The organism is Escherichia sp. XD33 (assembly GCF_019375075.1).
Lineage (GTDB): Bacteria > Pseudomonadota > Gammaproteobacteria > Enterobacterales > Enterobacteriaceae > Enterobacter > Enterobacter flexneri_A.
In genome coordinates, this window is the sequence record NZ_JAENDM010000014.1 from 1 (window position 1) to 57,671 (window position 57,671).

At 52.3% G+C, this 57,671-nt stretch carries 49 protein-coding genes and 3 pseudogenes; 23 read left to right on the forward strand and 29 right to left on the reverse strand.

Translation table 11 applies throughout. From position 1 onward, the window contains the following. On the reverse strand, window positions 1–64 hold a 64-nt coding region (locus K0778_RS10410; RefSeq protein ID WP_001676991.1), incomplete at its 3' end, for an IS1 family transposase. A 218-nt stretch (window positions 65–282) separates the two neighbouring features. After that, entirely contained in the window at window positions 283–474 is a 192-nt protein-coding gene (locus K0778_RS10415; RefSeq protein WP_000076001.1) for a YfgG family protein, read from the reverse strand. A gap of 17 nt (window positions 475–491) precedes the next feature. Between K0778_RS10415 and K0778_RS10420 the strand changes: the two genes are divergently transcribed. Both K0778_RS10420 and pdeF read left to right on the forward strand, forming a co-directional pair. Then, window positions 492–644 carry a hypothetical protein gene (locus K0778_RS10420; protein ID WP_000017552.1) on the forward strand — a complete coding sequence of 51 codons (153 nt, stop codon included), beginning with the start codon at window positions 492–494 and terminating at the stop codon, window positions 642–644. A gap of 181 nt (window positions 645–825) precedes the next feature. Further along, window positions 826–3,069: a cyclic-guanylate-specific phosphodiesterase PdeF gene (pdeF, locus tag K0778_RS10425; RefSeq protein WP_063084702.1), complete on the forward strand. Its 2,244-nt coding sequence runs from the start codon at window positions 826–828 to the stop codon at window positions 3,067–3,069. A 38-nt stretch (window positions 3,070–3,107) separates the two neighbouring features. Here the strand turns inward: pdeF and ppx are convergent, their stop codons facing one another. The 4 genes from ppx to purM all read right to left on the reverse strand — a co-directional run bounded on the left by ppx (window position 3,108) and on the right by purM (window position 8,567). Beyond that, window positions 3,108–4,649, reverse strand: coding sequence for an exopolyphosphatase (gene ppx / locus K0778_RS10430; RefSeq protein WP_001121363.1), 1,542 nt, complete (start codon window positions 4,647–4,649; stop codon window positions 3,108–3,110). Window positions 4,650–4,653: 4 nt separating this feature from the next. Further along, complete coding sequence (ppk1, locus tag K0778_RS10435) at window positions 4,654–6,720, reverse strand: polyphosphate kinase 1 (protein WP_000529576.1); 2,067 nt, start codon at window positions 6,718–6,720, stop codon at window positions 4,654–4,656. A 171-nt stretch (window positions 6,721–6,891) separates the two neighbouring features. Continuing rightward, window positions 6,892–7,530 carry a phosphoribosylglycinamide formyltransferase gene (purN, locus tag K0778_RS10440; RefSeq protein WP_001028614.1) on the reverse strand — a complete coding sequence of 213 codons (639 nt, stop codon included), beginning with the start codon at window positions 7,528–7,530 and terminating at the stop codon, window positions 6,892–6,894. Further along, window positions 7,530–8,567, reverse strand: coding sequence for a phosphoribosylformylglycinamidine cyclo-ligase (gene purM, locus K0778_RS10445; protein ID WP_001295474.1), 1,038 nt, complete (start codon window positions 8,565–8,567; stop codon window positions 7,530–7,532). Before purM ends, purN begins: the two co-directional genes overlap by 1 nt. 324 nt (window positions 8,568–8,891) lie before the next feature. Here purM and upp point away from each other — a divergent pair, with 324 nt between their 5' ends. The 3 genes from upp to K0778_RS10460 all read left to right on the forward strand — a co-directional run bounded on the left by upp (window position 8,892) and on the right by K0778_RS10460 (window position 11,689). After that, the gene (upp, locus tag K0778_RS10450) at window positions 8,892–9,518 is read left to right on the forward strand and encodes a uracil phosphoribosyltransferase (protein ID WP_001295473.1); all 627 of its coding nucleotides are present in this window, start codon (window positions 8,892–8,894) and stop codon (window positions 9,516–9,518) included. Between the two features lie 85 nt (window positions 9,519–9,603). Next, a complete protein-coding gene (gene uraA / locus K0778_RS10455; protein ID WP_001618749.1) occupies window positions 9,604–10,893 on the forward strand; it encodes a uracil permease in 1,290 nt (429 codons plus the stop codon). Window positions 10,894–10,987: 94 nt separating this feature from the next. Then, complete coding sequence (locus K0778_RS10460) at window positions 10,988–11,689, forward strand: DnaA inactivator Hda (RefSeq protein WP_001307333.1); 702 nt, start codon at window positions 10,988–10,990, stop codon at window positions 11,687–11,689. A 137-nt stretch (window positions 11,690–11,826) separates the two neighbouring features. Here K0778_RS10460 and arsC read toward each other — a convergent pair whose 3' ends face one another. Then, on the reverse strand, window positions 11,827–12,186 hold the full coding sequence (arsC, locus tag K0778_RS10465; RefSeq protein WP_000166449.1) for an arsenate reductase (glutaredoxin): 360 nt from the start codon (window positions 12,184–12,186) through the stop codon (window positions 11,827–11,829). Between the two features lie 20 nt (window positions 12,187–12,206). After that, on the reverse strand, window positions 12,207–13,670 hold the full coding sequence (gene bepA, locus K0778_RS10470; protein WP_000489667.1) for a beta-barrel assembly-enhancing protease: 1,464 nt from the start codon (window positions 13,668–13,670) through the stop codon (window positions 12,207–12,209). A 212-nt stretch (window positions 13,671–13,882) separates the two neighbouring features. Here bepA and K0778_RS10475 point away from each other — a divergent pair, with 212 nt between their 5' ends. Continuing rightward, window positions 13,883–14,944, forward strand: a complete 1,062-nt coding sequence (locus K0778_RS10475; RefSeq protein ID WP_000892044.1) for an AI-2E family transporter — start codon at window positions 13,883–13,885, stop codon at window positions 14,942–14,944. Window positions 14,945–14,981: 37 nt separating this feature from the next. Here K0778_RS10475 and focB read toward each other — a convergent pair. The 14 genes and pseudogenes from focB to K0778_RS10550 all read right to left on the reverse strand — a co-directional run bounded on the left by focB (window position 14,982) and on the right by K0778_RS10550 (window position 29,851). After that, window positions 14,982–15,831 (reverse strand): annotated as a pseudogene (focB, locus tag K0778_RS10480) (formate transporter FocB). A 21-nt stretch (window positions 15,832–15,852) separates the two neighbouring features. After that, window positions 15,853–17,865 (reverse strand): DNA-binding transcriptional regulator HyfR, encoded by a 2,013-nt coding sequence (gene hyfR, locus K0778_RS10485; protein ID WP_001618747.1) that lies wholly within the window; start codon window positions 17,863–17,865, stop codon window positions 15,853–15,855. A 29-nt stretch (window positions 17,866–17,894) separates the two neighbouring features. Continuing rightward, window positions 17,895–18,308 carry a hydrogenase 4 assembly chaperone HyfJ gene (hyfJ, locus tag K0778_RS10490; protein ID WP_001300799.1) on the reverse strand — a complete coding sequence of 138 codons (414 nt, stop codon included), beginning with the start codon at window positions 18,306–18,308 and terminating at the stop codon, window positions 17,895–17,897. Beyond that, window positions 18,301–19,059, reverse strand: coding sequence for a hydrogenase 4 catalytic subunit HyfI (hyfI, locus tag K0778_RS10495; RefSeq protein ID WP_000075541.1), 759 nt, complete (start codon window positions 19,057–19,059; stop codon window positions 18,301–18,303). Before hyfI ends, hyfJ begins: the two co-directional genes overlap by 8 nt. Beyond that, on the reverse strand, window positions 19,056–19,595 hold the full coding sequence (gene hyfH, locus K0778_RS10500; protein WP_000916086.1) for a hydrogenase 4 subunit H: 540 nt from the start codon (window positions 19,593–19,595) through the stop codon (window positions 19,056–19,058). The genes hyfI and hyfH overlap by 4 nt, the downstream gene beginning before the upstream one ends. A 9-nt stretch (window positions 19,596–19,604) precedes the next feature. Continuing rightward, window positions 19,605–21,272, reverse strand: a complete 1,668-nt coding sequence (gene hyfG, locus K0778_RS10505) for a hydrogenase 4 catalytic subunit HyfG (RefSeq protein WP_001102321.1) — start codon at window positions 21,270–21,272, stop codon at window positions 19,605–19,607. Further along, window positions 21,262–22,842: a hydrogenase 4 subunit F gene (gene hyfF / locus K0778_RS10510; protein ID WP_000122577.1), complete on the reverse strand. Its 1,581-nt coding sequence runs from the start codon at window positions 22,840–22,842 to the stop codon at window positions 21,262–21,264. The genes hyfG and hyfF overlap by 11 nt, the downstream gene beginning before the upstream one ends. Before the next feature lie 4 nt (window positions 22,843–22,846). Then, the gene (gene hyfE, locus K0778_RS10515; RefSeq protein ID WP_000147987.1) at window positions 22,847–23,497 is read right to left on the reverse strand and encodes a hydrogenase 4 membrane subunit; all 651 of its coding nucleotides are present in this window, start codon (window positions 23,495–23,497) and stop codon (window positions 22,847–22,849) included. 11 nt (window positions 23,498–23,508) lie between these two features. Then, window positions 23,509–24,947, reverse strand: a pseudogene (hyfD, locus tag K0778_RS10520) (hydrogenase 4 subunit HyfD). 16 nt (window positions 24,948–24,963) lie between these two features. Continuing rightward, a pseudogene (hyfC, locus tag K0778_RS10530) lies at window positions 24,964–25,910 on the reverse strand (hydrogenase 4 subunit HyfC). Between the two features lie 10 nt (window positions 25,911–25,920). Then, entirely contained in the window at window positions 25,921–27,939 is a 2,019-nt protein-coding gene (gene hyfB / locus K0778_RS10535; protein WP_000339450.1) for a hydrogenase 4 subunit B, read from the reverse strand. Beyond that, complete coding sequence (gene hyfA / locus K0778_RS10540) at window positions 27,939–28,556, reverse strand: hydrogenase 4 subunit HyfA (protein WP_001352202.1); 618 nt, start codon at window positions 28,554–28,556, stop codon at window positions 27,939–27,941. The genes hyfB and hyfA overlap by 1 nt, the downstream gene beginning before the upstream one ends. A gap of 252 nt (window positions 28,557–28,808) precedes the next feature. Then, window positions 28,809–29,279 (reverse strand): thioredoxin-dependent thiol peroxidase, encoded by a 471-nt coding sequence (gene bcp, locus K0778_RS10545; RefSeq protein ID WP_001068682.1) that lies wholly within the window; start codon window positions 29,277–29,279, stop codon window positions 28,809–28,811. Next, entirely contained in the window at window positions 29,279–29,851 is a 573-nt protein-coding gene (locus tag K0778_RS10550) for a glycine cleavage system transcriptional repressor (RefSeq protein WP_000176187.1), read from the reverse strand. Before K0778_RS10550 ends, bcp begins: the two co-directional genes overlap by 1 nt. Before the next feature lie 145 nt (window positions 29,852–29,996). Between K0778_RS10550 and dapA the strand changes: the two genes are divergently transcribed. The 6 genes from dapA to ypfH all read left to right on the forward strand — a co-directional run bounded on the left by dapA (window position 29,997) and on the right by ypfH (window position 36,685). Further along, entirely contained in the window at window positions 29,997–30,875 is an 879-nt protein-coding gene (gene dapA, locus K0778_RS10555) for a 4-hydroxy-tetrahydrodipicolinate synthase (protein WP_001311023.1), read from the forward strand. 16 nt (window positions 30,876–30,891) lie between these two features. After that, window positions 30,892–31,926 (forward strand): outer membrane protein assembly factor BamC, encoded by a 1,035-nt coding sequence (gene bamC, locus K0778_RS10560; RefSeq protein WP_001297320.1) that lies wholly within the window; start codon window positions 30,892–30,894, stop codon window positions 31,924–31,926. A gap of 212 nt (window positions 31,927–32,138) precedes the next feature. Next, window positions 32,139–32,852, forward strand: coding sequence for a phosphoribosylaminoimidazolesuccinocarboxamide synthase (purC, locus tag K0778_RS10565; protein WP_001295467.1), 714 nt, complete (start codon window positions 32,139–32,141; stop codon window positions 32,850–32,852). A 167-nt stretch (window positions 32,853–33,019) separates the two neighbouring features. Beyond that, complete coding sequence (locus K0778_RS10570; protein WP_001267498.1) at window positions 33,020–33,883, forward strand: neutral zinc metallopeptidase; 864 nt, start codon at window positions 33,020–33,022, stop codon at window positions 33,881–33,883. Between the two features lie 14 nt (window positions 33,884–33,897). Beyond that, complete coding sequence (gene tmcA, locus K0778_RS10575) at window positions 33,898–35,913, forward strand: tRNA cytosine(34) acetyltransferase TmcA (protein WP_001618745.1); 2,016 nt, start codon at window positions 33,898–33,900, stop codon at window positions 35,911–35,913. 73 nt (window positions 35,914–35,986) lie between these two features. After that, complete coding sequence (ypfH, locus tag K0778_RS10580; RefSeq protein WP_000679812.1) at window positions 35,987–36,685, forward strand: esterase; 699 nt, start codon at window positions 35,987–35,989, stop codon at window positions 36,683–36,685. 109 nt (window positions 36,686–36,794) lie between these two features. Here the strand turns inward: ypfH and K0778_RS10585 are convergent, their stop codons facing one another. From K0778_RS10585 to K0778_RS10595, 3 genes are read right to left on the reverse strand one after another with little or no spacing between them, the layout of a single operon-like run. Then, entirely contained in the window at window positions 36,795–36,995 is a 201-nt protein-coding gene (locus tag K0778_RS10585; RefSeq protein WP_000383836.1) for a YpfN family protein, read from the reverse strand. Between the two features lie 27 nt (window positions 36,996–37,022). Beyond that, window positions 37,023–38,150, reverse strand: a complete 1,128-nt coding sequence (gene dapE / locus K0778_RS10590; RefSeq protein ID WP_001277801.1) for a succinyl-diaminopimelate desuccinylase — start codon at window positions 38,148–38,150, stop codon at window positions 37,023–37,025. A gap of 3 nt (window positions 38,151–38,153) precedes the next feature. Continuing rightward, on the reverse strand, window positions 38,154–38,510 hold the full coding sequence (locus K0778_RS10595) for an ArsC family reductase (protein ID WP_000258236.1): 357 nt from the start codon (window positions 38,508–38,510) through the stop codon (window positions 38,154–38,156). Window positions 38,511–38,890: 380 nt separating this feature from the next. Here K0778_RS10595 and ypfM point away from each other — a divergent pair, with 380 nt between their 5' ends. Further along, window positions 38,891–38,950: a protein YpfM gene (gene ypfM / locus K0778_RS10600; protein WP_001386977.1), complete on the forward strand. Its 60-nt coding sequence runs from the start codon at window positions 38,891–38,893 to the stop codon at window positions 38,948–38,950. 98 nt (window positions 38,951–39,048) lie between these two features. Here ypfM and acrD read toward each other — a convergent pair whose 3' ends face one another. Both acrD and narQ read right to left on the reverse strand, forming a co-directional pair. Further along, a complete protein-coding gene (gene acrD, locus K0778_RS10605) occupies window positions 39,049–42,162 on the reverse strand; it encodes a multidrug efflux RND transporter permease AcrD (protein WP_063084700.1) in 3,114 nt (1,037 codons plus the stop codon). Between the two features lie 163 nt (window positions 42,163–42,325). Beyond that, window positions 42,326–44,026 (reverse strand): nitrate/nitrite two-component system sensor histidine kinase NarQ, encoded by a 1,701-nt coding sequence (gene narQ, locus K0778_RS10610; RefSeq protein WP_001300881.1) that lies wholly within the window; start codon window positions 44,024–44,026, stop codon window positions 42,326–42,328. A 205-nt stretch (window positions 44,027–44,231) separates the two neighbouring features. On the opposite strand from narQ, the gene aegA reads away from it, so the two are divergent. The 3 genes from aegA to K0778_RS10625 all read left to right on the forward strand — a co-directional run bounded on the left by aegA (window position 44,232) and on the right by K0778_RS10625 (window position 48,023). After that, a complete protein-coding gene (gene aegA / locus K0778_RS10615; protein WP_063084699.1) occupies window positions 44,232–46,211 on the forward strand; it encodes a formate-dependent uric acid utilization protein AegA in 1,980 nt (659 codons plus the stop codon). Window positions 46,212–46,278: 67 nt separating this feature from the next. Further along, a complete protein-coding gene (gene nudK / locus K0778_RS10620; protein WP_001410763.1) occupies window positions 46,279–46,854 on the forward strand; it encodes a GDP-mannose pyrophosphatase NudK in 576 nt (191 codons plus the stop codon). Window positions 46,855–46,979: 125 nt separating this feature from the next. After that, a complete protein-coding gene (locus tag K0778_RS10625) occupies window positions 46,980–48,023 on the forward strand; it encodes a DUF1176 domain-containing protein (protein WP_001270542.1) in 1,044 nt (347 codons plus the stop codon). Between the two features lie 94 nt (window positions 48,024–48,117). Here the strand turns inward: K0778_RS10625 and tkt are convergent, their stop codons facing one another. Both tkt and tal read right to left on the reverse strand, forming a co-directional pair. Beyond that, window positions 48,118–50,121, reverse strand: a complete 2,004-nt coding sequence (tkt, locus tag K0778_RS10630; protein WP_000087280.1) for a transketolase — start codon at window positions 50,119–50,121, stop codon at window positions 48,118–48,120. Window positions 50,122–50,140: 19 nt separating this feature from the next. Continuing rightward, the gene (gene tal / locus K0778_RS10635) at window positions 50,141–51,091 is read right to left on the reverse strand and encodes a transaldolase (protein ID WP_063084698.1); all 951 of its coding nucleotides are present in this window, start codon (window positions 51,089–51,091) and stop codon (window positions 50,141–50,143) included. 288 nt (window positions 51,092–51,379) lie between these two features. Between tal and maeB the strand changes: the two genes are divergently transcribed. The 7 genes from maeB to eutM all read left to right on the forward strand — a co-directional run bounded on the left by maeB (window position 51,380) and on the right by eutM (window position 57,600). Further along, entirely contained in the window at window positions 51,380–53,659 is a 2,280-nt protein-coding gene (gene maeB / locus K0778_RS10640) for an NADP-dependent oxaloacetate-decarboxylating malate dehydrogenase (RefSeq protein ID WP_000342644.1), read from the forward strand. Window positions 53,660–53,951: 292 nt separating this feature from the next. Then, window positions 53,952–54,287 carry an ethanolamine utilization microcompartment protein EutS gene (eutS, locus tag K0778_RS10645; RefSeq protein WP_000356956.1) on the forward strand — a complete coding sequence of 112 codons (336 nt, stop codon included), beginning with the start codon at window positions 53,952–53,954 and terminating at the stop codon, window positions 54,285–54,287. Between the two features lie 12 nt (window positions 54,288–54,299). Next, a complete protein-coding gene (gene eutP / locus K0778_RS10650; RefSeq protein WP_000820762.1) occupies window positions 54,300–54,779 on the forward strand; it encodes an ethanolamine utilization acetate kinase EutP in 480 nt (159 codons plus the stop codon). Further along, a complete protein-coding gene (gene eutQ / locus K0778_RS10655) occupies window positions 54,754–55,455 on the forward strand; it encodes an ethanolamine utilization acetate kinase EutQ (protein ID WP_000733906.1) in 702 nt (233 codons plus the stop codon). Before eutP ends, eutQ begins: the two co-directional genes overlap by 26 nt. After that, window positions 55,452–56,255 (forward strand): ethanolamine utilization cob(I)yrinic acid a,c-diamide adenosyltransferase EutT, encoded by an 804-nt coding sequence (gene eutT, locus K0778_RS10660; protein ID WP_000651298.1) that lies wholly within the window; start codon window positions 55,452–55,454, stop codon window positions 56,253–56,255. The genes eutQ and eutT overlap by 4 nt, the downstream gene beginning before the upstream one ends. Then, window positions 56,252–57,268, forward strand: a complete 1,017-nt coding sequence (gene pta, locus K0778_RS10665; protein ID WP_000582977.1) for a phosphate acetyltransferase — start codon at window positions 56,252–56,254, stop codon at window positions 57,266–57,268. Before eutT ends, pta begins: the two co-directional genes overlap by 4 nt. Before the next feature lie 38 nt (window positions 57,269–57,306). After that, window positions 57,307–57,600 (forward strand): ethanolamine utilization microcompartment protein EutM, encoded by a 294-nt coding sequence (eutM, locus tag K0778_RS10670; protein WP_000387713.1) that lies wholly within the window; start codon window positions 57,307–57,309, stop codon window positions 57,598–57,600. Window positions 57,601–57,671 lie beyond the last annotated feature (71 nt).

Sequence of the window (57,671 nt, forward strand, 5' to 3'; positions counted from 1 at the left end):
TGCCGTTACGCACCACCCCGTCAGTAGCTGAACAGGAGGGACAGCTGATAGAAACAGAAGCCACTGGAGCACCTCAAAAACACCATCATACACTAAATCAGTAAGTTGGCAGCATCACCATTAATTTTATATTTATTTCGCAGCCAAACAGGATAAACATCAGTCAGGATAAAGACGTAAAATTTAAGATGAAAGAATATCTGCCGCTTTGATAATCCCAAACAGCAAAAGCATCCGACAGCGAAGTGCCGTTATGTTCTGTGAAAGTGGAGAAGGTAACCGCTAACGTTGTACCGGTGATTCGACGGAGAGTGTGGATTGCTGAGCTTCTTTTTTGCTCTGATGGTGCTGCCAGGCACCGACGGACGAGTAGATAAAACGGCCAAAGAAGAAGATAAAGCTGATGAGCAGTACGATACGGGTCATGCGACTGTTAAATCGGTGTCGTTTTCGCATACTGGTTGCCTGACTCACAAAAGGTTCCTTGAAGTATGTCCCACGCTGTGGACGGTACTTACATTAAGGCACAACAGGACAAAATGGTCAATTCTTCGTTATGTAAAAAAGCGTCAGTGGATACATATTTTAATGTTATGGAAGTTAATTTAATTATTTACAATGATGATGTAATAATGATGAATTAACATGATAAACGTAATAATTCATTAATCAGGGTTATTTTGTTTGATATATATCAATTGGTACTTTCATATGACACTTAGAATCAATGCTCTCTATAGTGATGAATAATCATCATTCGAAGTCAGGTGGGATGCCTGTCTGAATACACCTCCTTCAGGATGTGGGGGATTCTGCTGAGCATCTATGAAACTGAATGCAACTTATATAAAAATACGTGATAAATGGTGGGGGCTTCCGCTGTTCCTGCCTTCTTTAATCTTGCCCATTTTCGCCCACATTAATACTTTCGCGCATATTTCTTCCGGTGAGGTTTTTCTCTTTTATCTGCCTCTGGCACTGATGATCAGCATGATGATGTTTTTCAGCTGGGCGGCATTGCCAGGGATCGCCTTAGGGATTTTTGTCCGCAAATATGCAGAGCTGGGTTTTTACGAAACGCTATCATTAACGGCTAATTTTATTATCATTATCATTCTCTGTTGGGGCGGTTACAGGGTCTTTACTCCCCGGCGTAACAACGTTTCACATGGTGATACCCGTTTAATTTCCCAGCGTATATTCTGGCAGATTGTGTTTCCTGCAACGCTGTTTCTGATACTTTTCCAGTTTGCTGCATTTGTAGGATTACTGGCGAGCAGAGAAAATCTGGTCGGTGTCATGCCTTTTAACCTCGGGACTTTAATCAATTATCAGGCCTTACTGGTGGGTAATCTGATCGGTGTCCCGCTGTGCTACTTCATCATTCGGGTAGTGCGAAATCCATTTTATTTACGTAGCTATTATTCGCAATTAAAACAGCAGGTTGATGCCAAAGTCACCAAAAAAGAGTTCGCGCTCTGGCTACTGGCATTAGGTGCTTTATTGTTGCTGTTATGCATGCCGTTAAATGAAAAAAGCACAATTTTTAGCACCAATTATACCTTGTCATTATTGCTGCCCCTGATGATGTGGGGAGCGATGCGCTATGGTTATAAGCTGATTTCGCTGCTCTGGGCGGTCGTGTTGATGATCAGCATCCACAGCTATCAAAATTACATTCCCATTTATCCTGGCTATACCACGCAGCTGACCATAACCTCCTCCAGTTATCTGGTATTCTCTTTTATTGTCAATTATATGGCTGTACTGGCAACCCGTCAGAGAGCGGTAGTCAGACGCATTCAGCGGCTTGCGTATGTGGACCCGGTGGTTCATCTGCCAAATGTTCGCGCCCTGAATCGCGCGTTGCGTGATGCCCCCTGGTCTGCGCTTTGTTATTTACGCATCCCTGGCATGGAAATGCTGGTTAAGAATTATGGCATCATGCTGCGGATTCAATACAAGCAAAAACTTTCTCACTGGCTGTCACCCTTGCTGGAACCGGGTGAAGATGTTTATCAGCTTTCGGGTAACGATCTCGCGCTGCGACTGAATACAGAATCGCACCAGGAGCGCATTACCGCACTGGATAGCCATCTCAAGCAATTTCGTTTCTTTTGGGATGGCATGCCGATGCGACCGCAGATTGGCGTCAGTTACTGCTATGTGCGCTCGCCAGTGAATCATATCTACCTGCTGCTGGGAGAGCTAAATACGGTCGCCGAACTTTCCATCGTGACCAACGCCCCGGAAAATATGCAGCGTCGCGGGGCAATGTATTTGCAACGCGAATTGAAAGATAAAGTCGCGATGATGAATCGACTACAGCAGGCGCTGGAACACAACCATTTTTTCCTGATGGCCCAGCCGATTACCGGTATGCGTGGTGATGTTTACCATGAAATTCTTCTGCGCATGAAAGGTGAGAATGATGAACTGATCAGCCCCGATAGCTTCTTGCCGGTCGCGCACGAATTTGGTTTATCGTCGAGTATCGACATGTGGGTCATTGAGCATACGCTGCAATTTATGGCTGAAAACAGAGCGAAGATGCCCGCTCACCGTTTTGCTATTAATCTGTCTCCAACCTCGGTATGTCAGGCTCGTTTTCCTGTTGAAGTCAGTCAGTTGCTGGCTAAATATCAGATTGAAGCGTGGCAACTTATTTTTGAAGTCACCGAAAGTAATGCTCTGACCAATGTTAAGCAGGCGCAAATCACCTTGCAGCATCTTCAGGAATTAGGCTGCCAGATTGCGATTGATGATTTCGGCACCGGCTATGCCAGCTATGCACGGCTTAAAAATGTGAATGCCGATCTGCTTAAAATTGACGGCAGCTTTATCCGCAATATTGTGTCAAATAGTCTGGATTATCAGATTGTGGCGTCGATTTGCCATCTGGCGCGAATGAAGAAAATGCGGGTAGTGGCAGAGTACGTTGAAAACGAAGAGATCCGCGAGGCGGTGCTCTCTTTGGGGATCGATTATATGCAGGGTTATCTTATTGGTAAGCCGCAACCGTTAATTGATACGCTGAATGAAATCGAACCCATTCGCGAAAGTGCCTGAATAATGCGGGCCGACATTTCTCGTCGGCCCGCAAAGCATTAAGCGGCGATTTCAGGTGTACTTTCTTCTTCAATTTTCAACCGCCAGCCAGCCACGCCTTCCCAGTATTCTTGCTCCTTTTCCAGATCAAGCAGTACCAGCGCATTCTGACTAAACCAGTCATGCGGGAAACGCAGTGTCCAGTGACTGTCATCAGTAATCAGCGTCAATGTTGGCGGTGTGGTGGTTGCCTGACGTTGATTGTTGAGTAATACGCCAAGGCGCAATAGCTGTATCAGTGGCAGGAACTGTTTCTTCTTAAACAAGGTAAAGCGCGGCAGATCGTCGAGCTTAATCGCTTTACGGTGATAGCGCACCAGTGTCGCCATCATCAGCTGCTGTTCCTGATTAAAACCCGGCAAGTCACTGTTTTGCAGAATATAAGCGGAGTGGCGATGCAAACCGCTGTGGTTGATATTCAACCCGACCTCATGCAGCATGGCGGCCCATCGCAGTAGCGCCTCCAGTTGCGGATGCGCCAGCTTCGGTTGCTGTTCCCGCCACTGTTCGTACATTTGCATAGTGGTATCCAGCACCCGTCGGGCCTGTTCGCTGTCGATGTGATACTGGTTGGCGAGGCTGCTGGCGGTGCGACTACGCACATCCTGATGACGGAAACGTCCTTCCATTTCATACAGTACGCCTTCGCGTAACGCCCCGTCAGAAAGGCGCAGTTCACGGATGGCTAAAGCATCAAACACACCGCATAAAATCGCCAGTCCCGGAACGAAGACTGTTTTCCGCTCTTCGGAAAGACCCGGTAAACTCAGCGATGCGAAATTACGGTGACGTAAAACTTCTTTTACCAGTTTTTCCAGACGTTCCGGGGTAATTATCCCGTCTTTCTCGCCCATTTCCATTAACACTTCATGGGCGGCTTTTATGGTACCGGAAGCGCCCATTGCAACGTTCCAGCCCTGAATACGGAATTGCCAGGTTAAAGTTTCCAGTTTTTGTGCTGCCGCCATGCGAGCGCGCTGAAAATTCTCTTTATTGATGACCCCGCCAGGAAAATAAAGCTGGGCAAAGCTGACACAACCCATCCGGCGGCTTTCAACGAGAATAGGTTCGAAATTTTCACCAATCACCAGTTCCGTAGATCCGCCGCCAATATCAATAACCAGTTTGCGACCTTTTTCCGGTTGGGTATGTTCCACGCCCATAAAAATCAGACGGGCTTCTTCATTACCGGAAATAATTTCAATCGGGTAGGGAATGACCTTTTCCGCGCGTTTCAGAAAGTCAGTGGCGTTCAGCGCCTGACGCAGCGTATGGGTACCAACTATACAGACGCTGGCAGGAGAAAACCCTTGTAGCCGTTCGGCAAACAGCGACAGACAGTTTAAACCGCGCGTCATTGCCTCTTCACTCAACATATTATCTGGCCCCAGGCCGTCCGCCAGATGCACCCGCTGTTTCAGGCGGCCAATAATCTGCATGGCACCATCTACCACACGGGCTATGACCATGTGAAAACTGTTTGAACCAAGATCGACCGCAGCAAACTCCTGCGGACGAGGGGATTTATCGTGTATTGGCATAGGGTTATTCAGGTTGTTCGAGTGATTTGATGTAGTCATAAATCGCCAACTGCGCCCGTACTTTGCGGCGATTGCCGCGGGGAACGTAGCGATTACTGAGTTCTTTATCGATATAACGTGCTTTGACCGTATCGCTGAACAATATGTCGATGATGTCCAGTACCCGCTGCTTCAGGCGCGGATCGAGCAGCGGCGTCGCCACTTCAATACGATAATCAATATTGCGCGTCATCCAGTCGGCGGAAGAAAGGTAGACCTTTTTATCGCCGCCATTTTCAAAAATATAAACCCGGTCATGTTCAAGGTAACGGTCAACAATACTGATGGCACGAATGTTGTCGCTAATGCCTTCCAGATTGGGGATCAGCGAACACATTCCGCGAACCAGCAGATTAACCGGTACGCCGGAGCTGGAGGCCGCATACAGACGATCAACCAGGCCTTTATCGACAAGGTTATTTAGCTTCAGGGTGATACCACTGGGCAGCCCTTGCTGCGCGTTGGCGATCTCGCGGTCCACCATTTCATACAATAGGCGGCGGGAGTTTTGCGGCGATACCATTAAATAATCAAATGTCACCGGACGGTATGGGTTTTCAATAAAGTTAAATACCCGCCGTACTTCGTTGGTGATGCGCGCATCGGCGGTCAGCAACGAATAGTCAGTATAAAGACGCGCGGTTTTTTCGTTAAAGTTCCCGGTCCCGATGTGTGCATAACGCACCACTTCACCGTTTTCTTTACGTGAAATCAGGAACAGTTTGGCGTGAATTTTCAGCCCCGGCGCAGAGAAGATAACGTGCACGCCTGCTTCGGTCAGGCGCTTCGCCCAGTGAATGTTGGCTTCTTCGTCGAAACGCGCCTGTAACTCAACCACCACGGTGACTTTCTTACCGTTATGTGCGGCGTGGATCATCGAGTCGATGATGCGTGAATCTTTCGCCACGCGGTAAATGTTAATTTTAATCGCCAGTACGCTCGGGTCGAACGAAGCCTGACGCAGCAGTTCCAGCACATGCTCAAAGGTGTGATAAGGATAATAGAGCAACACATCGCGTTCGCGAATGGCATCAAAACCATTGCGGAACTGGGCTTTATCAAACCAAATATGGCGTAAACGCGGCAGTGGTTTGTTCACCAGATTGGCTTTGCCGACATTGGGGAAATTAATAAAGTCTTTAAAATTATGATAACGACCGCCGGGGACGATGGAGTCGTAGCGGGAAATAGTCAGTTTTTCGCGTAACACTTCAACCAGCGCATTGGGCATATCGCGCTGATAAACAAAACGCACCGGCTCAGCAGTTAAACGCTGCTTGAGACTGGAAGACATCAACTCCATCAGGCTGGCTTCCATCTCATGCACTAAATCGTATTCGGCATCGCGGGTCATCTTCATTGAATAGGCATTCAGCGCGTCATAATCAAAGAAGCCTTTGAAAATATCATCAAGGCAGTAACGCAGAATGTTATCCAGAAGAATCATCGGCTTGCGTCGACGCGGTGCTTCTGGCGGTAAATTCACAAAGCGCGGCACTTTATCTGATGGGATCTCCAGCAGCGCGTAACGGATGGTATCGCCACGGATAATTTCCACCGCCAGATAGGTGTAATCATCTTTCAGGAACTGCACTAAGTCAGTGTCAGGATTGATTAAAATCGGCGTAATGTGCTGACGCAGATACTGCTTAAAATAATGACGCAGCCAGTTTTGTTGATTGACGGAGAGCTGGCGTTCATTAATCAGGAAGATCTGGTTGCGCGCCATCTCCAGCAATAGCTCGTTGTAGAGGCCGTCGAATTCCTGATCGGCTTTCAGCACCCGGGACTGAATTTTGCCCAGTAAATGGCGGGAATGAGAGTTGGAGCCTTGTTCTTCGCTAATAATGATGCGTCGCTTCAGTTCAGCGAAGCGGACTTTATAGAACTCATCAAGGTTATTGGAATAGATCCCCAGGAAACGCATCCTTTCAATCAGCGGGTTAGATTTGTCCGCCGCTTCCTGAAGCACGCGTTCATTGAACGATAACCAACTGAGCTCTTTTTCGATGTATAGCTTTTCCTGACCCATTACCACTTTTACTCCGTTTTATTCACGGGACACTGCCTGGATATTATGGCGAGCAATATTGGCAGATGTCCAACTATGCCAGAAAAGGGGGAAAAAAACTGCTGGAGCTTGCGATTTACAGGTGAATTGAAAAACGCCAGCGGCAGAGCTGGCGCTTTAACTACGGGGGCATTACTCGTCGGCAGCGTAGCCCTGCGGCGGCAGACGTTGACCATCCAGCCACGCGGCGTTTTCGTGCATTTTCAGACGACCATCGGCAAACCAGCTAATCACCAGTGGATAAATAGCGTGTTCCTGGGTTTGCACGCGGGCGGTGATGTCATCTTCCGTATCACCAGCAAATACCGGGACTTTCGCCTGTAAAATAACCGGGCCACCGTCCAGTTCATCGGTGACGAAATGCACCGATGTACCGTGCTCTTCATCACCATTTTCCAGCGCCTGACGATGGGTGTGTAATCCGGGATATTTCGGCAGCAGAGAAGGGTGAATGTTCAGCAAACGCCCGGCATAGTGGGAGACAAACGCCGGGCTGAGAATGCGCATAAAACCAGCCAGCACGACCACATCGGGTGCGTACATGTCGATTTCATGAATCAACTCCCGGTCATAGGCTTCACGACTGTCAAACGCGCTGGCGATGAGCGTATGCGTTGCAATACCCGCCTGGCGGGCGCGTTCAAGGCCGAACGCGTCGGCCTTATTGCTGAAAACTGCCCGTACGGTGCCTTTAATTTTGTTAGTTTTACAGGCGTCAATAATTGCCTGTAAATTACTTCCGTTGCCGGAAATAAGCACCACAATATTCATTATTCGATAACCACGCGTTGTTCGGAATCAGAGGCTTTGATGATACCGATTTTCCACGCGTTTTCACCGTTGGCATTTAGCAGGGCGAGGGCTTTGTCCACTTCCGGAGCAGGCAGGGCAATAATCATCCCGACGCCGCAGTTGAAGGTGCGATACATTTCATGGCGTTCAACGTTACCTGCCGTTTGCAGCCAGTTGAACACTTCCGGCCACTGCCAGGAAGATTCATCAATCACTGCCTGGGTATTATCTGGCAATACGCGCGGAATGTTTTCCCAGAAGCCGCCGCCGGTCAGGTGCGCAATGGCATGCACATCGACCTTTTCAATCAACTCCAGCACTGACTTCACGTAAATGCGGGTCGGTGCCAGCAGATGATCGGCTAATGGTTTACCATCAAGTTCGGTGGTTTGCGGATCACAACCGCTGACTTCAAGAATTTTGCGCACCAGCGAATAGCCGTTCGAGTGCGGACCGCTGGAACCGAGTGCAATCAGCACATCGCCGTCGCTGACTTTAGAGCCGTCGATGATTTCTGATTTTTCTACCACGCCCACGCAGAAACCCGCGACATCGTAATCTTCACCGTGATACATCCCTGGCATTTCTGCCGTTTCGCCACCCACCAGTGAACAGCCCGATTGCAGACAACCTTCCGCAATGCCGCTGATCACCGCTGAAGCGGTATCAACATCCAGTTTTCCGGTTGCGTAATAGTCGAGGAAAAACAGCGGTTCTGCACCTTGCACCACCAGGTCATTAACGCACATGGCGACCAGATCAATACCAATGGTGTCGTGACGTTTTAAGTCCATTGCCAGACGCAGCTTGGTTCCTACGCCGTCAGTACCGGAAACCAGCACAGGTTCACGATATTTTTGCGGCAATGCACACAGCGCACCGAAGCCGCCCAGACCGCCCATCACTTCCGGACGACGCGTTTTCTTCACTACGCCTTTGATTCTTCCAACCAGAGCATTACCCGCGTCAATATCAACACCGGCATCTTTGTAGCTAAGAGAGGTTTTATCGGTCACTGCTTGGGTCCCCACGCGTTACTTGCGGTAGAAAAATAAAATTCGGCGCAATTCTAACAGGGAAAGCAAACGTTTGCGAGACTGCTTTACACAACCTTTTTGCACGTCTTTTCCCCAGGCGCGCGGCGAAAGAAGACTTGTGCCAGGGCAAAGGTTAGTTTTCGGATGGAATAATCTTCTTTCATAACCATTTGAATATAAAATAACTTTATCTCAAACCGTTATCATTTTGACTAAAGTCAACGAAAATAATATTGCCGCCTTGAAGAAAGGAGGTATAATCCGTCGATTTTTTTTGTGGCTGCCCCTCAAAGGAGAAAGAGTATGAAGATCGTGGAAGTCAAACACCCACTCGTCAAACACAAGCTGGGACTGATGCGTGAGCAAGATATCAGCACCAAGCGCTTTCGCGAACTCGCTTCCGAAGTGGGTAGCCTGCTGACTTACGAAGCGACCGCCGACCTCGAAACGGAAAAAGTAACTATCGAAGGCTGGAACGGCCCGGTAGAAATCGACCAGATCAAAGGTAAGAAAATTACCGTTGTGCCAATTCTGCGTGCGGGTCTTGGTATGATGGACGGTGTGCTGGAAAACGTTCCGAGCGCGCGCATCAGCGTTGTCGGTATGTACCGTAATGAAGAAACGCTGGAGCCGGTACCGTACTTCCAGAAACTGGTTTCTAACATCGATGAGCGTATGGCGCTGATCGTTGACCCAATGCTGGCAACCGGTGGTTCCGTTATCGCGACCATCGACCTGCTGAAAAAAGCGGGCTGCAGCAGCATCAAAGTTCTGGTGCTGGTAGCTGCGCCAGAAGGTATCGCTGCGCTGGAAAAAGCGCACCCGGACGTCGAACTGTATACCGCATCGATTGACCAGGGACTGAACGAGCACGGATACATTATTCCGGGCCTCGGCGATGCCGGTGACAAAATCTTTGGTACGAAATAAAGAATAAAAATAATTAAAGCCGACTTTAAGAGTCGGCTTTTTTTTGAGTAAAGCGCCTATAACACATAATACAGAGGATAATACTATGACGCGCCGTGCTATCGGGGTGAGTGAAAGACCGCCACTTTTACAGACAATCCCGCTTAGTTTGCAACATTTGTTCGCCATGTTTGGTGCAACCGTCCTGGTGCCCGTCTTATTTCATATTAACCCGGCGACTGTACTGTTATTTAACGGTATTGGAACGCTGCTGTATCTCTTCATCTGTAAAGGGAAAATTCCGGCTTATCTTGGTTCCAGCTTTGCCTTTATTTCACCGGTATTGTTACTGTTGCCGTTGGGGTATGAAGTCGCGCTGGGCGGCTTTATTATGTGCGGCGTGCTGTTCTGCCTGGTTTCTTTTATCGTGAAGAAAGCGGGGACCGGCTGGCTGGACGTGCTGTTTCCACCTGCGGCAATGGGCGCAATCGTTGCCGTCATCGGTCTGGAGCTGGCGGGCGTAGCTGCCGGTATGGCGGGTTTACTCCCGGCTGAAGGGCAAATGCCAGACTCCAAAACCATCATCATCTCTATTACCACCCTGGCGGTCACGGTTTTAGGTTCCGTGCTGTTTCGTGGTTTCCTGGCAATTATCCCGATTTTAATTGGCGTGCTGGTGGGGTACGCGCTCTCTTTCGCAATGGGAATTGTCGATACCACGCCGATTATTAATGCTCACTGGTTTGCGCTGCCAACCCTCTATACGCCGCGCTTCGAGTGGTTTGCCATTCTGACTATTCTGCCAGCGGCATTAGTGGTTATTGCCGAACACGTAGGGCACCTGGTAGTAACGGCTAATATCGTCAAAAAAGATCTGCTGCGCGATCCAGGTCTGCACCGTTCGATGTTTGCTAACGGCCTGTCGACCGTGATCTCCGGCTTCTTTGGCTCTACGCCAAATACCACTTACGGAGAAAACATTGGCGTGATGGCGATCACCCGTGTTTACAGTACTTGGGTTATCGGCGGGGCGGCGATTTTCGCTATCCTGCTTTCCTGCGTCGGTAAACTGGCTGCCGCTATCCAGATGATCCCATTGCCGGTGATGGGCGGCGTTTCGCTGCTGCTTTATGGTGTCATCGGTGCTTCCGGTATTCGTGTTTTGATCGAATCGAAAGTGGATTACAACAAAGCACAGAACCTGATCCTGACTTCCGTGATTTTGATCATCGGCGTCAGTGGCGCGAAGGTAAACATCGGCGCGGCGGAGTTAAAAGGTATGGCGCTGGCGACCATCGTCGGTATCGGCTTAAGTTTGATCTTCAAACTGATTAGTGTGCTGCGCCCTGAAGAAGTGGTGCTGGACGCAGAAGACGCGGATATAACAGACAAATAATGTACCGACCGGGCAGTGTTGCTGCCCGGTTCAAACATCATGGGATTCTGTGGTAAACTTCTCGCGATTTTGTGAAATCCTGGTTGAGGTATCTCTGAACACACCGGCACAGCTCTCTTTGCCACTTTATCTTCCTGACGACGAAACCTTTGCAAGTTTCTGGCCGGGGGATAACTCCTCTTTACTGGCCGCGCTGCAAAACGTGCTGCGTCAGGAACATAGCGGTTACATCTATCTCTGGGCACGCGAAGGCGCGGGGCGCAGCCATCTGCTGCACGCGGCTTGCGCGGAATTGTCGCAGCGTGGCGATGCGGTGGGCTATGTCCCGCTGGATAAACGCACCTGGTTTGTTCCGGAAGTGCTCGACGGTATGGAGCATTTGTCGCTGGTCTGTATCGACAACATTGAGTGTATTGCAGGCGATGAGTTGTGGGAGATGGCGATTTTCGATCTCTACAATCGAATTCTGGAATCGGGCAAAACACGGTTGTTGATCACCGGCGATCGTCCACCGCGGCAGTTGAATCTGGGATTACCGGATCTCGCGTCGCGACTCGACTGGGGGCAGATCTACAAATTGCAGCCACTTTCTGATGAAGATAAGTTGCAGGCGCTACAGTTACGCGCGCGTTTGCGTGGTTTTGAACTGCCGGAAGATGTGGGGCGTTTCTTGCTGAAGCGGCTCGACAGAGAAATGCGCACGCTATTTATGACGTTGGATCAGTTGGATCGTGCGTCGATTACCGCGCAACGTAAGCTGACCATTCCGTTTGTGAAAGAAATTCTGAAGTTGTAGATAAGGTGTTTATTGTCGGATGCGGCGCGAACGCCTTATCCGAACTACGCGAAGTTAATCCATAGTATTCGTAGGCCGGATAAGACGTGGCAAGCGTCGCATCCGGCAATGTGCTTCAACTAGCGATGGAGCACATCTTAACCCACGATTTCCAGTACCTGCTCCGGTGGACGACCAATCCGCGCTTTGCCATTCGCGACCACAATCGGGCGCTCCATCAGCTTCGGATTATCCACCATTGCCTGAATCAGCGCCTCTTCGCTAAGCGAACTGTCAGCCAGGTTCAGTTCTTTATAAAGATCCTCTTTCTGGCGCATCAATTCACGGGCGCTATTCATCCCCAGCATTTTCAGCAAATCGCGCAGCGTTGCAGCATCGGCGGGTGTCTCAAGGTAGAGCACCACTTCTGGCTCCACGCCGTTTTCTTTCAGCAGGTTCAGCGTTTCCCGGCTCTTTGAACAGCGTGGGTTATGGTAGATTTTTACCTGTTTGGTCATTGTTCTTCCTTTAATGCGAATTACATCTTGGTATAAGGCTTAAAGCGTTCCTGCAGCTGGCGCAACTGGTCGATGCGCGCATCGTAACGCGCTTGTTGCAGGCTGCCTAATTTCACCTGCGAACTGGCGCTACTCAACAGCGAAATGGCCTGATCGAGTCGCCCGGCGAGCGCATAACCTTCTGCTCGCGCAGCCAGCTCCTGATCGCGGTTATTTAGCGCGGCTTCCGCCTGTGCCAGCAAATCCCAGCCGTTGCTGTCATCTTTATTATTAAAGGTGTAGCGATTCAGAATATTGGCCGCTTCTTGTGGTTGACCGCCTTGTAGATAAGCGTTCGCCAGGTTGAGCTGCAACACAGGATTGGTGCGTAAATCGCGGGCATTTTTCAGACGATTGATCGCCTCATTGGCTTTGTTTTGCCCAAGATCGATATCGGTAGCCAGATCGAGATACCATGCGTTGCCAGGTTCTGCCGCCAGTAACGGTTGCAGCGTTTTACGCGCCTCGTCGTATTTATTGGCTTCCATCGCCTGTAAAGCACGACCATATTGTGCTGCTCGTTGCTGACGAACGTTTCCTTTCGCCCATTCATCCAGCAAATCACTGGTGAGCTGGTTACGTCCGGAATTATACATCCCCAGTGTGCGCGCTTTCGCCAGATAGAAATCTTCCGACGACTGCACCACCATCGGGCGCATCTGATTAGCACGGTTGCGGGCATCTGCCAGACGACTTTCCGGCAACGGGTGAGTCAATAAAATTTCCGGCGGGCGCGAGGAGTAACGCGCCTGATCGAGTAATTTTTCGAGGAAGGTTGGCATCGCCTGCGGATCGAATCCCGAGCGTTGCAGCACCTGAATACCAATGCGGTCCGCTTCCTGTTCATTTTGCTGGGTGAAGCTGATCATTCCCTGGCGCGTTCCCGCCAGTGTACCGGTCAGTGCCGCCATCCCCGCCTGCGGACTGGCCATCGCCAGTAAAATAGAACCTAACGCGCCGACCCAGGTCAGCGGCGCGCTGCGCTGCTGATCTTCCATCGCTCGCGCCAGGTGACGTTGGGTGACGTGGGAGATTTCGTGCGCCATAACTGAAGCCAGTTGACTTTCGTTATCGGAATAACGGAACAGGGCAGAGTGCAGCACCACGTTGCCGCCAAAGAAAGCAAAGGCGTTAATTTCGTCGTTGTTGATCAGAAAAAAATGAAACGGTGTCTTAACCGAATTGGCATGCGAAACCAGACGCATCCCCAGCGAATTAATATATTGCGTTAACAGCGGGTCATTAATTAACGGCGCGCTGCCGCGTAGCTGGCGGACATAATAGTCGCCCATCTGCATTTCCTGACCAATGGAAAGCGTGCTTCCTGCGGAGGTTCCCATATCCGGCAAGGTGTCTGCGCTGTCGGCAAACGCCGGGGCTACCTGACCAATGGTCATAGCAGCAATGAGGGTTGCAACCAGGTTTTTTTTCAACTGCCTGAACATAACCTCTATCCTGTATTTCTGAAGATAGTCATTTGACCGATACTGTGAAATATCGTTCCCACCGCGCCGCCTTTGAGTGTAACGGCGAAGATTAGCCCACTCAAATGACTTTTCAGTTTCCTGAATCCGTCATAAAAAGCGAAGTCTTTTTTGTGACATTTCGATACAATTGCTGATCGCAATCCCGCTCTTGAGGTTCAGGGAAGGTCTTTATGCTCGAAATGTTGATGCAATGGTATCGCCGCCGTTTTAGCGACCCGGAAGCGATTGCCTTGCTGGTTATTTTAGTTGCCGGATTTGGCATTATCTTTTTCTTTAGTGGCCTGCTTGCTCCGTTGCTGGTGGCTATTGTGCTGGCCTATTTGCTGGAATGGCCAACCGTGCGCCTGCAATCTATTGGCTGCTCCCGCCGCTGGGCGACGTCGATTGTATTGGTGGTTTTCGTCGGTATATTGCTACTGATGGCGTTCGTGGTACTGCCTATCGCCTGGCAACAGGGCATCTACTTAATCCGCGATATGCCGGGGATGCTCAATAAGCTTTCTGACTTTGCCGCCACGTTGCCGCGCCGCTATCCGGCGTTAATGGATGCGGGCATTATTGATGCAATGGCCGAAAATATGCGCAGTCGGATGCTGACCATGGGCGATTCGGTGGTGAAAATTTCCCTCGCCTCGCTGGTCGGTTTGCTGACCATAGCCGTCTATCTGGTGCTGGTGCCATTGATGGTCTTCTTCCTGCTGAAAGACAAAGAGCAGATGCTGAACGCCGTTCGTCGGGTGCTGCCGCGCAACCGTGGACTGGCAGGACAGGTGTGGAAGGAGATGAATCAACAAATCACCAACTATATCCGCGGCAAAGTGCTGGAGATGATCGTGGTGGGGATCGCCACCTGGCTGGGGTTCTTGCTCTTTGGGCTGAACTATTCGCTGCTGCTGGCGGTGCTGGTCGGCTTCTCGGTACTTATTCCGTACATTGGCGCATTTGTGGTGACCATTCCGGTGGTTGGCGTGGCGCTATTCCAGTTTGGTGCAGGCACGGAATTCTGGAGCTGCTTCGCAGTGTATCTGATTATTCAGGCGCTGGACGGCAACCTGTTAGTACCGGTGTTGTTCTCCGAAGCGGTTAACCTGCATCCGCTGGTGATTATTTTATCGGTGGTGATCTTCGGTGGTTTGTGGGGATTCTGGGGCGTATTCTTCGCCATTCCATTGGCGACCCTGATCAAAGCCGTGATCCACGCCTGGCCCGATGGGCAAATAGCGCAAGAATAATCTTCAGCCCGACGAACTGTTTCGCCGGGCTGATTTTTCAGGATTCCTGACGTAAATAAATAGCCCGATAACAAATACTCACCAGCACTGCACCGCCGATAATATTACCCAGCATCACCGGGAGCAGATTGGCGGTAATAAAATGGCTGACCGTCAGAGCCGGAAAATTGTCTGCGCTACTGTGCGCCAGTTGCCAGAAGGGGGGGAGGGGCGAAATGGCGAATGGCAATGGCGAACGGAATCACAAACAAATTGGCGATACAGTGCTCAAAGCCACTGGCGACAAACAGGGTGATGGGCAAAATCATGGCGACGATTTTGTCGCATAACGAACGCCCGCAATAACTCATCCACAGCGCCAGGCAAACCATCAGATTGCACATAATGCCGAGGCTGACAGATTCAGTAAATGTATGATGCATTTTGCCCTCGGCGCAGTGTAAAACCGCGACTCCCCACATCGCGTTTTCACTCATCACCAGCCCGGAAAACCAGATTAACAAACTGAAACAGGCAATACCTGCCAGATTACCGCAGGCCACCAGAAGTGCGTTAATCAGCCAAGTTCGCCAACTAATAACGCCCCGACTTTTTGCCATCACCGTCATTACCGACGAGGTGAACAGGCTGGTGCCGCAAACCGCCAGCAAAATAAAGCCGAGTGTAAAGCAAAGGCCGCCCACCAGATGGGTTAATGCCTGTGAAGACGGGGCATCGGCGATAACGGAAAGGTAAAAAGTAAATCCAATCGTCATAAACACGCCAGCGGACATCGCCATTAAAAAGACCGATACTTTGCTGCGGGCAATTTTATGGGCAGCAATCCGTTCAGCGATTGCCGCTTTTCTGGCGCTCAACTGCAAGTCGAAAGAGAGTTTGTTTCTCATGCATACTCCTGCAAAAGCAGATTACAACACCTCGCGAACCGAGATCCCCAGACGCTGCATTCGTGACAGCAGCGTGGTGCGCTTCATCCCTAATCGTGTCGCCGCGCCACGGGGCCCGGCAACAATGCCATTGGTTTCTCGCAATACCTGAACAATGCGCTGACGTTCTTCTTCGTCATTCTCTGGCGTCGTCGGGTGCAGCAACTGCGCCATTGAACTGCGAAGCGCTGAATCTTCATTTAGCGTCGGCAGTAAACGGCTTTGTCGGACATTAAGATGTAAATTCAGACTGTTACCGCGAGTCAGCAGTACCGCTCGCTCAATCACGTTTTCCAGCTCGCGCACGTTGCCCGGCCAGTCCCACGACATCAACTGGCGTAGCGCCTCGGTTGGGATGGCGTCAATTGCGCGATTCATATGGCGCGCCATTTTTTGCGTGAAATGTTTTGCTAAAAGAGGGATATCTTCCGGACGGTCGCGCAGCGGCGGCAATTCCAGTGGGAAGACATTCAGGCGATAAAAGAGATCGCTGCGAAACTGGCGATCTTCAACCATTTGCCACAAATCACGGTTGGTGGCGGCAATGACTCTGACATTCACCGGGATCGTTCTACTCCCGCCGAGACACTCAATCTCCCGCTCCTGCAATACGCGCAGCAGTTTAGGCTGAAGTTCTAACGGCAGATCGCCAATTTCATCGAGAAACAACGTGCCGCCATCGGCAATTTCAAAACGACCACGATGGGTATTAATCGCACCAGTAAACGCCCCTTTGTCATGACCGAATAACTCACTTTCCAGAAGACTGGCGGGGATGGCAGCGCAGTTGATTTTGACCAGCGGCTTGTCGTGTCGCGGGCTAAGTTGATGGATCGCTCTGGCGATCACCTCTTTGCCGGTTCCGGTTTCACCGCAAATCAACACCGTACTGTCGCTCTTCGCCACAATATCTACCTGCTGGAGTAGGTCTTCCATTGCCTGGCTTTGATAGATAATGTCACCGATGCCCAGATTCGAAAGGAGCTGCTCGCTAAGCTGGTGGTTTTCTTGCTGCAAACTTTCCTGCAAATCGGTCATGCTACGCCAGGCATCGGCATTGCCAACGGCAATAGCGATGCGATCGGCTATGTGTTGTAGTAGCTGGCAGTTTTCCTCACTAAAGAGAGTGGAAGAGGTATGCGCCAGCAACAATGCACCCGGTGTATGGTTGCCAAAGGTAAGCGGTATAAGGAGCGCAGATTCGCAGCCGTTAGATGCAAGTAAGAGTAATAACGGGTCGCGTTGCCAGAGAAACAGATCGTCTGCACGGTGCGTCAAGGTCGGTTGTCGGGTTTGTAGCGTTTGTGTCAGCAATACACTGTCGCCAGGCATATTGCGTGGCAGACACGCACAATGTGAGGCAGAAAGATCGCTGCACCACAGGCTAAACTTCTCGTTCTTTCGATGATCGCCCAGTACCATACTGACTGAAGCCAGACCGAAAAAATGATGGATCTCACGAGCGACGTCAGCGATCAGATCGTCGAGATCAAGATGTGACAGCACTGCATTAGTAATATCAACCAGTACCCGATGATGATCGCGATCTTTCTCCAGCAAACGCAGCGCCACCTGCTGTTCTTCATCATTGAGCCATGATTGCAGAACCGGGGTGATTATCCGCGCCAGCCAGTTAAACAGTGTGCAATCCTGGGGAGTAAAACGACTGCCGTGGGTGCGAATAAAGCGTAGCTCCGCCATTCCACTACTGCCGAGAAGGACGGCGTGACGCGAATAATCGACCATCTCGCCCTGATACTCTGTTGTTGCCGTCACATCGCTGCCATCATCATGGTAGCGGTAATAGAAGTTGCTTTTGAGAACATGCAGTTCAATAAGTTGTACCGGGCTGAACGGCGGCGGCAGCGGGATGAAGGCGCGTAATAAAGACGCCTTACCGTGTTTCTGCGCTAACCGCTCCGCGAGCATTCCGTTTACCGCTTCAATTGTTATTCCTTGCGGCGGGGCAAACATCGCCTCGTCTGACATAGCCATCAACAGTCCTTATTAATGAGAAATCCTTCTCACGTAATTTTTCTGGCCATCAGATAGATGGCCGGTTCCTGCACAATTTCATCCAACAGATGAATGAATTGAATGCTACGCGCCTGCCACACAGACGTCGCGTCATCCGCCAGTGGCGCGAATGCCCGGGTCAACAGGGCGGTGTGGCTGGCGTCAATAACAATCTCACCAAAGGTCATCACCCCCAGCATCTTACGTCGGGCTTGCTCCTCTTCGACCAGTGCAAGCCAATCTTCGTATTCCGTCAGTGGGCAGCGGAAGGCGACATTCAGACAATCAATCACGCCAACGTGATGACCGATAGCCAGCGAGTAATACATTACCTGAGAGCTGTGTTCCGGCATCTCGTCGCTACTGGCGACAAACTTTTTTCGCAGCGTCCAGAAAACAATTTCCCCGCACTCTTCAGTCATGTAACCCCCGGAGTACGCGAAAGAGTTGCTGAACGATACTATTGAGACGTGGATCGTCGGCATCGCGCAACCAGGTGTTAACCCGATTTCCTGTAGGATCGTCGCTTAAATGGCGCAGGAGCCGATCGCAAATTTCTCGCCCCTGACGATAGCCCGCCAGCCGCCGCGCTTCTCGCTCAATGGCGATACGCTGTGATGGCGGGATCTGCGGCCACAACGGTTGCATAGTCACCCCGGTGGGATCGCGATAATCCACCGCGTGAATCTTCTGTTGCAGCAAACCGAGCGCCACGGCGAAACCGTGAATGGTGGCGGCCGGTGTTGGCGGGCAGCCGGGGATCCAAACATCAATGGGGACAATGGTGTCGCTGCCGCCCCAGACGCTGTAGAGATCGTGGAAAATACCGCCGCCGACACCGCACGCGCCGTAGGAAACACAGATTTTATGATCGGGGGCAGACTCATACGCCCGAAGTGCAGGCATACGCATCGCCCGGGTGACTGCGCCTGTAAATAACAAAATATCGGCGTGACGCGGTGATGAAATAACCTTAATGCCAAAACGTTCTGCGTCGAATACTGGTGTGATGGCGGCAAAAATTTCGATTTCACAGGCGTTGCAGCCGCCGCAATCGACGCGATAAACGTAAGCCGAGCGACGGATATCCTGTAGCAAATGCTGCTTCATCTTTTGCGTTTGCTCGTCCAGCGTGATGGGCTGGCTGACATGTTGTGTAAGCACTGGGCTCATAGCTGCTCCTTAGCCACCAGCGGTACATCTGTATCGTCGTTGAGCAGCGTCGCGCGTTGTTTGCACTCCGGGCAGACGCTCGCTTGCGCCCATAACATTTCGCGGTTTTGTGGCGCATTTTGTTGCTGTGCCAACAATTCAGTAGCCAGTGCGACGGTTTTTTGCTGGGCAAACGGGCGTTCGCAACGGCTGCAACGTTGTAGATGGAACGTCGCGCGGGTATAGAGATCGGCTTTATTGGTGACGGTCAGTTCAAAGTTATTGGTAAGCTGGATGGCTCTGGTCGGGCACACTTCTTCACAACGTCCGCAGTAAATACAACGCCTCAGATAGAGCTGCCAGGTGCGCGAATTTTGCTGGTCGTCGGTCTGGATAGTCAGCGCATTTGCCGGACAAGCACAGGCGCCGCAGGCAATACATTGGCTGGGCATCAGGTCCGGTTTCCCGCGAAAGCCTGGGCTGACCTCCAGTGGCGCGAAGGGATATTTCACCGTCGCGGTTCCGGCGCGCATAATAGTTTTCAGTAACTTCAGCATCTTCTGTCCTTACTTCAGCGGCGAACGGTTACGATCAATGCCGTAGCGTTCGATCTCTTTATACGGCACGGTTTTTGACTGGCGCTTGCGCACATCTACCAGCGTCACACGGTCGGTACAGGAGTAGCAGGGATCAAGGCTACCGATAATCAGCGGTGCGTCAGAAACGGTATTGCCGCGCAGCATGTAACGCAACACCGGCCAGTTGGCGTAGGTGGCGGCACGGCAGCGCCAGCGGAACAATTTTTGGTTATCACCGAGCATGCTCCAGTGCACGTCTTCACCGCGTGGCGCTTCAACAAAGCCCAGCGCGAATGCGTGAGGTTTATAGCTAAAGCCTTCGGTCAGCAGTGGGGTATCCGGCATGTTGTCGAGGGCAAATTCCAGCATTGCCAGCGAATCAAACGTCTCTTTGACACGGACCATCACGCGGGAGAAAACATCGCCGCCGGTAAAGGTAAACAGTGTTTTTGGAATATTGCCGTAGTCGGCGTAGGGGTGATCAAAGCGCAAATCACGGGCGATTTGTCGGTCGAGAATGCCAATGCCCTGAGTGCGTTGTTCCATATTCGGCGTAGCAAGCAGCATCTCTACCAGCTCCGACACGTCGGCGCGCATCTCGCGCACCAGTTTCAGCGTTTGCAGACGTTGCTCTTTGAGAATATCGCGGCGAACACCACCAATCAGATTCAGACCGTAGGTTTTACGCGACCCGATCAGCAATTCCGCCATCGTCATCGACTTTTCCCGCACGCGGAAAAATTGCATAAAGCCGGTATCAAAACCAACGAAATGGCAGGAGAGGCCAAGGTTAAGCAAATGACTGTGTAGCCGTTCGACTTCCAGCAGAATCGAGCGAATAGTATGTGCTCGTTGCGGCACCTCAATCCCCAGTGCATTTTCAACCGAATTGGTATAGGCCACACTGTGGGCAAAACCGCAAATCCCACACACGCGGTCCGATAAGAAGGTCACTTCGTTGTAGCCCATCCGCGTTTCTGCCAGTTTCTCCATGCCGCGATGGACATAAAACAGGCGGTAATCAGCATCGACAATTTGCTCGCCATCCACAAACAAGCGGAAGTGACCCGGTTCATCGGAGGTGATATGCAGCGGGCCGACAGGGATCACCCGCGCATCGCTGTTGCCCTCATTGATAAACGGATACGTTTCGGAATCAGTCGTCGGTTCAGGGCGCAGTCGATAATCCATCGCATCTTTGCGCAGCGGATGCATATCTTCCGGCCAGTCATCGGGCAACACCAGGCGACGCTGATCCGGCAGGCCAACCGGAATCAGCCCGTACATATCGCGAATTTCTCGCTCGCCCCAGACCGCGGCAGGGACGCGCGGTGTGACTGACGGAAACTCCCGACTGTCGGCATCGACCAGCGCCTTCACCACAATCCAGCATTTTTCGGCCCCTTCCATTGAAAGGGCATAATAAACCGCGTAATGACCGTTAAGTGTCCGCTCGTCGTTGCCAAACAGGACCGGAAGCCAGCCATCATGTTGATAATAAAGATACTGTACAACGTCAGGCAGCAGATTGATTTTCACCGTAATGGTGACCTGTTCAGGCGTTTGTCGCTCTTCATCCAGCACCGCGCCGGGGAACTGCGTTTTCAGGGCGGCGAGAATCGCTTCGCCACGATTTGACGATGAATTAACGTTCACTGTGTTTCTCCGAAACAGATGCGGTGCCTGAAGGCAAAAAATCATGCCAGGTGCTACGTTGTGCAGGCAGATCGTGCGTCCCTGAGAGGACTATAGTGGAAGCGCCCGCCAGGATCCTGATGACAGGTTGTGGAATATGCGTTCCCATCGCCAGCATCATGACCAGCAGAATCACCATTGGCGAGGTGGTCAACCAGCCGAGATCACCCCGGTTAACGGCCTGCGGCGGTTTCGCCATTAACACCCGCGCAGCCATCCGTACCAGGCCCGCCAGCACCAGCGTTAACAGCAATAACAGCAGGACGATAATCAGCAGGTGATTACGTGCCAGTCCGGCGGTAATGGTCATAAATTCGCTAAGAAAAATGTTGAAGGGCGGCATCCCTGCCAGCGCCAGCGCACCGCCGCCAAACAGCACGGCGGTAAATGGCATGATTTTGAGCATCCCACAGACGACGTTGAGATCGCGCGTGCCGTACTTGAGCAGTACATTGCCGGAACCGCAGAACAGCAGCGTTTTTGCCAGACTGTGGTTTAAGATGTGCAGCAGCGCGGCAAAAATTCCCAGCGGCCCGCCAATGCCTAGCTCCACCGCGACCAGCCCCATGTTCTCCACGCTGGAGTACGCCAGCAGACGCTTAATGTCCCGCTGTACCAGAATGAAAAATGCCGCCACGGCAACCGACAACATGCCGAAGATGAGCAACAACCGGTTGGGGAAATCGCTGCCGATGGCTTGGCAAATAATGATGTAATAGCGAATCAGCACCAACAGCGCGCAGTTCAGCAATACGGCGGAGAGCAGGGCGCTGACCGGACTCGGCGCTTCACTGTGAGCATCCGGCAGCCAGGCGTGCATGGGAAATAGCCCGGTTTTGGTACCAAAGCCAATTAGCAAAAACACAAAGGCCAACAGCATTAATGTTGGGTCAAGCAAGGACGATTGCTTAAGAACCTCGCTCCAGAATATCGCCATTTCTGCCTGCGGCATAACGCTGGCGGCGTTGGCGTATACCAGCACGGTACCGAACAGACCAAAAGCGACACCAACAGTACAAATAATGATGTACTTCCATGCAGCTTCCAGCGATGAACGCTGACCGTAAATGCCTACCAGAAACGCCGAGCTTAAGGTGGTGGCTTCGATCGCCGCCCACATCACAATCAGGTTATTGCTGGTAACAACCAGCAGCATGGTGAACAAAAACAGATGGAAGAAACCGTAGTAATCGCACAGCGTAACGGGTGAAAGCTCGCCGTGTGCCACTTCATGACGCATGTAGCCAATCGAGTAAATACCGGTGAGAAAGCCAATCACACCAAGAATGGCGAGGAACAAACCGCCCAGACCATCAATATGAAGCCACAGTCCCGCAGCGAATATTTCTCCTGCATCAGCGGCAGTTTGGACCACCCAGAGTGCCAGAATCAGCAGCAGTGTGATCCCTAAGCTATGTAATACGGTCACCGTGCGAGTCGCAGAAAGTCTCCGTTTCCGGCAGGCAAAACAGAGCAGCGAAAAAAGCAGCGGCGTGAGCAGGAGTAAAGCGAACATCACAGAATAACTCATCTCATTATCCCTTCAGCGCGGTCAAGTTGTTCACGTCCAGCGTGCCGTGGGTACGCCATATTTTTCTTGCCAGTAACACCATCACAATGACGGCGAAGATGGCGTCGGTAGCGATACCTATTTCCACCAGTTCCGGTGCTCGCCAGGCAAGAAGCGCCAGCACCAGATGGGAGCCGTTTTCCATCAGGCAGTAACCAAAAATTTGCCGCAGGATATTGCGCTGGCTGACAATGCACAGCAGGCCAAGCAGAAAATGACCTAACGCTACCGCCAGCGCCGGTTTCAGCCCGGTAGCCATCGGTAGCTTCACGGGCTGAACGACAAATGCGCAAAGCAGGACAATTAACGCCGCGAGCAGTGCCATCATTGCCGGACCGAATAACGCTTTTTCCGGGATGTTCTGGGGAATATTTCGTGCAGCGTAAGTCATGATTAACGGTACCAGCAGCACTTTGGTGATAAAGGCGCTGGCGGACCAGATCAGCAGTTGCTCTGCGGCGAACAGGCACGAGAGGGTGGCGAAAATAGACACCAGCACCAGTGACTGGCAGGCGTAAAATCCGCATGACAGGCGATAGCTTTTGACGCTAATCACAAACAGTGATGTCAGCATCATCAGTCCCGCCAGATTATTTACGATCATAGAACCGGTCATTCATCATCTCCTTACTGCAACCAGGTCGCGGCGATTACGCTGGAAATCAGCGACATCACAATCAGTACAATCAACACCAGGCGCATTGACCCTGGCAGCGGTGCGGCATCGGCGACGGCCTCGCTCGGTTTGCCAGGCACGACGCGACCAAACCAGCGAATAAACCAGGCGAAACTGGCGACCGATTCAATCATCAGCAGAATCATGGCGGGCAGCAGGATCCAGTACTCCACTGACAACGCAAAACCGGCAGCAAACAGCGGGAATTTACTGAAGAAGCCGTTGAACGGCGGCACGCCGGTAATTGCCAGCGCTGCCACGCAGAAACCCACGCCAGGCAACGGCAGGGTGTGCAATACGCCACGCAGACGCGGCAACAAGCGCGTGCCGCAGCTGTAACTCAGCGCACCTGCTACAAGGAAAAACAGGCTTTTAGCGAACGCGTGGTTGACGATGTAGGCGATGCTACCCTCCAGCGCCAGCCGCGAGCCGAAGATGGAGAGCGACAAGCCGAAGAACATCCAGCCAAGTTGAGTGATGGTCGACCAGGCCAGCAACCGCTTCATATCCTGCTGTGGCAAATACATCAGAAATCCATAAAGAATGGTGACCAGGGCCATGACCATGCCAACGCCGCCAATCACATGCGGGATATTGCCGCCGTCGATAATGGCGCGGGCAAAAATGTAAACGCCCACTTTCACCATCGATGCGGCGTGGAGATAGGCGCTGATCGGTGTTGGCGCTTCCATTGCGTCCGGTAGCCACGCTTGCATCGGTAGCTGGGCCGATTTCCCCCACGCGGCAAACAGGATGCCGCCATAAACCAGATAACGTGCGTCGCCGTGTAACTCGCTCATCGCGCTAAGCGCAAACGTTCCGGTCTGCAAAAACAGCGTGGCGGCGGCAAGATACAACCCCAACGAGCCGATATGAGTGATAAGTAACGCTTTTAGTGCTGAACGCTGCGCTTTATCGCTCTGGTAATAACTGATCAACGCCCAGGAGCAGCCGCCCGTAATTTCAAAAAACAACAACTGACCGAGCAGCGTCGAGGAGAGTACCAGTCCCGCCATCGCGCCGATAAACACCAGCAAAAATGCGTAATAACGATTCGTGCCGTTATGCGGGTGTTCGCGATTTTTATCCGTCAGATAACCCGTGGAGTAGATCGTGACCAGCAAACCGAGAAACACCACCACAAACAGAATCAGCGTACTCACGCGATCAATGACCAGGCCAAACAATGCCATATCCCCCACGTTGACCAACGTCAACGTGACGGCAACTTTATCGGCCTGATAAAACGCGGAGATCAGCGACAACATGCACAGCGTGGTCAGTGCGGCGAACAAAACCCCCATTCGGCGGCCCGACGTTGTGGCGAAAACGAAACGACCAGTGCGCCGATAAAAGGCAGCATTAACGTCGTCAGAGCAAGATTTTCCATATTCCGTCAGTGCTCCTTACAGACCGGTTAACCAGAAGACCCATGCAAGCGCAGCAAGGCTGAAGCCAAGCCAGGTCACATGGTGAATGAGTAAAAAACGCCCGCGTGCCAGCGTGTTTTCTGCGATTGAAGCCAGTACAAAAATCAGCAAAACCTTGAGCAGCGTAACGACAAGTGAAGTCAGCAGGCAGGTGAGAGAAAGTTCTTGCGCGCGCCCAAAGGGCAGAAACAGGGCCACAAACAGTGCTGCCATCACGACCTGTTTCAGCCCCAGCCCCCATTTCGCCAACGCCAGCCCGGCACCGGAATATTCGGTCAGCGGGCCTTCCTGTAATTCCTGTTCTGCTTCAGCAACATCAAAGGGAATTTTTCCCATCTCTATGAAGCAGGCAAAACCACAGGCCAGTAACGCCAGTACGGTGGTTAGCGGCGAGTTCCAGCCCATCGCCAGCGTATTGCTGATCATCTCGATATGCGTGGAATCCGCTATCAGCGCCAATACCAGCAGTGAGAGAATGAGCATGGGTTCGACCAGAATGCCGAGCGTCAACTCGCGACTGGCACCGACTCCCGCAAACGGGCTTCCGGTATCCAGCCCTGAAAGAGCAAAGAAAAAACGAAACAGGGCAAGAAGATAGATAAGGGTGATCAGATCGCCGCCGCCCGCAAAAGGGAAACGGTAATAAATAGTGGTAGGGCCATCGCCAGCACCAGCATGCTGCTGATTAATACCCACGGCATCAGGCGGAACATCAGACCTGAAGATATAGGCGCAACTTCCTGGCGTTTAAACAGTTTGTGGATATCGCGATAATCCTGCCAGATCTCCGGCCCGCGGCGGGAGTGCATACGCGCGCGTATCTGCCGGGAAATACCCGTAAAAAGTGGGGTTAGCATCAGCAGAATCACGGCCTGTGCTAACGCAAAAATGACCAGATATCCGTCGCAAAGAGTTTGTCTCATGGTGATTTCCTTAGACGGCAATAGCGATTAGCAGCACAACCAGTGCGGCGACCACATACAGGCAATAGAGACGAAAGTCGCCGCTTTGCAGATGCTGTATTTCTTTGGCCAGCCGTTGGGTGGCGCTCACGATGGGGCGGATCACCCGCTCATCCCAGAAGGGTTCTGTGCTCTGAGCCCTGGCGGTGACGTGCGCAAGACCTTTATTTAGCCTCAGCGTAGGGTCGAGCTGTTGTCGTAGACGAAATAGCGCAGAAAAGACCACACGCAGCGGCTGCATCACGCCATTGCCTGACGGGGCCATCGCATTTTCCCAGCTGTAGCCGCATGCCCAGGCATCTCCTGTGCGACGAAACGCTGCGCGGCGCGAACGACACCACAGCCAGTAAAGGCCAGGCAGCAAAGGCATCGCCAGTAGTAACAGCAACAGTAATGAAGGAGTGACCCGTGTATGAAACGTGCCGGGTACAAGTGCTATTCCGCTGGCGACAGTGACGGGAGGGGTATCGGTAAACGCATGGGCAATATGCATTATCTTCGGTGCCAGCCAACTGGCACTAAGCGCAATTAATACGCAGAGTGCCGCGAGCAGTAGCATGGCGACGATCATCGTATTTGGCACTTCCTGTGCCTCTTCAGCGTGTGTACTGCGCGGCGCACCACAGAAAGTAATACCGTACATTTTTACGAAGCACATTACTGCCAGCCCACCAGTGACTGCCAGCATTACCATAGCAATAGGACCCGCAAGTTGTAGCGCTACGGCTTCCACACGACTTAGTGAGAACAGCGACTGCCAGGTGTACCATTCGCTGATAAAACCATTCAGCGGAGGAAGGGCTGATATCGCCAGGCAACCAATCAGGCATGCTGCGGCTGTCCACGGCATCCGTTTCGCCAGTGCCCCCATTTTTTCCATGTCGTGGGTATGCAAACGCGAAATAATCGCGCCCGCGCCGAGAAATAGCAGCCCTTTGAACAGCGCATGGTTGAGCAGATGAAACAGTGCGCCGAGCAGTCCAACCACGGTGAGCAGCGGGTCGTGCAGTGACAGACCGACCATCGCCACACCGACCGCCAGCAAAATAATGCCGACGTTTTCGACGGTACTCCAGGCCAGTAGCCGTTTGATATCCTGTTCCGCCAGCGCATACAGCACGCCCAGGAGCGCGGAGATTGCGCCGATCGCCATCACCAGAATGCCCCACCACAGCGGCAAACCCGTTTGCGCCAGCAGATCCATCGCCACTTTCAGGATGCCGAAAATACCGATTTTGACCATTACGCCAGACATCAACGCTGAAGCGTGCGATGGTGCGGCAGGGTGAGCGCGCGGCAACCAGCTGTGCAACGGCATCATCCCGGCTTTCGCGCCAAAACCGAAAAAGGCCAGCAGGAACACCGCCGACGCCAGCCCCGGAGAAAGTGAAAGCGTGCGGAAACTGGCAAAATCGAGGCTGCCGCTTTCGCGCCCCATCAGCAAGAAGGCGATCATTATCAGCACCGATCCGGCGTGGGCGATAAAAAAGTAGAGCATGCCAGCGTTGATCGACGTTTTATCCTGCCTGGCAATGACCAGAAACCAGGAAGACAGCGACATCATTTCAAACAGCACGATGAACCAAAAAGCGTTGTCCATCACCAGCAGGGCAACCATCGATGCGATGAAAAGATTCATAAAGAAGCCCATCGCCGCCGCGCCTTTGCCCTCGTATTCGCGCATATAAGTCAATGAATAGAGCGAACAAACCACCACCAGCAAGGAGATAACCAGCACCATAAATGCCGAGAGGCTATCCATTCGCAGGGTTAAATCGGCAAAGTCAAAAGGGGTGGCAAAATGGGCGACTAAAGTTACACCAGCATGTAATTGCGTAATTCCGCTGATGATGCCAATCACGCCGCCCACCAGCGATGTGATGCCGGAAAGCTTAATAGCCAGTCTGTCCAGACCGAGTAAAAACAGCGAAGCCAGACTGGCAAACAGATAGAGGATCAGCGACCAGGTTAATAATTGCAGGGCATCCATTAGCGTTGCTCCTGAGTGAGGGAAAGGGGATCCTCCCCGCCATTGGCAAACCAGCTTGCGGCAAGGCGCTGTTTTTCTTTCATCTGACGTTGCAGGCTATCGTCGGTGATCAGCCGTAACGCCTGATTCGGGCAAGCGCGAACGCAGGCCGGACCTTCTGGCAAGAAATCACACAGGTCGCATTTCACCGCGACGGTCTGGACACCCGGTTCCCAGCGCAGCAACGCATGTTGGGGCAGCACGTTTTCTTCGCCGTTCTTGAGTGAGCCTTCAGCCTGAAAAACATATTGCGCATGGGCATTCACCGGACGGCTTCCTGAAGCGCTGATTGCGCCAAATGGGCAGACCACGGCGCAAAGCTTGCAGCCAATACAGAGGCTTTCGTTGAGTTGGATCGCATCATCCCTCTGAGAGATGGCATTGACCGGGCAGACCTGCAGGCAAGGGGCTTCCTCACAGTGATGACACACGACAGGGGCAGTGATTGTTGACGTCTTCGCCAGGGCCAGGCGCGGGTGTTGCTGTAAACCTTGCGTTTTATGCACGTCCGAACAGGCAGCGAGACAGGTATTACATCCTGTACACCACAGTGGTTCGGCCACCACAAAGCGGTTCATGTCGGCTCCTTGAAAATGATATGAAACATTGCATTTCATATTGCATAAAGGATGCCATTCTAATTAACTCAATATATTCAATAAGTTATGTATTGACTGGATTCTGAACGGTACAAAAATGATGGTCATTAACGTTCAGCAAAAAATGGATTCGACACCCGTGTCGCAGGGGAAAGCGAGAATGTGATCTTGATCACGAGAAGTGAGGTATGCTGGCCGCAAGCGCAGCCAGCACGGAATGGAGCAGAGTAATCAGGCGTGTTCTTTCAGCCAGTTCAGCACAACGTCGTGGTGATTGCTGGTTTTGAAATCGTCAAAGACATGTTCGATTTTGCCATCAGCGTCAATCAGGAAGCTGATGCGATGAATACCATCGTAGGTTTTGCCCATGAAGGACTTTTCACCCCAGACGCCGAATTGTTCGCACACCTGGTGGTCCTCATCAGACAGGAGCGTAAAGTTAAGCAGCTCTTTTTCCGCAAAACGGGAGAGTTTTTCGGGTTTATCGGTGCTGATACCCAGCACATCAACGCCCGCTTTTTTCAACTCATCCATGTTATCGCGTAAGCCGCAGGCCTGTACGGTACAGCCGGGGGTCATGGCTTTCGGGTAGAAATAAACCAGAACACGCTGTCCCTGGAAGTCGGTCAAATTAACTTGTTCTCCGTCTTGATCCGGCAAGCTAAATTTCGGTGCGATATCACCGGCTTTCAGTGGATTCATTACTTAACTCCATCCTGTTCATCATGTTGGGAATAATTGACGACGTTAATACTGCCTTGTGCATTGAGTTCTGTACATAGGGCTTTGAACGCTTGCTCAATATTTGCTGCGTCCGCAGATGCGGGGCTGTGGGCGGTTATCTGAATATGCAACTGCGCAGCCCGTTCATTTTCAGCAGGTTGCGTGCGCGACACCAGCTCCGCAATGTTCATATGATGCGCGTCGAAAAGTGCTGTGAAGCGTTCAATTAAATGCGGGGAGTCTGCCACATCGACCTGAACCCAGACAGATGCTGGCATTGGCGGACGCGGACGCGCCGTCGTGCGCTTCATCACGATTAAAAGATCCAGTTCTGCACCTTTCAACGGTAACGTTGATTCAATCAGAGTAATGGCATTCCATGAACCGGAAAGCAGCATGATAAACGTGAACTCTTCTCCCAGCATCGCCAGGCGACTGTCTTCAATATTACAGCCGCAACTACTGACATGACGGGTGATGGTGTTCACAATTCCAGGGCGATCGGCACCCAACGCAGTGATCACCAGATAATGTTGCGATGACAGTGTCAAACTGGTTATTCCTTTAAGGGGTGAGTTGTTCTTAAGGAAAGCATAAAAAAAACATGCATACAACAATCAGAACGGTTCTGTCTGCTTGCTTTTAATGCCATACCAAACGTACCATTGAGACACTTGTTTGCACAGAGGATGGCCCATGTTCACGGGAAGTATTGTCGCGATTGTTACTCCGATGGATGAAAAAGGTAATGTCTGTCGGGCTAGCTTGAAAAAACTGATTGATTATCATGTCGCCAGCGGTACTTCGGCGATCGTTTCTGTTGGCACCACTGGCGAGTCCGCTACCTTAAATCATGACGAACATGCTGATGTGGTGATGATGACGCTGGATCTGGCTGATGGGCGCATTCCGGTAATTGCCGGGACCGGCGCTAACGCTACTGCGGAAGCCATTAGCCTGACGCAGCGCTTCAATGACAGTGGTATCGTCGGCTGCCTGACGGTAACCCCTTACTACAATCGTCCGTCGCAAGAAGGTTTGTATCAGCATTTCAAAGCCATCGCTGAGCATACTGACCTGCCGCAAATTCTGTATAATGTGCCGTCCCGTACTGGCTGCGATCTGCTCCCGGAAACGGTGGGCCGTCTGGCGAAAGTAAAAAATATTATCGGAATCAAAGAGGCAACAGGGAACTTAACGCGTGTAAACCAGATCAAAGAGCTGGTTTCAGATGATTTTGTTCTGCTGAGCGGCGATGATGCGAGCGCGCTGGACTTCATGCAATTAGGCGGTCATGGGGTTATTTCCGTTACGGCTAACGTCGCAGCGCGTGATATGGCCCAGATGTGCAAACTGGCAGCAGAAGGGCATTTTGCCGAGGCACGCGTTATTAATCAGCGTCTGATGCCATTACACAACAAACTATTTGTCGAACCCAATCCAATCCCGGTGAAATGGGCATGTAAGGAACTGGGTCTTGTGGCGACCGATACGCTGCGCCTGCCAATGACACCAATCACCGACAGTGGTCGTGAGACGGTCAGAGCGGCGCTTAAGCATGCCGGTTTGCTGTAAAGTTTAGGGAGATTTGATGGCTTACTCTGTTCAAAAGTCGCGCCTGGCAAAGGTTGCGGGTGTTTCGCTTGTTTTATTACTCGCTGCCTGTAGTTCTGACTCACGCTATAAGCGTCAGGTCAGTGGTGATGAAGCCTACCTGGAAGCGGCACCGCTTGCGGAGCTTCATGCCCCGGCTGGAATGATTTTGCCGGTGACCTCCGGTGATTATGCAATCCCGGTGACCAACGGTAGTGGTGCTGTCGGTAAGGCGCTGGACATTCGTCCACCAGCCCAGCCGCTGGCACTGGTTTCTGGCGCGCGTACCCAGTTCACGGGCGATACCGCTTCATTGCTGGTGGAAAATGGTCGTGGCAATACTCTGTGGCCGCAGGTGGTTAGCGTGCTGCAGGCGAAAAACTACACCATCACCCAACGTGATGATGCTGGTCAGACACTGACCACCGATTGGGTACAATGGAACCGTCTGGACGAAGACGAGCAGTATCGTGGTCGTTATCAAATCTCTGTTAAGCCGCAGGGTTATCAGCAGGCGGTTACGGTTAAACTGCTGAACCTGGAACAGGCGGGCAAACCGGTTGCAGACGCGGCTTCCATGCAGCGTTACAGCACGGAGATGATGAACGTTATTTCCGCCGGTCTGGATAAATCTGCCACTGACGCCGCGAACGCTGCGCAAAATCGTGCCTCCACCACTATGGACGTACAAAGTGCAGCTGATGACACCGGTTTACCAATGCTGGTCGTACGCGGGCCGTTCAATGTGGTTTGGCAACGTCTGCCAGCGGCGCTGGAAAAAGTGGGCATGAAAGTGACCGACAGCACCCGTTCGCAGGGCAACATGGCCGTAACTTATAAGCCGCTGTCTGACAGCGACTGGCAGGAACTGGGCGCGAGCGATCCAGGCCTGGCATCCGGTGACTATAAACTGCAGGTTGGCGATTTAGATAACCGCAGCAGCCTACAGTTCATCGATCCGAAAGGTCATACTCTGACTCAGAGTCAGAACGACGCGCTGGTAGCTGTCTTCCAGGCTGCGTTTAGCAAGTAAAAATACAGGGCTGGAATCATCCGGCCCTTTTTTCTGATATGATACGCAAACGTGTGCGTCTGCAGGAAAACGCGATTTTAGCGGTAATTCGCACGAAATTTGTTTGTCGGACGTAGTTCGGATAAGGCGTTCACGCCGCATCCGACAAAACATCCGGCACACCAGACAGCAAAAGATTTTAAAACGTTAATTCACACCCAGGAGTGATAAAGATGCAAAAGCAAGCTGAGTTGTATCGTGGTAAAGCGAAAACCGTATACAGCACGGAAAACCCGGACCTGTTGGTGCTCGAATTCCGCAATGATACGTCAGCAGGGGATGGCGCGCGCATTGAGCAGTTTGATCGCAAAGGTATGGTGAACAACAAGTTCAACTACTTCATTATGAGCAAACTGGCTGAAGCGGGTATCCCGACTCAAATGGAGCGTCTGCTCTCCGATACCGAATGTCTGGTGAAAAAGCTGGATATGGTGCCGGTTGAGTGTGTCGTGCGTAACCGTGCTGCTGGCTCTCTGGTGAAACGTCTTGGAATCGAAGAAGGTATTGAGCTGAACCCGCCGCTGTTCGATCTGTTCCTGAAAAACGACGCCATGCACGATCCGATGGTCAACGAATCTTACTGCGAAACCTTTGGCTGGGTGAGCAAAGAGAACCTGGCGCGTATGAAAGAGCTGACCTACAAAGCGAACGACGTGCTGAAAAAACTGTTCGATGATGCTGGTCTGATTCTGGTCGACTTCAAGCTGGAGTTTGGTCTGTACAAAGGTGAAGTGGTACTGGGCGATGAGTTTTCCCCGGACGGCAGCCGCCTGTGGGACAAAGAAACGCTGGAGAAAATGGACAAAGACCGTTTCCGCCAGAGCCTCGGTGGCCTGATCGAGGCCTATGAAGCCGTCGCCCGCCGCCTGGGTGTACAGCTGGACTGATTTTTCTGTTCATCATCTTGCCGTGCAGCTGGCACGGCAAGACAACCGCTCTCGGAATATATGCATTGAACGCTCATTCCTCCGCCATTTCATCCCGCTTTCCTGTGGTAATCTTCCTCTGAACCACCTACGATCATTTCTATAATGAATATATTGTTGAGGTATCTATGCGTTGGCAAGGGCGACGTGAAAGTGACAATGTTGAAGACAGGCGCAACAGCTCTGGTGGTCCGTCTATGGGCGGTCCCGGTTTTCGCCTGCCGAGCGGTAAAGGCGGGCTGATTTTACTGATAGTCGTGCTGGTTGCAGGCTACTATGGCGTTGATTTAACCGGGTTGATGACCGGGCAGCCGGTTTCTCAACAGCAATCAACGCGGTCAATTAGCCCAAATGAAGACGAAGCCGCAAAATTCACCTCGGTGATTCTGGCAACCACGGAAGACACCTGGGGACAACAGTTCGAAAAGATGGGTAAGACCTATCAGCAACCGAAGCTGGTCATGTACCGTGGAATGACGCGCACCGGCTGCGGGGCGGGCCAGTCCATTATGGGGCCGTTCTATTGCCCGGCGGATGGCACAGTTTATATCGATCTCTCCTTCTATGATGACATGAAAGACAAACTTGGCGCGGATGGCGATTTTGCCCAGGGGTACGTTATCGCCCATGAAGTCGGTCATCATGTGCAGAAACTGTTAGGCATCGAGCCGAAAGTTCGTCAACTGCAACAAAACGCGACGCAGGCGGAAGTGAACCGCTTATCTGTGCGTATGGAACTCCAGGCCGACTGTTTTGCCGGTGTCTGGGGGCATAGTATGCAGCAGCAAGGCGTTCTGGAAACCGGCGATCTGGAAGAGGCGCTGAATGCGGCGCAGGCCATCGGCGATGACCGTTTACAACAGCAAAGTCAGGGGCGAGTAGTACCAGACAGTTTCACTCATGGCACTTCTCAGCAACGCTACAGCTGGTTTAAACGTGGTTTCGACAGCGGCGATCCGGCACAATGCAATACTTTTGGTAAAAGCATTTAACTTCCGGGGCAGGGATGGCTGAACTGACTGCGCTTCACACATTAACAGCGCAAATGAAACGTGAAGGGATCCGCCGCTTGCTGGTGTTGAGCGGGGAAGAGGGTTGGTGTTTTGAGCATACTCTTAAGTTGCGTGATGCCTTACCTGGCGACTGGCTGTGGATTTCGCCGCGGCCAGATGCTGAAAACCACTGTTCTCCCTCGGCACTACAAACTTTACTTGGGCGCGAGTTCCGGCATGCGGTATTCGACGCCCGCCACGGCTTTGATGCCGCTGCCTTTGCCGCACTTAGCGGAACGTTGAAAGCGGGAAGCTGGCTGGTTTTGTTACTCCCTGTATGGGAAGAGTGGGAAAACCAACCTGATGCCGACTCGCTGCGCTGGAGTGATTGCCCTGACCCTATTGCGACGCCGCATTTTGTCCAGCATCTCAAACGCGTACTTACGGCGGATAACGACGCTATCCTCTGGCGGCAAAACCAGCCGTTCTCGTTGGCGCATTTTACTCCCCGTACTGACTGGCACCCCGCGACCGGCGCACCACAACCAGAACAACAGCAACTCTTACAGCAGCTACTGACCATGCCGCCGGGCGTGGCAGCGGTAACGGCTGCGCGTGGGCGCGGTAAGTCGGCGCTGGCAGGGCAACTCATTTCTCGTATTGCGGGCAGTGCGATTGTCACCGCGCCCGCAAAAGCGGCAACGGATGTACTGGCACAATTTGCGGGCGAGAAGTTTCGCTTTATTGCGCCGGATGCCTTGTTAGCCAGCGATGAGCAAGCCGACTGGCTGGTGGTCGACGAAGCCGCAGCCATACCTGCGCCGTTGTTGCATCAACTGGTATCGCGTTTTCCTCGAACGTTGTTAACCACTACGGTGCAGGGCTACGAAGGCACCGGACGTGGTTTTTTGCTGAAATTTTGCGCTCGCTTTCCGCATTTACACCGTTTTGAACTGCAACAGCCGATCCGCTGGGCACAGGGATGCCCGCTGGAAAAAATGGTTAGTGAGGCACTGGTTTTTGACGATGAAAACTTCACCCATACACCACAAGGCAATATCGTCATTTCCGCATTTGAACAAACGTTATGGCGAAGCGAGCCAGAAACGCCGTTAAAGGTTTATCAGCTATTGTCTGGTGCGCACTACCGGACCTCGCCGCTGGATTTACGCCGCATGATGGATGCACCAGGGCAACATTTTTTACAGGCGGCTGGCGAAAACGAGATTGCCGGAGCGCTGTGGCTGGTGGATGAGGGTGGATTATCTCAAGAACTCAGTCAGGCGGTATGGGCAGGTTTTCGTCGCCCTCGGGGTAATCTGGTGGCTCAGTCGCTGGCGGCGCACGGTAGCAATCCACTGGCGGCAACATTGCGCGGACGGCGGGTCAGCCGGATAGCAGTTCATCCGGCTCGTCAGCGGGAAGGCACAGGGCGGCAACTTATTGCTGGTGCTTTGCAATATACGCAAGACCTCGACTATCTTTCGGTGAGTTTTGGTTACACCGGGGAGTTATGGCGTTTCTGGCAACGCTGCGGTTTTGTGCTGGTACGAATGGGTAATCATCGTGAAGCCAGCAGCGGTTGCTATACGGCGATGGCGCTGTTACCGATGAGTGATGCGGGTAAACAGCTGGCTGAACGTGAGCATTACCGTTTACGTCGCGATGCGCAAGCTCTCGCGCAGTGGAATGGCGAAACGCTTCCTGTTGATCCACTAAACGATGCCGTCCTTTCTGACGACGACTGGCTTGAACTGGCCGGTTTTGCTTTCGCTCATCGTCCGCTATTAACATCGTTAGGTTGCTTATTGCGTCTGCTACAAACCAGTGAACTGGCATTACCGGCGCTGCGTGGGCGTTTACAGAAAAACGCCAGTGACGCGCAGTTATGTACCACACTTAAACTTTCAGGCCGCAAGATGTTACTGGTTCGCCAGCGGGAAGAGGCCGCGCAGGCGCTGTTCGCACTTAATGAGGTTCGCACTGAGCGTCTGCGCGATCGCATAACTCAATGGCAATTTTTTCACTGACTCCTTCAATTTTCTCCCATGGTCATTGTGAGTCAGCGGCGTAAAATTAATGACATCAGTTAAGGAGTTCGCCATGAAACATGACCATTTTGTTGTTCAAAGCCCGGATAAACCTGCGCAACAGTTGTTACTGCTTTTCCACGGTGTCGGGGATAACCCGGTGGCAATGGGGGAAATAGGCAGCTGGTTTGCGCCGCTATTTCCTGATGCGCTGGTGGTGAGTGTCGGAGGCGCGGAGCCGAGCGGTAATCCGGCGGGGCGTCAGTGGTTTTCGGTGCAGGGTATTACGGAAGATAATCGCCAGGCGCGTGTGGATGCGATCATGCCGACGTTTATTGAGACGGTACGCTACTGGCAGAAACAGAGCGGAGTAGGGGCTAACGCCACGGCGTTAATCGGTTTCTCTCAAGGCGCGATTATGGCGCTGGAGAGTATTAAAGCCGAACCGGGCCTTGCTTCGCGCGTCATTGCCTTTAACGGACGCTATGCGAGCCTGCCGGAAACCGCGTCTACAGCAACGACAATTCACCTGATTCATGGCGGTGAAGATCCGGTTATCGATCTGGCGCATGCGGTTGCGGCGCAGGAAGCGTTAATCAGTGCCGGTGGTGACGTGACGCTGGATATCGTGGAGGATTTAGGCCATGCGATCGACAATCGCAGTATGCAATTTGCCCTGGATCACTTGCGTTATACCATTCCGAAACATTATTTCGACGAAGCGCTAAGCGGCGGTAAGCCTGGCGATGATGATGTGATTGAAATGATGTAAAAGACAGATTACCTGGCCTGATAAGACGCGTGAGCGTCGCATCAGGCATCGTTCACCATTGCCGGATGCGGCGTTAACGCCTTATCCGGCCTACGGTTGAGCACTCAGCTTACTTCTTCGGTTGATCCTTTTTCGGCCAGTCGTCGTCATCGTCCCACTTATCGTTGAAATCACGATGCGGGGGAAGCTCCGGCTTGTTGGCGAGAAATTTCTTATGGTCGACGCGCTTGAGATCTTTAATCACGTTCAGCAGGACGCCTACCAAAAAGACAATCACCAGAATCCACCAATATTTAGCCAGCCAGTCCATGCTTATTTCCTCTTGCAGAACCACTCATCAGGCGACGAGCTGTTCCATGATACGTTGATACATACGGGCAAGTAGCTGCAGGTCGGCAGCGTTCACACATTCATTAATTTTATGAATAGTGGCATTGACCGGCCCGAGTTCCACCACCTGCGCCCCCATGCGGGCAATAAAGCGCCCGTCGGACGTTCCGCCTGTGGTCAGTAGCTGCGGTTTAATTTCATTATAGTGCTCAACCGCGTTAACGACCGCATCCACCAGTTTACCGCGCGCGGTCAAAAATGGCTGCCCGGAAAGCCACCAATCCACCGTATAGCGCAGTTGATGTTTTTCAAGCAGGGCAAGCACCTGCGCTTTGATCATCTCATCAGTCAGTTCGGTGCTGAAGCGGAAGTTAAACTGCACAAACAGTTCACCCGGAATAACGTTGTTACTGCCCGTTCCCGCCTGAATATTGGCAATCTGCATACTGGTCGCCGGGAAGAATTCATTGCCCTGATCCCACTCAATAGCCACTAATTCATTAAGGAAAGGTGCTGCGCGATGTACCGGATTGTCAGCCAGATGTGGGTAGGCAACATGCCCCTGAACGCCATGAATGGTAAGGTTGCAGGTTAATGATCCGCGACGACCATTTTTCACCACATCACCTACCACTTCGATACTCGACGGTTCGCCAACCAGGCAGTAATCGAGACGCTCATTACGTGCCATTAACGCTTCGACGACTTTTACCGTACCGTTGTGGGCACTGGCTTCTTCATCAGAGGTGATCAGAAATGCCAGTCGCCCCGTATGGTTGGGATGTTGTGCGACAAAACGTTCTGCCGCCACCACCATCGCCGCCAGCGAGCCTTTCATATCTGCCGCACCGCGCCCGAATAACATGCCGTCACGAATGGTGGGTTCAAACGGGGGATTGATCCAACGATCGGCGTCGCCAGGCGGCACCACGTCGGTATGCCCGGCAAAGGCTAACGTTTCACCCTGCCCACGCCATGCCCAAAAATTCTGCGTATCGGCAAAGTCCATGCGTTCAACGGTAAAACCGATCGCCTGCAAACGTTCAATCAACAAAGCCTGGCATCCTGCATCATCAGGACTCAGGGAAGGGCGGCGAATAAGCTGTTGTGTCAGCTCAATAACCGGGCACGACATAGACTACACCTCATGGAAAAATTGCTGATAACTGGAATCACTGAAACCCAGCAGCATAGGCTTACCGGGCACGCAGAGCAATGGACGTTTGATAATTGCAGGCATTTCAGTCATTAATGCCGCCGCAGAGGCCGCATCGGTGATTTTATTGCGGGTGGTTTCGTCCAGTTTACGCCAGGTTGTACCACGGGTGTTGAGTAACGCTTCCCAGCCTAATTCGTTGATAAAATCGTTCAATAATTCGCTGTCCAGCCCATCGACGCGGTAATCATGAAAACGATAGTCGATGTTATTGGCTTCCAGCCAACGGCGAGCCTTTTTAATGGTGTCACAATTTTTGATACCGTAAAGTGTAACCATAATGAATCCTTTTTCGATTTATGAGAATAAATACTCATTTAAGGGTGAAAACATTTTGCCTGCAAATGATTATCAGGAAATATAACATTATCGAAGTATTCAAATTAACAACTATTAAATAATATTAAACATTTTTAACGTAAACATTAAGAATATTCATCTTGTTATCTGTCTATATTTTAACCAGAATTAAATCAGTATTAGATGCCGTATGAATATCTCGAAATGTTGCTGTGTATCACATACAAATCATCACCGCAGGACCATAGTATTTACATAAGATTTGTCCCCCGGAGGTAGTCATCGCAGCAATCGAGTAAATTAGCTTCACCACGGTATATTGTTTCCGTAGAATACCCATAATTATAAGAGAGGTTGTTATGATTGAACGTGAACTGGGGAACTGGAAAGACTTTATCGAAGTTATGCTTCGTAAGTAATTCCTGAGACAAAGTACAAACAGCAAGAACCCGCTGAGCAGGTTCTTAATCGGAAAGTTGAAAAAGGCGACACATTGGCATGTCGCCTTTTTTATTGCTTATTCCGGGCGCGGCTTCAGCGGGAAGCGGCGGCGCACCAGCACAAAGAACAGCGGCACGAAGTAAATAGCCAGAATAGTGGCCGAAATCATCCCGCCCATTACGCCAGTACCCACCGCATGCTGACCACCGGAACCGGCACCCGTGCTGGTTGCCATTGGCAATACGCCGAAGATAAATGCCAGCGAGGTCATCAGAATCGGGCGTAAACGCTGACGGCAGGCGTGGAGCGTCGCTTCAAACAGGTAGTGGCCTTTTTGGTTCATCTCGTTAGCAAACTCGACGATCAGGATGGCGTTTTTCGCCGATAAACCAATGACCGTTAACAGGCCCACCTGGAAGTAAACGTCGTTTTCCAGCCCGCGCATCCAGGTTGCCAGCAGCGCGCCGATTACCCCCAGCGGCACGACCAGCATTACCGAGAACGGCACCGACCAGCTTTCATACAACGCAGCCAGACACAGGAATACCACCAGCAAGGAAATGGCGTACAGCGCCGGAGCCTGCGCGCCGGAAAGCCGCTCCTGATACGACATCGCCGTCCACTCCAGACCAAAGCCGTTTGGCAGCTGCTTCACTAACGATTCCATAATATCCATCGCCGTACCGGTACTGACCCCCGGTGCGGCTTCCCCAACAATCTCAACCGCAGAATAACCGTTATAGCGTTCCAGACGCGGCGAGCCTGTTTCCCAGCGTGAGGTCGCGAAAGCAGAGAAGGGCACCATGCCGCCATTTTTATTTCGGACATACCAGAGATTGATGTCATCTGGCAGCATGCGATACGGCGCAGCTGCCTGCACATAGACTTTCTTCACGCGACCGCGATCCATAAAGTCATTCACATAGCTCGAACCCCAGGCGGTTTGCAGTGTGTCGTTAATATCGTCGATAGCAACGCCCAGCGCCTGAGCTTTACGCTGGTCGATATCAATCTGCAACTGCGGACTGTCGTCGAGGCCGTTATGGCGCACACGGGTTAGCTCCGGGTTTTCCGCCGCCAGCGCCAGCAACTGATTACGTGCTGCCATCAGCGCATCGTGACCCGCTCCAGCGTGGTCCTGCAACTCCATATCAAAACCTGCAGAACTACCAAGACCGCTAATTGCTGGCGGGCTGCTGGCGATAACGCGAGCTTCTTTAATTTGGTTAAACGCCTTCGTTGCACGCTCGATAATGGCAAACGAGGTGCCGGTCTTACTGTCGCGTTCGCTCCAGTCTTTCAGGCGGATAAACATTCGCGCCACGTTTTGCCCGTTACCCCCAGGGCCAGAACCAACGGTGGCAAACACCGACATGATGTTGTCTTTTTCATGGGTGAAGTAGTATTTCTCGATTTGCTCAACGACTTTCAGGGTCTGTTGTTGCGTTGAACCGCTGGGCAACTGTACCGAGGTAGTAAACATGCCACGGTCTTCCAGCGGTAAGAACGACGTCGGCAAACGCAGGAACAGGAACACCATGCCGCCAAGCAGCAGGACATAAATCACAATCCAGCGCAGGCTACGGTGGAGAATTTTCGCCACCCCTTTTTCGTAGCGTTCGGCGTTGCGGTTAAACATCTGGTTAAACCAGGCAAAAAAGCCTTTTTGCCCATGATGCTCACCTTTTTTCAGTGGCTTAAGTAGTGTGGCACACAGAGCCGGAGTGAGGATCATCGCTACCAGTACTGACAGCACCATCGCCGCAACAATGGTAATAGAGAACTGGCGATAGATGGCACCGGTGGTGCCGCCGAAGAAGGCCATTGGTACAAATACCGCCGAAAGAACCATCGCAATCCCGACCAGTGCCCCCTGGATCTGCCCCATCGATTTACGTGTGGCTTCGCGAGGAGTGAGTCCTTCCTCACTCATAATACGTTCGACGTTTTCCACCACCACGATGGCGTCATCCACCAGCAGACCGATCGCCAGCACCATCGCGAACATGGTTAAGGTGTTGACGCTGTAACCGAAGGCGTAAAGTACGGAGAAGGTTCCCATCAACACCACCGGCACGGCGATAGTGGGTATCAGCGTGGCGCGGAAGTTTTGCAGGAACAGATACATAACGAGGAAAACCAGAGCGATAGCTTCCAGCAGCGTTTTCACCACGTCTTCAATGGAGGCTTTAACAAACGAGGTGGTTTCATACGCCACCTTGTATTCCAGTCCGTGCGGGAAGTACTGCGCCAGCTCGTCGAGACGATTGAGCACCAGCTCCGCTGTCGCCATTTCGTTTGCGCCGGAGGCCAGTTTTACCCCCAGCCCGGAGGCTGGCTTACCATTGAAGCGGCTAAGATAATCGTATTTCTCCGCCCCCATTTCGACGGTGGCGACATCGCCCAGCCTTACCTCTGAGCCGTCTTGATTCACCCTCAAGGTGATATCGCGGAACTGTTCTGGTGTTTGCAGCAGTGACTGGGCGTTAATGGTGGCGTTGAGCGCCTGCTTATCGACGGAAGGTGTACCACCAAGTTGCCCAACCGCAATCTGCGCGTTCTGTGACTCAATGGCATCAGTGACATCTTTAGCTGTCATCTGGAAACTGTTGAGTTTCGCCGGGTCCAGCCAGATACGCATGGAATATTGCGAACCATAGGCATCAATATCCCCGACGCCATTTACGCGGCTTAACGGGTCCTGAATATTACTGGCAACATAATCAGCAATATCCTGTTTATCCATCGAACCATCGGTAGAGACGAAGGCAATGGTCAGAATGTTGGTATCGCCGGTTTTACGCACCGTCACGCCCTGATTTTGCACCGCCTGCGGTAACTTTCGCATGGCTGATTGCAGCTGGTTTTGTACTTGCTGCACGGCTTCGTCCGGATCGGTGCCTGCTTTAAAACTTAAAGTGACAGATGCCTGACCGGTGCCACTGCTCTGAGATGACATATACATGAGATTATCGAGGCCGGTCATATTTTGCTCGATAACCTGGGTCACGGTGTTTTCCAGCGTCTGGGCCGATGCGCCGGGATAGTTAGCGGTCACTCGCACATTCGGTGGCGCGAGATCGGGGTATTGTTCAACGGGCAATGAAAAAATCGCCAGGGTACCTGTCAGACACAACAGGATTGCCAGCACCCAGGCAAAAATGGGGCGATCAATAAAGAAATTCGCCATTAAAAGAGGACCTCGTGTTTCTGCGTATCGTTGTAGGCTTGACTTGCTTCACTGTAGCGGCAAGGTACGAGCCAATCGTGGAGAAAAAAAGGAGTTAATGTAAATTATCATGCCCTTTTATACTGAACCTTAAGTGCAAGTATTCTTTGGTCAGTAGGAGGCATTACATTAACTGACTTTCCTCACCCTCCGCAGAGCGAAAGCTAATACTCACTAACGTGCCGCCGCCGGAAGGTTGTGAAAAAGTCAGCGTCCCACCTAGCCGTTCCGCGCGTTCGCGCATGATATTCAGACCATAATGACCTTCGGGTTCTTTCGGTTCACCGATACCAATCCCGTTATCACGGATATAAACCGTGTGATTGCCGTCCGGCGCGGTGACGCAACTGACGGCGATTTCGCTGGCGTTGGCGTGCTTCATCGCATTCAGCACCGCTTCGCGAATAATTTGCAACAAATGCACCTGCATTTGCGCATCCAGTGCCAGGGTTGGCAGACGGCAGTCGAGGGTCAGTTTGGCGCTGGTTTGATTTTGTAACGTATCCAGCATTTCCCTCAATGCGGAGGGGAGATCCGCCTGCTGCAGCGTCAGGCGGAAAGTAGTCAACAGCTCGCGTAACTGCCGATAAGCATCATTCAACGCCTGGGAAAAATCGGCCATGATACTTTGTGCGGTGGCGTTATCTTCCGGTATCGAACGCTTCAGTAACGTCAACTGGATACGTAAGTAAGAAAGTACCTGAGCCAGCGAGTCGTGCAATTCGCGGGCGATGGTCGCACGTTCTTCCATCAACAATAATTGCTGAAAATGCTTCTGCGCCTGATTAAAGTACAAACCGCGTCCCAGCATCGACGAAACGCTGTTAAGCAGCGGTTCTGATGATGAAACGTGACTATTTTGCCAGTGCAGTTCGCCGTAAACCGTCTCTTGCATTGTCACCGGTAAAATCTGCATCGGCAATTCCGGGTTTGGTTGCCCTTCGCTAATCCGCCAGTTTTCACCGACATTTAACTCCAGATATTCAGCCGCTTCATTGTCGCGAACAATCTGCAAAATATGGCGGAAACAATGCACATCAATCTGGCTAGTGTTCAGCGCCTGCGAACACTGATACAACACCTCCAGACGACGCTTGGCCTCGTGGAGATCGCGGGTCTTTTCTTCTACTGACGCTTCCAGCGAACGGTACAATTTATGCAGCTCGCTCGACATCTGGTTAAAGGTTTTTGCAAGCAGACCAAGCTCATTCGGCAGGTTGGTATCCAGCGGCGGCGAGTCGAACTGCCCGTGTTCAATACGCTGACTGGCGGTAACCAGCTGATTCAGCGGGGCAACCACCTGATGGCGTATGCGGCGCAAAGTAAAAAAGACCAGCGTGAAAATACCGATGCCGCCAGCCAGGGAAATCGCCACCACCAGCAGCATTTTGCGTTCAGCGTAGTGCTGTAAAGCCAGTACGAACAGGTCTATCTGATTAACATAATTATTAATATTGGCCTGATACCACGGCAAATCGCCCTTGCTGAGCCGATTATTCATCTCCAGCCAGTTGGCATTCAGATGCGCATAGCGAGTTTTTACTGCTTCTGGCACATACCAGACGTTGAGGTTGGTTAATACCGGTGAATGCAGTGCCTGCTGAAATAACTGGCGATGTGCATTGAGTTGTGGACTGCCACTTTGCAAGTCGTAGCCCAGGCGGTAACTCTGCATACGCAGCGATCCGGCAATATTGATAGCCTCAGCGTCGCGCAAACTGCTCGCCAGAGTTAGCAGAGCGATACCCGTGGAAAGAATCGACAGCAGCACAATGTAAAAAAAGGCCCGGGCCAGACTGGCCGAGACGGGTCGTTTAACAATCACACGCGTCTTCTCCACAAAAAATCATTAATGTTCCAGTTCGCTGAAACGCAATTTAGTCAGTGATGGGATTATTTGATCTGCCACAGTTTATAGCGAAATAGTTACTTATTCTGGGCACATGAACATTGCCGATTCCCCTGTAAGTCGGGTAATAACAACACTCATATAAAGAATAAGGTTTTTACAACCAAAAAAGAAGGTCGTTATGAATCGTTTTATTATGGCCAACAGTCAGCAATGTCTGGGTTGTCATGCTTGTGAAATCGCCTGTGTCATGGCTCACAATGATGAGCAACATGTCCTGAGCCAACACCATTTTCATCCCCGAATTACGGTTATCAAACATCAACAGCAACGTAGTGCAGTGACCTGTCACCATTGTGAAGATGCGCCCTGCGCCCGTAGCTGCCCTAATGGCGCAATCAGCCACGTTGATGACAGCATTCAGGTCAATCAGCAAAAGTGTATTGGCTGTAAATCCTGCGTGGTGGCCTGTCCTTTTGGTACGATGCAAATCGTCCTGACACCCGTCGCGGCAGGAAAAGTAAAAGCCATGGCGCATAAATGCGACCTTTGTGCGGGGCGCGAAAACGGTCCTGCCTGTGTTGAGAATTGCCCGGCGGACGCGCTGCAACTGGTCACTGACGTCGCACTCTCCGGCATGGCGAAATCCCGCCGCTTGCGCACCGCGCGTCAGGAACATCAACCGTGGCATGCCAGTACCGCGGCGCAAGAAATGCCGGTAATGAGTAAAGTCGAACAAATGCAGGCAACGCCCGCGCGTGGCGAGCCGGATAAACTGGCGATTGAAGCGCGCAAAACCGGTTTTGATGAAATTTATCTGCCATTTCGCGCCGACCTGGCACAACGGGAAGCCTCGCGCTGCCTTAAGTGCGGCGAGCACAGCGTTTGTGAATGGACCTGCCCGCTGCATAACCATATACCGCAGTGGATTGAACTGGTGAAAGCCGGAAACATCGACGCCGCCGTCGAGCTTTCTCACCAGACCAACACCCTGCCGGAAATTACCGGACGCGTTTGTCCGCAAGACCGTTTGTGTGAAGGTGCCTGTACTATTCGCGATGAGCACGGCGCGGTAACTATCGGCAACATTGAACGCTACATTTCAGATCAGGCGTTGGCGAAAGGTTGGCGTCCTGACTTAAGCCATGTCACCAAAGTGGACAAGCGGGTGGCGATTATCGGTGCAGGTCCGGCAGGGCTGGCCTGTGCGGATGTTCTGACCCGCAATGGCGTGGGGGTGACGGTGTACGATCGCCATCCAGAAATCGGTGGCTTGCTCACTTTCGGCATTCCTTCTTTCAAACTGGATAAATCCCTGCTGGCACGCCGTCGGGAAATCTTCAGCGCGATGGGGATTCACTTCGAACTCAATTGTGAAGTGGGTAAAGATGTCTCTTTGGATTCGCTTTTGGAACAATACGACGCGGTCTTCGTTGGCGTAGGCACTTACCGTTCCATGAAAGCGGGTTTACCCAATGAAGATGCGCCGGGCGTTTATGACGCGCTGCCGTTCCTCATTGCCAACACTAAACAGGTGATGGGGCTCGAAGAGCTACCGGAAGAGCCGTTTATCAATACCGCCGGACTTAACGTCGTGGTACTGGGCGGTGGCGACACCGCGATGGACTGTGTGCGTACCGCACTGCGCCACGGCGCGAGTAACGTCACCTGCGCTTATCGTCGTGATGAAGCTAACATGCCAGGCTCGAAGAAAGAAGTGAAGAACGCCCGCGAAGAGGGGGCCAACTTCGAATTTAACGTCCAGCCGGTGGCGCTTGAGCTGAATGAACAAGGTCACGTCTGCGGGATTCGTTTCCTGCGCACGCGTCTTGGCGAGCCGGATGCCCAGGGGCGTCGGCGTCCAGTGCCGGTGGAAGGCAGTGAATTTGTCATGCCAGCCGACGCGGTGATTATGGCGTTTGGCTTCAATCCACACGGGATGCCGTGGCTGGAGTCGCACGGTGTAACGGTAGATAAATGGGGCCGCATCATCGCGGATGTGGAAAGCCAGTACCGTTACCAGACCACCAATCCGAAAATCTTCGCTGGTGGTGACGCCGTGCGTGGTGCGGATCTGGTGGTTACCGCAATGGCAGAAGGACGTCATGCGGCACAGGGGATTATTGACTGGCTGGGGGTAAAATCAGTCAAATCTCACTGATAGCCTGCGCAGACAAACCCGACTTCACAGCGTAAGATAATTGTTCATTTCGCGCTGTGGAGTCGGTATGACGCAACAAATCACCCTCATTAAAGACAAAATTCTCTCCGATAACTATTTCACCCTGCACAACATTACCTACGATCTCATGCGCAAAGATGGCGAAGTTATCCGCCATAAACGTGAAGTTTACGATCGCGGTAATGGTGCGACGATCCTCCTGTACAACGCGAAGAAAAAGACCGTGGTTCTGATTCGTCAGTTCCGTGTCGCTACCTGGGTTAATGGCAATGAAAGCGGGCAGCTGATTGAAACCTGCGCCGGGCTGCTGGATAACGACGAACCGGAAGTGTGTATTCGCAAAGAAGCGATTGAAGAGACGGGCTATGAAGTGGGTGAAGTGCGCAAATTATTTGAACTGTATATGTCGCCAGGCGGTGTGACTGAGCTAATCCACTTTTTTATCGCCGAATACAGTGACAATCAGCGCGCTAACGCCGGTGGCGGTGTCGAAGATGAAGATATTGAAGTGCTCGAGCTGCCGTTCAGCCAGGCGCTGGAGATGATCAAAACCGGCGAGATACGTGACGGTAAGACGGTGTTATTGCTTAACTATTTGCAAACGTCACATTTAATGGACTGAAAAATAACAATAATATTTCGTTGTTTATTATTGGCTCAATCCGACAAATCCGATTGAGCCGCGCTACCTGCGCAACGAAGATACGACTTGTGCTGTTTGTTTGAACTTCTGGGGTCGTACCGTCCATGCGCTATCGCATTTTCCTTCTCTTTTTTTTCGCTTTGTTGCCGACGTCTTTGGTGTGGGCGGCACCAGCGCAACGGGCGTTTTCCGACTGGCAGGTCACCTGTAATAACCAAAATTTCTGCGTGGCGCGTAATACGGGCGATCATAATGGACTGGTGATGACCCTGAGCCGCAGCGCCGGGGCGCATACCGATGCCGTTTTACGTATTGAGCGCGGCGGATTGAAGTCGCCGGAGGCGTCAGAAGGGGAGATAGCGCCACGGCTGCTGTTAGATGGCGAGCCGTTGGCGTTAAGTGGTGACAAGTGGCGGATTTCACCATGGTTATTAGTAACCGATGATACGGCAACCATCACCGCGTTTTTGCAGATGATTCAGGAAGGGAAGGCAATCACCTTACGCGATGGCGATCAGACCATTTCTCTGAGTGGCTTAAAAGCAGCGTTGTTGTTTATTGATGCTCAGCAAAAGCGCGTTGGCAGTGAAACCGCGTGGATCAAGAAAGGGGACGAACCGCCGCTCAGCGTACCGCCCGCGCCTGCGCTGAAAGAGGTCGCGGTGGTTAACCCAACGCCGACGCCACTCTCACTCGAAGAACGCAACGATTTGCTGGATTATGGAAACTGGCGGATGAATGGTCTGCGCTGCTCGCTTGATCCATTGCGTCGTGAGGTGAATGTCACTGCGCTGACTGATGATAAAGCGCTGATGATGATTAGCTGTGAGGCAGGGGCCTATAACACCATTGATTTGGCATGGATTGTGTCGCGTAAAAAGCCACTAGCTTCGCGCCCGGTTCGGTTGCGTTTGCCGTTCAACAACGGTCAGGAGACGAATGAACTGGAACTGATGAACGCAACATTTGATGAGAAATCGCGTGAACTGGTGACCTTAGCGAAAGGGCGCGGATTAAGCGATTGTGGCATTCAGGCGCGCTGGCGCTTTGACGGTCAGCGTTTTCGCCTGGTGCGTTACGCCGCAGAACCCACCTGCGATAACTGGCATGGGCCAGACGCCTGGCCCACGTTGTGGATCACCCGTTAAACAAAATGGCGGGACATGTAGGCCGGATAAGACGCTGTAGGCCGGATAAGACGCGTCAGCGTCGCATCCGGCAATCAGCATCCGGCAATCACCATCAGGCACCTTTCACTCCCAGCACCTTATGCGCTTTTGCCACAATATTCTCGGCGGTAAAGCCAAAGAACGGGAACAGCTTATCCGCCGGAGCAGATTCCCCGTAACCCGTCATCCCGACAATTGCCCCTTTCAGACCAACATACTTGTACCAGTAATCGGCAATACCTGCTTCCACCGCCACGCGAGCCGCAACGTTAGAAGGCAACACCGACTCCCGATATTCCTCATCCTGGGCGTCGAAAATATCGGTCGAGGGCAGGGAAACTACGCGTACATTGCGACCTTCTCCTGCTAATTTCTCTGCCGCTTGCAGGGTAATTTCCATCTCTGAACCGGTGGCAATCAGAATAATATCTGGCTTACCGCCGCTGTCTTTCAGCACATAACCGCCACGAGCAATCTCTTTAACCTGATCCGGCGTACGTTCCACCTGGGCCAGATTCTGCCTTGAGAGGATCAGTGCCGTCGGTCCGTTGTGGCGCTCAACCGCCAGCTTCCAGCCCACTGCCGCTTCCACCTGATCGCACGGTCGCCAGGTGCTGAAATTTGGCGTTAAGCGCAGGCTGGCCAGTTGCTCAACAGCCTGGTGCGTCGGACCATCTTCGCCCAGGCCAATTGAGTCGTGGGTATAAACCATAATCTGCCGCGCTTTCATCAGTGCCGCCATCCGCGCGGCGTTACGGGCGTATTCAACAAACATCAGGAACGTCGCGGTATACGGCACAAAGCCGCCGTGGTGCGCGATGCCGTTGGCGATAGCGGTCATGCCAAATTCACGCACCCCGTAGTGAATGTAGTTGCCCGCTGGATCTTCCTTCAGCGAAACAGAACCTTTCCAGATGGTCAGGTTGCTGGGAGCCAGATCCGCCGAACCGCCGAGCAACTCAGGCAGCATCGGCCCGTAAGCGTTAAGCGTATTTTGCGAAGCCTTACGGGTAGCGATTTTCGCCGGATTTGCCTGTAACTCATTGATATATTTCTGAGTCGTTTTCTCCCAGTCCTTCGGTAAACCACCGCTCATCCGTCGGGTAAACTCTTCTGCCAGTTGCGGATGAGCCTTTTTATAGGCGGCAAACTTCTCATTCCAGCTCTGCTGCGCTTTTTCGCCTTTTTCACGGGCATCCCAGGCGTGATAAATCTCTTTAGGGATCTCAAATGGCGGATGGTGCCAGCCCAGTTTTTGCCGTGCCAGCGCCACTTCTTCTTCCCCCAGTGGTGCGCCGTGCGCCTCTTCCTTACCTGCTTTATTCGGCGAACCAAAGCCAATCACCGTACGGCAGATAATCAGCGACGGCTTATCTTTCACGCTTTGCGCTTCAAGGATCGCTTCCTTCACCGCCTGCGGATCGTGACCGTCGATTTCATGGATCACATGCCAGTGATAGGCTTCAAAACGTTTTGCCGTATCGTCGGTAAACCAGCCTTCTGTTTCACCGTCGATGGAAATACCGTTGTGATCGTAAAAACCAATCAGCTTGCCCAGTCCCAGCGTGCCTGCCAGCGAACAGACTTCGTGGGAAATACCTTCCATCAGGCAGCCGTCGCCCATAAACACATAGGTGAAGTGATCGACGATCTCATGGTCTGGCTGGTTAAACTGCGCCGCCAGTGTACGCTCTGCTATCGCCAGCCCGACGGCGTTCGCCAAACCTTGTCCAAGCGGGCCGGTGGTGGTTTCAACGCCTGGCGTATAGCCAATCTCCGGGTGGCCTGGGGTTTTCGAATGCAACTGACGGAAGTTCTTCAGTTCTTCCAGCGGCAGGTCGTAACCGGTCAGATGTAGCAAACTGTAGAGCAGCATCGACGCGTGACCGTTGGAAAGAATAAAGCGGTCGCGATCATACCAGGTTGGGTCGGTAGGGTTATGTTTAAGAAAATCGTTCCACAGCACTTCGGCAATATCAGCCATGCCCATCGGCGCGCCGGGATGACCAGAGTTGGCTTTTTGTACCGCATCCATACTGAGTGCGCGAATCGCATTGGCAAGGTCTTTTCGGGACATATAACACTCCGTGGCTGGTTTATAGTTTGGCGGCAAGAAGATCTTCCAGTTTGCGTTGATCAACGGCGAACAGACGAATGCCTTCAGACAGTTTTTCTACCGCAATCGCATCCTGATTGTGCTCCCAACGGAACTCCGCTTCGCTCATGGGAGCTGGGCGTGGGAACGTCTGAGAAGGTGGGATTAATTTACGTACCACTGGCGAAACTTTTTCCTGCAGCTCCTTCAGTAAATTCGGTGCGATAGTCAGTCGATCGCAGCCGGTTAAGGCGAGGATTTGTTCGGTGCGACGGAAGCTCGCGCCCATCACAATGGTTTCATAGTGGTGTTGCTTATAGTAGTCGTAGATATTGCGCACCGATTTAACGCCCGGATCTTCTTCCACCACATACGGGTCCATCGGCTTGCGTGCCTGATACCAGTCATAAATACGCCCGACAAACGGCGAAATCAGAAAAACGCCTGCTTCCGCACAGGCCCGTGCCTGTGCAAAAGAAAACAGCAGCGTCAGGTTGCAGTTAATACCTTCTTTTTCCAGCTCTTCTGCCGCGCGAATTCCTTCCCAGGTCGAAGCCAGCTTGATCAGAATGCGTGATTTCTCAACGCCTTGTTGCTGATACAAGTCCACCAGATGGCGCGCCTTCTCAATACTCTTTTCTTTATCAAAAGAGAGGCGTGCATCAACTTCTGTTGACACGCGACCGGGTACGATTTTGAGGATTTCAGCACCGAAATTGACCGCCAGTTTGTCACACGCTGCGACCACCTGTTGTTCCTGGGTCTTGCCATTTTTTTTACCCCAGGCGATAGCATCGTCTATTAAATGCTCATATTGTGATAATCCGGCAGCTTTGAGTAACAGCGAAGGATTGGTGGTGGCATCCTGGGGATGATAATGGCGAATGGACTCAATATCGCCGCTGTCTGCCACGACAGTGGTGAACTGTTTGATGCCGTCTAACTCGTTCATAGGAAATACTCCTTGAAAAGTAAAGTGTTAGATGAGTGCGTTAATTCACACTTCTGAGAAATTTCGCTAAACGCATCAAAAAAGCATAGCAGACAGGCATGGTATTGCTGGATTAAGCAGGTAACATCAGTGTTATAGGATTATTACCAAAACATTATATTAATGGTGAGAGTTTGGACTTGCTCAAAGTCTGTAGACTCCGGCAGGGTAATAATGTGCGCCACGTTGTGGGCAGGGGCTGTTGCCCACACACTTTATTTGTGAACGTTACGTGAAAGGAACAACCAAATGGATGACCAGTTAAAACAAAGTGCACTTGATTTCCATGAATTTCCAGTTCCAGGGAAAATCCAGGTTTCTCCAACCAAGCCTCTGGCAACACAGCGCGATCTGGCGCTGGCCTACTCACCAGGCGTTGCCGCACCTTGTCTTGAAATCGAAAAAGACCCGTTAAAAGCCTACAAATATACCGCCCGCGGTAACCTAGTGGCGGTGATCTCTAACGGTACGGCGGTGCTGGGGTTAGGCAACATTGGCGCGCTGGCAGGCAAACCGGTGATGGAAGGCAAGGGCGTTCTGTTTAAGAAATTCGCCGGGATTGATGTATTTGACATTGAAGTTGACGAACTCGACCCGGACAAATTTATTGAAGTTGTCGCCGCGCTCGAACCAACCTTCGGCGGCATCAACCTCGAAGACATTAAAGCGCCAGAATGTTTCTATATTGAACAGAAACTGCGCGAGCGGATGAATATTCCGGTATTCCACGACGATCAGCACGGCACGGCAATTATCAGCACTGCCGCCATCCTCAACGGCTTGCGCGTGGTGGAGAAAAACATCTCCGACGTGCGGATGGTGGTTTCCGGCGCGGGTGCCGCAGCAATCGCCTGTATGAACCTGCTGGTAGCGCTGGGTCTGCAAAAACATAACATCGTGGTTTGCGATTCAAAAGGCGTTATCTATCAGGGCCGTGAGCCAAACATGGCGGAAACCAAAGCCGCATATGCGGTGGTGGATGACGGCAAACGTACCCTCGATGATGTGATTGAAGGCGCGGATATTTTCCTGGGCTGTTCCGGCCCGAAAGTGCTGACCCAGGAAATGGTGAAGAAAATGGCTCGTGCGCCAATGATCCTGGCGCTGGCGAACCCGGAACCGGAAATTCTGCCGCCGCTGGCGAAAGAAGTGCGTCCGGATGCCATCATTTGCACCGGTCGTTCTGACTATCCGAACCAGGTGAACAACGTCCTGTGCTTCCCGTTCATCTTCCGTGGCGCGCTGGACGTTGGCGCAACCGCCATCAACGAAGAGATGAAACTGGCGGCGGTACGTGCGATTGCAGAACTCGCCCATGCGGAACAGAGCGAAGTGGTGGCTTCAGCGTATGGCGATCAGGATCTGAGCTTTGGTCCGGAATACATCATTCCAAAACCGTTTGATCCGCGCTTGATCGTTAAGATCGCTCCTGCGGTCGCTAAAGCCGCGATGGAGTCGGGCGTGGCGACTCGTCCGATTGCTGATTTCGACGTCTACATCGACAAGCTGACTGAGTTCGTTTACAAAACCAACCTGTTTATGAAGCCGATTTTCTCCCAGGCTCGCAAAGCGCCGAAGCGCGTTGTTCTGCCGGAAGGGGAAGAGGCGCGCGTTCTGCATGCCACTCAGGAACTGGTAACGCTGGGACTGGCGAAACCGATCCTTATCGGTCGTCCGAACGTGATCGAAATGCGCATTCAGAAACTGGGCTTGCAGATCAAAGCGGGCGTTGATTTTGAGATCGTCAATAACGAATCCGATCCGCGCTTTAAAGAGTACTGGACCGAATACTTCCAGATCATGAAGCGTCGCGGCGTCACTCAGGAACAGGCGCAGCGGGCGCTGATCAGTAACCCGACAGTGATCGGCGCGATCATGGTTCAGCGTGGGGAAGCCGATGCAATGATTTGCGGTACGGTGGGTGATTATCATGAACATTTTAGCGTGGTGAAAAATGTCTTTGGTTATCGCGATGGCGTTCACACCGCAGGTGCCATGAACGCGCTGCTGCTGCCGAGTGGTAACACCTTTATTGCCGATACATATGTTAATGATGAACCGGATGCAGAAGAGCTGGCGGAGATCACCTTGATGGCGGCAGAAACTGTCCGTCGTTTTGGTATTGAGCCGCGCGTTGCTTTGTTGTCGCACTCCAACTTTGGTTCTTCTGACTGCCCGTCGTCGAGCAAAATGCGTCAGGCGCTGGAACTGGTCAGGGAACGTGCACCAGAACTGATGATTGATGGTGAAATGCACGGCGATGCAGCGCTGGTGGAAGCGATTCGCAACGACCGTATGCCGGACAGCTCTTTGAAAGGTTCCGCCAATATTCTGGTGATGCCGAACATGGAAGCTGCCCGCATTAGTTACAACTTACTGCGTGTTTCCAGCTCGGAAGGTGTGACTGTCGGCCCGGTGCTGATGGGTGTGGCGAAACCGGTTCACGTGTTAACGCCGATCGCATCGGTGCGTCGTATCGTCAACATGGTGGCGCTGGCCGTGGTAGAAGCGCAAACCCAACCGCTGTAATTTTTTTTAACTCTCACGCTTACCCTGAATATTCAGGGTAAGCAGTTTAGCTGCAATATATTAGTAAAGTTTATTACTGAGTTTGCGAATAATAAAAAAAAGCAGTCTATATAATATCTCGATATTATTTTATTTATATTCATGCGTTGCATATGAAAGTTTATGCACCACAGCGAATATCTCTCCATTCTTAGTGATCTACCTCACCTTTTAAACGCGCTTGCCGAATTTTGTTATTTACTCTGACGAAAAATTGTCACGATATACGAAAGTTTTTCACAGGCGGCGACTCATGGATAAAGAACGCATCATTCAGGAATTTGTGCCCGGCAAACAGGTCACACTGGCGCATCTCATCGCGCATCCCGGTGAGGAACTGGCGAAGAAAATCGGCGTTCCGGATGCGGGCGCAATTGGCATTATGACGCTAACTCCCGGCGAAACGGCGATGATCGCCGGTGATTTAGCGCTGAAAGCCGCTGATGTGCATATCGGTTTTCTCGACCGATTCAGCGGTGCATTGGTGATTTATGGCTCGGTGGGCGCAGTAGAAGAAGCGTTATCACAAACCGTCAGCGGTTTAGGTCGCTTATTAAATTATACGCTTTGTGAAATGACCAAAAGTTAATACGAGGCATTCATGAAACGAATTGCGTTTGTGGGTAGCGTCGGGGCAGGAAAAACAACGTTATTTAATGCGTTGCAGGGGAATTATACCCTCGCCAGAAAAACACAGGCCGTGGAATTTAATGATAAGGGCGATATTGATACGCCGGGTGAATATTTTAACCATCCCCGCTGGTATCACGCCTTAATTACCACGCTACAGGATGTAGACATGCTGATCTATGTCCATGGCGCAAATGACCCGGAAAGTCGGTTGCCTGCCGGGTTGCTGGATATTGGCGTCAGCAAACGGCAAATCGCCGTCATCAGTAAAACGGACATGCCAGATGCTGACGTCGCCGCAACGCGAAAGTTATTGCTTGAGACGGGTTTCGAAGAGCCGATTTTCGAGCTAAACAGCCACGACCCGCAAAGCGTGCAGCAACTGGTGGATTATCTGGCATCTCTCACCAAACAGGAGGAAGCAGGTGAAAAAACTCATCACAGCGAATGATATTCGTGAAGCACACGCGCGCGGCGAACAGGCAATGTCCGTGGTTCTGCGCGCCAGCATTATTACCCCGGAAGCCCGTGAAGTGGCGGATCTACTGGGTTTTACCATCACCGAATGTGATGAATCGATCCCGGTAACGGCGTCCGTGCCCGCCAGCGTGCCAGCCGACAAAACCGAAAGCCAGCGCATCCGCGAAACCATCATTGCCCAGCTGCCGGAAGGCCAGTTTACCGAAAGCCTGGTCGCACAGCTGATGGAAAAAGTGATGAAGGAAAAACAGTCGCTGGAGCAGGGCGCAATGCAGCCGAGCTTCAAATCGGTGACCGGCAAAGGCGGCATCAAAGTGATTGATGGCAGTAGCGTCAAGTTTGGTCGTTTCGACGGCGCAGAGCCGCATTGCGTGGGCTTGACTGATCTTGTGACCGGAGACGACGGCAGCAGCATGGCCGCCGGTTTTATGCAGTGGGAGAACGCATTCTTCCCGTGGACCCTGAACTACGACGAAATCGACATGGTGCTGGAAGGGGAGCTGCATGTTCGCCACGAAGGCCAAACCATGATCGCCAAAGCAGGCGACGTGATGTTTATCCCGAAAGGCTCCAGCATCGAATTTGGTACGACATCCAGCGTGAAATTCCTGTATGTCGCCTGGCCGGCTAACTGGCAATCCCTATGAAAGATTTCATCACCGAAGCATGGCTAAGAGCGAACCATACGCTCAGCGAAGGCGCAGAGATCCATCTCCCTGCGGACAGTCGCCTGACGCCCTCTGCCCGGGAGTTGCTGGAAAGCCGCCATCTGCGCATCAAGTTTATTGACGAGCAGGGCCGCCTGTTTGTTGACGATGAACAGCAGCAGCCGCAGCCCGTTCATGGGCTGACCAGTAGCGATGAACATCCGCAGGCGTGCTGCGAACTGTGTCGCCAGCCGGTGGCAAAAAAGCCGGATACGCTGACTCACCTGTCGGCGGAAAAAATGGTCGCCAAAAGCGATCCGCGTCTGGGTTTTCGCGCGGTTCTCGACAGCACCATTGCGCTGGCAGTGTGGCTGCAAATTGAACTGGCGGAACCGTGGCAGCCGTGGCTGGCGGATATCCGTTCGCGTCTTGGCAACATTATGCGCGCCGATGCGCTGGGGGAACCGCTGGGCTGCCAGGCGATTGTCGGGCTTTCTGACGAAGATCTGCATCGGCTTTCTCATCAGCCGCTGCGCTATCTCGACCACGATCATCTGGTGCCGGAAGCCAGCCACGGGCGCGATGCTGCGTTGCTCAATCTGCTACGCACCAAAGTGCGGGAAACCGAAACCGTAGCGGCGCAGGTCTTTATCACCCGCAGCTTTGAAGTATTACGCCCGGACATTTTGCAGGCGCTGAACCGCCTTTCGAGCACGGTCTACGTGATGATGATCCTGAGCGTAACGAAGCAGCCGCTAACGGTGAAGCAGATCCAACAACGACTGGGGGAAACGCAATGATTATTGAACGTTGTCGTGAACTGGCGTTGCGAGCGCCCGCCAGAGTGGTTTTTCCGGATGCGTTAGACCAACGTGTGCTGAAAGCCGCGCAATATTTACATCAACAAGGTCTGGCAACGCCCATTCTGGTCGCCAATCCGTTTGAACTTCGTCAGTTTGCGCTCAGTCACGGCGTGGCGATGGACGGGCTACAGGTGATTGATCCGCATGGCAACCTCGCAATGCGGGAAGAATTTGCTCATCGCTGGCTGGCCCGCGCGGGCGAAAAAACGCCGCCGGATGCGCTGGAAAAACTTACCGACCCTCTGATGTTCGCCGCAGCAATGGTCAGCGCCGGTAAAGCGGATGTCTGTATCGCGGGCAACCTCTCTTCCACGGCAAATGTGCTGCGTGCCGGATTACGCATTATCGGCTTGCAGCCAGGCTGTAAAACGCTCTCTTCCATTTTCCTGATGTTGCCACAGTACAGCGGCCCGGCGTTGGGCTTTGCCGATTGCAGCGTGGTGCCACAGCCGACGGCGGCGCAGCTGGCGGATATCGCGCTTGCCAGTGCCGAAACCTGGCGCGCCATCACCGGAGAAGAGCCGCGCGTGGCGATGCTGTCGTTTTCCAGCAATGGTAGCGCCCGTCACCCCTGTGTTGCTAACGTCCAGCAGGCGACAGAAATCGTCCGTGAGCGCGCACCAAAGCTGGTGGTGGATGGCGAGTTACAGTTTGACGCCGCCTTCGTGCCGGAAGTGGCGGCGCAAAAAGCGCCTGCCAGCCCGCTACAGGGCAAGGCCAATGTGATGGTTTTTCCGTCGCTGGAAGCCGGAAATATTGGTTACAAAATCGCACAACGACTCGGCGGATATCGTGCCGTCGGGCCACTGATACAAGGACTTGCCGCGCCGATGCACGATCTCTCTCGTGGTTGTAGCGTGCAGGAAATTATCGAGCTGGCGCTGGTGGCAGCTGTGCCGCGTCAGACAGAAGTGAACCGCGAAAGCAGTTTACAAACACTGGTTGAATGAACGGTCCCGTTCTGGACCCTGATAAAGAGGAAAGCACAATGGAAGCATTAGGAATGATCGAAACCCGGGGCCTGGTTGCACTGATTGAGGCTTCTGACGCGATGGTGAAAGCTGCGCGCGTCAAGCTGGTTGGTGTTAAGCAGATTGGCGGCGGCCTGTGTACTGCCATGGTTCGTGGTGATGTTGCAGCCTGTAAAGCCGCGACCGATGCAGGTGCCGCAGCGGCACAGCGTATCGGCGAGCTGGTATCTGTACACGTTATCCCGCGTCCGCACGGCGACCTGGAAGAAGTCTTCCCGATCGGCCTGAAAGGCGATAGCAGCAACCTGTAATCACCCTGTGTGACGTCGATTCGGGCGTCACGCTCTCTCCTTTTTCATTTTACCTTCTGCGGAGGGTAGGG

Excerpts from the sequence above, each read along its gene's own strand:
- uraA (WP_001618749.1), top strand. The coding sequence starts at position 9,604 with ATGACGCGCCGTGCTATCGGGGTGAGTGAAAGACCGCCACTTTTACAG.
- K0778_RS10625 (WP_001270542.1), top strand. The coding sequence starts at position 46,980 with ATGCGCTATCGCATTTTCCTTCTCTTTTTTTTCGCTTTGTTGCCGACG.
- K0778_RS10420 (WP_000017552.1), top strand. The coding sequence starts at position 492 with ATGTCCCACGCTGTGGACGGTACTTACATTAAGGCACAACAGGACAAA.
- bepA (WP_000489667.1), bottom strand. The coding sequence starts at position 13,670 with ATGTTCAGGCAGTTGAAAAAAAACCTGGTTGCAACCCTCATTGCTGCT.
- purN (WP_001028614.1), bottom strand. The coding sequence starts at position 7,530 with ATGAATATTGTGGTGCTTATTTCCGGCAACGGAAGTAATTTACAGGCA.
- hyfE (WP_000147987.1), bottom strand. The coding sequence starts at position 23,497 with ATGACCGGTTCTATGATCGTAAATAATCTGGCGGGACTGATGATGCTG.
- K0778_RS10570 (WP_001267498.1), top strand. The coding sequence starts at position 33,020 with ATGCGTTGGCAAGGGCGACGTGAAAGTGACAATGTTGAAGACAGGCGC.
- dapA (WP_001311023.1), top strand. The coding sequence starts at position 29,997 with ATGTTCACGGGAAGTATTGTCGCGATTGTTACTCCGATGGATGAAAAA.
- ppk1 (WP_000529576.1), bottom strand. The coding sequence starts at position 6,720 with ATGGGTCAGGAAAAGCTATACATCGAAAAAGAGCTCAGTTGGTTATCG.
- eutM (WP_000387713.1), top strand. The coding sequence starts at position 57,307 with ATGGAAGCATTAGGAATGATCGAAACCCGGGGCCTGGTTGCACTGATT.
- tkt (WP_000087280.1), bottom strand. The coding sequence starts at position 50,121 with ATGTCCCGAAAAGACCTTGCCAATGCGATTCGCGCACTCAGTATGGAT.
- acrD (WP_063084700.1), bottom strand. The coding sequence starts at position 42,162 with ATGGCGAATTTCTTTATTGATCGCCCCATTTTTGCCTGGGTGCTGGCA.
- hyfB (WP_000339450.1), bottom strand. The coding sequence starts at position 27,939 with ATGGATGCCCTGCAATTATTAACCTGGTCGCTGATCCTCTATCTGTTT.
- ppx (WP_001121363.1), bottom strand. The coding sequence starts at position 4,649 with ATGCCAATACACGATAAATCCCCTCGTCCGCAGGAGTTTGCTGCGGTC.
- K0778_RS10475 (WP_000892044.1), top strand. The coding sequence starts at position 13,883 with ATGCTCGAAATGTTGATGCAATGGTATCGCCGCCGTTTTAGCGACCCG.
- pdeF (WP_063084702.1), top strand. The coding sequence starts at position 826 with ATGAAACTGAATGCAACTTATATAAAAATACGTGATAAATGGTGGGGG.
- dapE (WP_001277801.1), bottom strand. The coding sequence starts at position 38,150 with ATGTCGTGCCCGGTTATTGAGCTGACACAACAGCTTATTCGCCGCCCT.
- hyfR (WP_001618747.1), bottom strand. The coding sequence starts at position 17,865 with ATGGCTATGTCAGACGAGGCGATGTTTGCCCCGCCGCAAGGAATAACA.
- eutP (WP_000820762.1), top strand. The coding sequence starts at position 54,300 with ATGAAACGAATTGCGTTTGTGGGTAGCGTCGGGGCAGGAAAAACAACG.
- hyfI (WP_000075541.1), bottom strand. The coding sequence starts at position 19,059 with ATGAGCCCAGTGCTTACACAACATGTCAGCCAGCCCATCACGCTGGAC.
- nudK (WP_001410763.1), top strand. The coding sequence starts at position 46,279 with ATGACGCAACAAATCACCCTCATTAAAGACAAAATTCTCTCCGATAAC.
- upp (WP_001295473.1), top strand. The coding sequence starts at position 8,892 with ATGAAGATCGTGGAAGTCAAACACCCACTCGTCAAACACAAGCTGGGA.
- eutT (WP_000651298.1), top strand. The coding sequence starts at position 55,452 with ATGAAAGATTTCATCACCGAAGCATGGCTAAGAGCGAACCATACGCTC.
- bcp (WP_001068682.1), bottom strand. The coding sequence starts at position 29,279 with ATGAATCCACTGAAAGCCGGTGATATCGCACCGAAATTTAGCTTGCCG.
- K0778_RS10595 (WP_000258236.1), bottom strand. The coding sequence starts at position 38,510 with ATGGTTACACTTTACGGTATCAAAAATTGTGACACCATTAAAAAGGCT.
- bamC (WP_001297320.1), top strand. The coding sequence starts at position 30,892 with ATGGCTTACTCTGTTCAAAAGTCGCGCCTGGCAAAGGTTGCGGGTGTT.
- hyfA (WP_001352202.1), bottom strand. The coding sequence starts at position 28,556 with ATGAACCGCTTTGTGGTGGCCGAACCACTGTGGTGTACAGGATGTAAT.
- hyfH (WP_000916086.1), bottom strand. The coding sequence starts at position 19,595 with ATGCTGAAGTTACTGAAAACTATTATGCGCGCCGGAACCGCGACGGTG.
- ypfH (WP_000679812.1), top strand. The coding sequence starts at position 35,987 with ATGAAACATGACCATTTTGTTGTTCAAAGCCCGGATAAACCTGCGCAA.
- purC (WP_001295467.1), top strand. The coding sequence starts at position 32,139 with ATGCAAAAGCAAGCTGAGTTGTATCGTGGTAAAGCGAAAACCGTATAC.
- hyfJ (WP_001300799.1), bottom strand. The coding sequence starts at position 18,308 with ATGACTGAAGAGTGCGGGGAAATTGTTTTCTGGACGCTGCGAAAAAAG.
- pta (WP_000582977.1), top strand. The coding sequence starts at position 56,252 with ATGATTATTGAACGTTGTCGTGAACTGGCGTTGCGAGCGCCCGCCAGA.
- K0778_RS10585 (WP_000383836.1), bottom strand. The coding sequence starts at position 36,995 with ATGGACTGGCTGGCTAAATATTGGTGGATTCTGGTGATTGTCTTTTTG.
- arsC (WP_000166449.1), bottom strand. The coding sequence starts at position 12,186 with ATGACCAAACAGGTAAAAATCTACCATAACCCACGCTGTTCAAAGAGC.
- maeB (WP_000342644.1), top strand. The coding sequence starts at position 51,380 with ATGGATGACCAGTTAAAACAAAGTGCACTTGATTTCCATGAATTTCCA.
- hyfF (WP_000122577.1), bottom strand. The coding sequence starts at position 22,842 with ATGAGTTATTCTGTGATGTTCGCTTTACTCCTGCTCACGCCGCTGCTT.
- eutS (WP_000356956.1), top strand. The coding sequence starts at position 53,952 with ATGGATAAAGAACGCATCATTCAGGAATTTGTGCCCGGCAAACAGGTC.
- tal (WP_063084698.1), bottom strand. The coding sequence starts at position 51,091 with ATGAACGAGTTAGACGGCATCAAACAGTTCACCACTGTCGTGGCAGAC.
- tmcA (WP_001618745.1), top strand. The coding sequence starts at position 33,898 with ATGGCTGAACTGACTGCGCTTCACACATTAACAGCGCAAATGAAACGT.
- aegA (WP_063084699.1), top strand. The coding sequence starts at position 44,232 with ATGAATCGTTTTATTATGGCCAACAGTCAGCAATGTCTGGGTTGTCAT.